This is a genomic window from Thalassolituus sp. UBA675 (assembly GCF_002297765.1).
In the GTDB taxonomy this organism is placed as follows: domain Bacteria; phylum Pseudomonadota; class Gammaproteobacteria; order Pseudomonadales; family Oceanobacteraceae; genus Thalassolituus.
This window is the reverse complement of record NZ_DBNJ01000025.1, coordinates 1-57,671: the sequence shown is the minus strand read 5'-3', so window position 1 is coordinate 57,671 and position 57,671 is coordinate 1. Positions and strand designations below refer to the sequence as shown.

48 protein-coding genes and 3 tRNA genes (1 of these 51 running past the window's edge) are annotated in these 57,671 nt (G+C 52.7%); 22 read left to right on the top strand and 29 right to left on the bottom strand.

The window, feature by feature from the left end:
• From B3007_RS10420 to B3007_RS10405, 4 genes are all read right to left on the bottom strand, one after another.
• Positions 1–208, bottom strand: partial view of a thrombospondin type 3 repeat-containing protein gene (locus tag B3007_RS10420; RefSeq protein ID WP_301376730.1) — the 5' end (the start) only. Its footprint begins 2,315 nt before the window's first position; 208 of the gene's 2,523 nt are visible here — the first part of the coding sequence; its start codon is at positions 206–208; its stop codon lies off the left edge, out of view.
• A gap of 147 nt (positions 209–355) precedes the next feature.
• Positions 356–2,344: a transketolase gene (gene tkt, locus B3007_RS10415; RefSeq protein ID WP_301376729.1), complete on the bottom strand. Its 1,989-nt coding sequence runs from the start codon at positions 2,342–2,344 to the stop codon at positions 356–358.
• Between the two features lie 141 nt (positions 2,345–2,485).
• Positions 2,486–3,214 carry a TrmH family RNA methyltransferase gene (locus B3007_RS10410; RefSeq protein ID WP_297530935.1) on the bottom strand — a complete coding sequence of 243 codons (729 nt, stop codon included), beginning with the start codon at positions 3,212–3,214 and terminating at the stop codon, positions 2,486–2,488.
• The gene (locus B3007_RS10405) at positions 3,211–3,876 is read right to left on the bottom strand and encodes a TetR/AcrR family transcriptional regulator (RefSeq protein ID WP_076515649.1); all 666 of its coding nucleotides are present in this window, start codon (positions 3,874–3,876) and stop codon (positions 3,211–3,213) included. The genes B3007_RS10410 and B3007_RS10405 overlap by 4 nt, the downstream gene beginning before the upstream one ends.
• A gap of 78 nt (positions 3,877–3,954) precedes the next feature.
• Here B3007_RS10405 and B3007_RS10400 point away from each other — a divergent pair, with 78 nt between their 5' ends.
• From B3007_RS10400 to B3007_RS10380, 5 genes are all read left to right on the top strand, one after another.
• Positions 3,955–5,412, top strand: coding sequence for a flavin-containing monooxygenase (locus B3007_RS10400; RefSeq protein ID WP_301376728.1), 1,458 nt, complete (start codon positions 3,955–3,957; stop codon positions 5,410–5,412).
• A gap of 159 nt (positions 5,413–5,571) precedes the next feature.
• Positions 5,572–6,435: an SDR family NAD(P)-dependent oxidoreductase gene (locus B3007_RS10395; RefSeq protein ID WP_301376727.1), complete on the top strand. Its 864-nt coding sequence runs from the start codon at positions 5,572–5,574 to the stop codon at positions 6,433–6,435.
• 75 nt (positions 6,436–6,510) lie between these two features.
• Positions 6,511–7,029, top strand: coding sequence for a hypothetical protein (locus B3007_RS10390; RefSeq protein WP_301376726.1), 519 nt, complete (start codon positions 6,511–6,513; stop codon positions 7,027–7,029).
• A gap of 36 nt (positions 7,030–7,065) precedes the next feature.
• Positions 7,066–7,323 carry a type II toxin-antitoxin system Phd/YefM family antitoxin gene (locus B3007_RS10385; protein WP_301376725.1) on the top strand — a complete coding sequence of 86 codons (258 nt, stop codon included), beginning with the start codon at positions 7,066–7,068 and terminating at the stop codon, positions 7,321–7,323.
• The gene (locus tag B3007_RS10380) at positions 7,311–7,628 is read left to right on the top strand and encodes a type II toxin-antitoxin system RelE/ParE family toxin (RefSeq protein WP_301376724.1); all 318 of its coding nucleotides are present in this window, start codon (positions 7,311–7,313) and stop codon (positions 7,626–7,628) included. The genes B3007_RS10385 and B3007_RS10380 overlap by 13 nt, the downstream gene beginning before the upstream one ends.
• Before the next feature lie 56 nt (positions 7,629–7,684).
• On the opposite strand, the gene B3007_RS10375 is transcribed toward B3007_RS10380, so the two are convergent.
• Entirely contained in the window at positions 7,685–8,542 is an 858-nt protein-coding gene (locus B3007_RS10375; RefSeq protein WP_301376723.1) for an SDR family oxidoreductase, read from the bottom strand.
• Between the two features lie 92 nt (positions 8,543–8,634).
• On the opposite strand from B3007_RS10375, the gene B3007_RS10370 reads away from it, so the two are divergent.
• The gene (locus B3007_RS10370; protein ID WP_076515635.1) at positions 8,635–9,042 is read left to right on the top strand and encodes a winged helix-turn-helix transcriptional regulator; all 408 of its coding nucleotides are present in this window, start codon (positions 8,635–8,637) and stop codon (positions 9,040–9,042) included.
• 52 nt (positions 9,043–9,094) lie between these two features.
• Positions 9,095–10,519 (top strand): class II fumarate hydratase, encoded by a 1,425-nt coding sequence (locus tag B3007_RS10365; RefSeq protein ID WP_301376722.1) that lies wholly within the window; start codon positions 9,095–9,097, stop codon positions 10,517–10,519.
• Here the strand turns inward: B3007_RS10365 and B3007_RS10360 are convergent.
• The 17 genes from B3007_RS10360 to B3007_RS10280 all read right to left on the bottom strand — a co-directional run bounded on the left by B3007_RS10360 (position 10,507) and on the right by B3007_RS10280 (position 27,461).
• Entirely contained in the window at positions 10,507–10,911 is a 405-nt protein-coding gene (locus tag B3007_RS10360) for a hypothetical protein (RefSeq protein WP_301376721.1), read from the bottom strand. The genes B3007_RS10365 and B3007_RS10360 overlap by 13 nt on opposite strands.
• Before the next feature lie 31 nt (positions 10,912–10,942).
• Positions 10,943–11,419: a Cys-tRNA(Pro) deacylase gene (ybaK, locus tag B3007_RS10355; RefSeq protein ID WP_297530954.1), complete on the bottom strand. Its 477-nt coding sequence runs from the start codon at positions 11,417–11,419 to the stop codon at positions 10,943–10,945.
• Positions 11,416–11,658, bottom strand: a complete 243-nt coding sequence (locus B3007_RS10350; protein WP_301376720.1) for a DUF1653 domain-containing protein — start codon at positions 11,656–11,658, stop codon at positions 11,416–11,418. The genes ybaK and B3007_RS10350 overlap by 4 nt, the downstream gene beginning before the upstream one ends.
• Before the next feature lie 22 nt (positions 11,659–11,680).
• Positions 11,681–12,400: an SIMPL domain-containing protein gene (locus B3007_RS10345; protein ID WP_301376719.1), complete on the bottom strand. Its 720-nt coding sequence runs from the start codon at positions 12,398–12,400 to the stop codon at positions 11,681–11,683.
• Positions 12,401–12,432: 32 nt separating this feature from the next.
• On the bottom strand, positions 12,433–13,386 hold the full coding sequence (gene thiL / locus B3007_RS10340; protein ID WP_068444010.1) for a thiamine-phosphate kinase: 954 nt from the start codon (positions 13,384–13,386) through the stop codon (positions 12,433–12,435).
• Positions 13,387–13,389: 3 nt separating this feature from the next.
• On the bottom strand, positions 13,390–13,851 hold the full coding sequence (gene nusB / locus B3007_RS10335; protein ID WP_068444007.1) for a transcription antitermination factor NusB: 462 nt from the start codon (positions 13,849–13,851) through the stop codon (positions 13,390–13,392).
• Positions 13,852–13,856: 5 nt separating this feature from the next.
• Positions 13,857–14,333: a 6,7-dimethyl-8-ribityllumazine synthase gene (ribE, locus tag B3007_RS10330; RefSeq protein WP_297530964.1), complete on the bottom strand. Its 477-nt coding sequence runs from the start codon at positions 14,331–14,333 to the stop codon at positions 13,857–13,859.
• Positions 14,334–14,353: 20 nt separating this feature from the next.
• Positions 14,354–15,469, bottom strand: coding sequence for a bifunctional 3,4-dihydroxy-2-butanone-4-phosphate synthase/GTP cyclohydrolase II (gene ribBA / locus B3007_RS10325; protein WP_301376718.1), 1,116 nt, complete (start codon positions 15,467–15,469; stop codon positions 14,354–14,356).
• A 12-nt stretch (positions 15,470–15,481) separates the two neighbouring features.
• The gene (locus B3007_RS10320) at positions 15,482–16,132 is read right to left on the bottom strand and encodes a riboflavin synthase (RefSeq protein ID WP_301376717.1); all 651 of its coding nucleotides are present in this window, start codon (positions 16,130–16,132) and stop codon (positions 15,482–15,484) included.
• A gap of 1 nt (position 16,133) precedes the next feature.
• Entirely contained in the window at positions 16,134–17,273 is a 1,140-nt protein-coding gene (gene ribD, locus B3007_RS10315; RefSeq protein WP_301376716.1) for a bifunctional diaminohydroxyphosphoribosylaminopyrimidine deaminase/5-amino-6-(5-phosphoribosylamino)uracil reductase RibD, read from the bottom strand.
• A complete protein-coding gene (gene nrdR, locus B3007_RS10310; RefSeq protein WP_301376715.1) occupies positions 17,270–17,824 on the bottom strand; it encodes a transcriptional regulator NrdR in 555 nt (184 codons plus the stop codon). The genes ribD and nrdR overlap by 4 nt, the downstream gene beginning before the upstream one ends.
• A gap of 139 nt (positions 17,825–17,963) precedes the next feature.
• Positions 17,964–18,884: a metal-dependent hydrolase gene (locus tag B3007_RS10305; protein WP_301376714.1), complete on the bottom strand. Its 921-nt coding sequence runs from the start codon at positions 18,882–18,884 to the stop codon at positions 17,964–17,966.
• Positions 18,885–19,251: 367 nt separating this feature from the next.
• The gene (locus tag B3007_RS10300; protein WP_301376713.1) at positions 19,252–20,151 is read right to left on the bottom strand and encodes a metal-dependent hydrolase; all 900 of its coding nucleotides are present in this window, start codon (positions 20,149–20,151) and stop codon (positions 19,252–19,254) included.
• Positions 20,152–20,343: 192 nt separating this feature from the next.
• Positions 20,344–21,243 carry a metal-dependent hydrolase gene (locus B3007_RS10295; protein WP_068443994.1) on the bottom strand — a complete coding sequence of 300 codons (900 nt, stop codon included), beginning with the start codon at positions 21,241–21,243 and terminating at the stop codon, positions 20,344–20,346.
• Between the two features lie 265 nt (positions 21,244–21,508).
• A complete protein-coding gene (locus B3007_RS10290) occupies positions 21,509–21,850 on the bottom strand; it encodes a hypothetical protein (protein ID WP_301376712.1) in 342 nt (113 codons plus the stop codon).
• A gap of 157 nt (positions 21,851–22,007) precedes the next feature.
• Complete coding sequence (glyA, locus tag B3007_RS10285) at positions 22,008–23,270, bottom strand: serine hydroxymethyltransferase (protein ID WP_297530980.1); 1,263 nt, start codon at positions 23,268–23,270, stop codon at positions 22,008–22,010.
• 105 nt (positions 23,271–23,375) lie between these two features.
• Positions 23,376–27,461 carry a sensor domain-containing protein gene (locus B3007_RS10280; RefSeq protein ID WP_301376711.1) on the bottom strand — a complete coding sequence of 1,362 codons (4,086 nt, stop codon included), beginning with the start codon at positions 27,459–27,461 and terminating at the stop codon, positions 23,376–23,378.
• Between the two features lie 229 nt (positions 27,462–27,690).
• Here B3007_RS10280 and ettA point away from each other — a divergent pair, with 229 nt between their 5' ends.
• The 4 genes from ettA to glp all read left to right on the top strand — a co-directional run bounded on the left by ettA (position 27,691) and on the right by glp (position 31,831).
• Entirely contained in the window at positions 27,691–29,352 is a 1,662-nt protein-coding gene (gene ettA / locus B3007_RS10275; RefSeq protein ID WP_068442553.1) for an energy-dependent translational throttle protein EttA, read from the top strand.
• Positions 29,353–29,462: 110 nt separating this feature from the next.
• On the top strand, positions 29,463–29,831 hold the full coding sequence (locus tag B3007_RS10270) for a PilZ domain-containing protein (protein ID WP_301376710.1): 369 nt from the start codon (positions 29,463–29,465) through the stop codon (positions 29,829–29,831).
• A 69-nt stretch (positions 29,832–29,900) separates the two neighbouring features.
• The gene (locus B3007_RS10265; RefSeq protein ID WP_301376709.1) at positions 29,901–30,584 is read left to right on the top strand and encodes a fumarylacetoacetate hydrolase family protein; all 684 of its coding nucleotides are present in this window, start codon (positions 29,901–29,903) and stop codon (positions 30,582–30,584) included.
• On the top strand, positions 30,581–31,831 hold the full coding sequence (glp, locus tag B3007_RS10260) for a gephyrin-like molybdotransferase Glp (RefSeq protein ID WP_301376708.1): 1,251 nt from the start codon (positions 30,581–30,583) through the stop codon (positions 31,829–31,831). The genes B3007_RS10265 and glp overlap by 4 nt, the downstream gene beginning before the upstream one ends.
• An 85-nt stretch (positions 31,832–31,916) precedes the next feature.
• On the opposite strand, the gene fdxA is transcribed toward glp, so the two are convergent.
• Complete coding sequence (gene fdxA / locus B3007_RS10255) at positions 31,917–32,246, bottom strand: ferredoxin FdxA (protein ID WP_301376707.1); 330 nt, start codon at positions 32,244–32,246, stop codon at positions 31,917–31,919.
• 192 nt (positions 32,247–32,438) lie between these two features.
• Positions 32,439–35,018, bottom strand: coding sequence for a DNA mismatch repair protein MutS (mutS, locus tag B3007_RS10250; RefSeq protein WP_301376706.1), 2,580 nt, complete (start codon positions 35,016–35,018; stop codon positions 32,439–32,441).
• Between the two features lie 434 nt (positions 35,019–35,452).
• On the opposite strand from mutS, the gene B3007_RS10245 reads away from it, so the two are divergent.
• From B3007_RS10245 to B3007_RS10225, 5 genes are all read left to right on the top strand, one after another.
• A complete protein-coding gene (locus B3007_RS10245; RefSeq protein WP_301376705.1) occupies positions 35,453–45,340 on the top strand; it encodes an Ig-like domain-containing protein in 9,888 nt (3,295 codons plus the stop codon).
• 93 nt (positions 45,341–45,433) lie between these two features.
• Positions 45,434–45,919 carry a CinA family protein gene (locus B3007_RS10240; RefSeq protein ID WP_068439936.1) on the top strand — a complete coding sequence of 162 codons (486 nt, stop codon included), beginning with the start codon at positions 45,434–45,436 and terminating at the stop codon, positions 45,917–45,919.
• A 151-nt stretch (positions 45,920–46,070) separates the two neighbouring features.
• Entirely contained in the window at positions 46,071–47,102 is a 1,032-nt protein-coding gene (gene recA, locus B3007_RS10235) for a recombinase RecA (protein ID WP_068442535.1), read from the top strand.
• Positions 47,083–47,565, top strand: a complete 483-nt coding sequence (locus tag B3007_RS10230; RefSeq protein ID WP_068439768.1) for a regulatory protein RecX — start codon at positions 47,083–47,085, stop codon at positions 47,563–47,565. Before recA ends, B3007_RS10230 begins: the two co-directional genes overlap by 20 nt.
• 153 nt (positions 47,566–47,718) lie before the next feature.
• Positions 47,719–48,759, top strand: a complete 1,041-nt coding sequence (locus B3007_RS10225) for an AraC family transcriptional regulator (protein WP_297530999.1) — start codon at positions 47,719–47,721, stop codon at positions 48,757–48,759.
• Here the strand turns inward: B3007_RS10225 and B3007_RS10220 are convergent.
• From B3007_RS10220 to B3007_RS10200, 5 genes are all read right to left on the bottom strand, one after another.
• A complete protein-coding gene (locus B3007_RS10220; protein ID WP_297531001.1) occupies positions 48,731–50,017 on the bottom strand; it encodes an NAD(P)/FAD-dependent oxidoreductase in 1,287 nt (428 codons plus the stop codon). The genes B3007_RS10225 and B3007_RS10220 overlap by 29 nt on opposite strands.
• Before the next feature lie 132 nt (positions 50,018–50,149).
• Complete coding sequence (locus B3007_RS10215; RefSeq protein ID WP_068442520.1) at positions 50,150–51,010, bottom strand: alpha/beta fold hydrolase; 861 nt, start codon at positions 51,008–51,010, stop codon at positions 50,150–50,152.
• 8 nt (positions 51,011–51,018) lie between these two features.
• A complete protein-coding gene (locus B3007_RS10210) occupies positions 51,019–51,261 on the bottom strand; it encodes a hypothetical protein (RefSeq protein WP_068441190.1) in 243 nt (80 codons plus the stop codon).
• A gap of 5 nt (positions 51,262–51,266) precedes the next feature.
• Positions 51,267–52,238, bottom strand: a complete 972-nt coding sequence (locus B3007_RS10205) for a hypothetical protein (protein WP_068442518.1) — start codon at positions 52,236–52,238, stop codon at positions 51,267–51,269.
• Between the two features lie 118 nt (positions 52,239–52,356).
• Positions 52,357–52,560 (bottom strand): YgaP family membrane protein, encoded by a 204-nt coding sequence (locus tag B3007_RS10200; protein ID WP_068436554.1) that lies wholly within the window; start codon positions 52,558–52,560, stop codon positions 52,357–52,359.
• 153 nt (positions 52,561–52,713) lie between these two features.
• On the opposite strand from B3007_RS10200, the gene alaS reads away from it, so the two are divergent.
• The 6 genes from alaS to B3007_RS10170 all read left to right on the top strand — a co-directional run bounded on the left by alaS (position 52,714) and on the right by B3007_RS10170 (position 57,574).
• Positions 52,714–55,341 carry an alanine--tRNA ligase gene (gene alaS / locus B3007_RS10195; RefSeq protein WP_301376704.1) on the top strand — a complete coding sequence of 876 codons (2,628 nt, stop codon included), beginning with the start codon at positions 52,714–52,716 and terminating at the stop codon, positions 55,339–55,341.
• Positions 55,342–55,535: 194 nt separating this feature from the next.
• Positions 55,536–56,771 (top strand): aspartate kinase, encoded by a 1,236-nt coding sequence (locus B3007_RS10190; protein ID WP_076515575.1) that lies wholly within the window; start codon positions 55,536–55,538, stop codon positions 56,769–56,771.
• Between the two features lie 179 nt (positions 56,772–56,950).
• On the top strand, positions 56,951–57,145 hold the full coding sequence (csrA, locus tag B3007_RS10185) for a carbon storage regulator CsrA (protein ID WP_068436997.1): 195 nt from the start codon (positions 56,951–56,953) through the stop codon (positions 57,143–57,145).
• 67 nt (positions 57,146–57,212) lie between these two features.
• Positions 57,213–57,302 (top strand) — tRNA-Ser (locus B3007_RS10180).
• An 80-nt stretch (positions 57,303–57,382) separates the two neighbouring features.
• A tRNA-Arg gene (locus B3007_RS10175) sits at positions 57,383–57,459 on the top strand.
• 38 nt (positions 57,460–57,497) lie between these two features.
• Positions 57,498–57,574, top strand: a tRNA-Arg gene (locus B3007_RS10170).
• Positions 57,575–57,671 lie beyond the last annotated feature (97 nt).

Below are 57,671 nucleotides of genomic sequence, written 5' to 3'. Positions count from 1 at the left end.
GTGCATCACTGAGACCGTCGTTATCGTCATCATCATCACATGCGTCGCCGAACTGGTCGTTATCAGAGTTCGTTTGGCTGGCATTGGCAATCTCCGTGCAGTTGTCAGACTCGTTAGGAATCAGATCTCCATCACTATCAGTATCTGAAAGTACGAAGGGTGAACTAAGAAGGGAGAGAAGTATTGTGAGGCTGATGACTCTGGACACGGATATTTCCTTATTAGTGTTTGAGTAGAGCTTATCACGGCAGTCAATACAGCTGGCTGGCTTTTGGCGACAAAGTATGGATTGACATAAAAAAACCGGGCACTCGGCCCGGTTTTTTAACGACGTTGAGTACTACTTAGTAAGCACTTACAGCAGGCCGTTTACTGCCTCAACGACTGCGTCAGTGGTGATGCCGAACTCTTTGAACAGTTCGCCTGCTGGTGCGGATTCACCAAAGGTATCCATGCCAACAATGGCGCCGTTCAGACCGACAAACTTGTACCAGTAGTCTTTGTGCAGTGCTTCAACCGCAACGCGAGCAGAGACTGCTGCTGGCAGTACCTGCTCCATGTATTCAGCACCTTGTGCACAGAAGACTTCGGCAGAAGGCATAGAAACAACGCGGATGTTCTTATCGCTCAGTTTCTCAGCCGCTTCCATCGCCAGTGAGACCTCAGAACCGGTCGCGATGATGATGGCGTCCGGCGTACCTGCACAGTCTTTCAGGATGTAACCGCCGCGGGCGATGGCGGCAACCTGCTCGGCGTTACGGTCCTGATGAGGCAGACCCTGACGAGAGAAGATTAGCGCCGATGGGCCGTCTTTGCGCTCAACAGAGGATTTCCACGCCACCGCAGATTCAACCGTGTCACAAGGACGCCAGGTCTGCAGGTTTGGAGTATTACGCAGGTTCGCCACTTGCTCCACTGGCTGGTGGGTCGGGCCGTCTTCGCCCAGACCGATAGAGTCGTGGGTGTAGACGAAAATCGCACGCTGCTTCATCAGGGCAGCCATGCGTACGGCATTACGTGCGTATTCCATAAACATCAGGAAGGTGGCGCCGTACGGTACGAAGCCCTTGTGCAGTGCAATACCGTTCATCATGGCGCTCATAGCGAATTCACGCACGCCGTAGAAAATATAGTTACCAGAAGCGTCAGTCTCGCTCACACCTTTGCAACCGTTCCACAGCGTAAGGTTAGAGCCTGCGAGGTCGGCAGAGCCGCCGAGGAATTCAGGCAGCATTGGGCCGAAGGCGTTGAGTGTGTTCTGAGACGCTTTACGCGAAGCAACTGTCTCGCCTTTTTCCTGACATTCGCGGATGTAGGCATCGGCCTGCGCCGCGAAGTCTGCAGGAAGGTCACCCGCGATACGACGCTTATACTCAGCAGCAAGCTCTGGGTAGGCAGCTTCATATGCCGCGAACTTGTCATTCCATGCGAATTCTGCCGCAGCGCCTTTTTCTTTCGCGCTCCAGCCTTCGTATACGTTTTCAGGAATTTCGAAAGAACCGTGTTTCCAGCCCAGACGCTCGCGGGTCAGCGCGATTTCGTCGTCGCCCAGAGGCGCGCCGTGGCACTCTTCTTTACCTTCTTTGTTCGGTGAACCGAAACCAATGATGGTTTTGCAGCAGATCAGGGTTGGCTGATCGCTGTTCGCACGTGCGGTGTCGATAGCCTGCTTGATCTCTTCAGGGTCGTGGCCATTCACCTTAGGAATCACCTGCCAGCCGTAGGACTCGAAACGCTTAACGGTATCGTCAGTGAACCAGCCTTCCACTTCGCCATCAATAGAAATGCCGTTGTCATCGTAGAAGGCAATCAGCTTGCCCAGACCCAGTGTGCCAGCCAGAGAGCAGGCTTCGTGGGAGATACCTTCCATCATGCAGCCGTCGCCCAGGAATACGTAGGTGTTGTGATCAACGATCTCGTGGCCTTCACGGTTGAACTGACCTGCCAGAACTTTCTCTGCCAGTGCCATACCGACACCATTGGCGATACCCTGACCCAATGGACCCGTGGTGGTTTCGATGCCCGGTGCATAACCGTACTCTGGGTGACCCGGAGTTTTGGAGTGCAGCTGACGGAAGTTTTTCAGATCGTTGATTGACAGATCGTAACCGCTCAGGTGCAGCAGGGAGTAAATCAGCATAGAGCCGTGACCGTTAGACAGGATAAAGCGGTCGCGGTCGGCCCATTCCGGATTCTCCGGGTTGTGTTTCAGATAGTCGTTCCAGAGAACTTCGGCGATGTCTGCCATGCCCATCGGGGCGCCTGGGTGTCCTGACTTGGCTTTCTGCACGGCGTCCATGCTGAGTGCGCGGATGGCATTTGCCAGTTCGGTACGGGTGGTCATGTAACGACTCCTGATCACGATTGCTTAGCATTGTCGGCAACCATCATCAGGGGCAGCCGAAAAAGGGGCGCTATTGTCCCTCAAGTACCGGAAATGGGCAACGCCGTCGGGCGGATTATGATCAGATAAAACTGTAAAGAGTCAGAGACGGTTGATCTCGTACGCCGCCATATTAACCGCTGTTGCAAGATTCAGAGATTCGATGGCACCACAGCCGTTGATTGTAAAGGTATGCGGATCAATCGTTTCGAGTGCTTCGCGCGGTACGCCTCTGGCTTCATTGCCGAAGACGTAGCAGTCGCAGCCCCTGAACGAAGAGTGACTCATGTGCTCTCCATGCATATCCAGCGTGGCGATATTGCGGAAGCGGTGGGGCAGAGACATCAGGCCGACATCAAGTTCCATCGGGACATGGAATATGGCACCCATACTGGAACGAACCACCTTCGGGTTATATGGATCAACGCTGTTGGGGCTGAGCAGCAGGCGGAAACCACCAAACCAGCCGAGAGTGCGGATGATGGTGCCCAGATTCCCCGGGTCCTGAATTTCGTGAAGGTAGACAGACTTAAGCTCAGGCGCTGACGCAGGAGACAGGTCTGCCATATTTACAACGGCGATCATACCTTGCGGTGATTTCGTGTCCGATAACTGAGACATCTGCTTATTGCTGATGACTTTCTTCTCGAAGGGCGCAGGCCAGTCTTTGTGCTGTTCAGTCACGTACAGGATCGTATTCCGCACCAGTACTGGGTTATCAGCACCAGCTCGCTCGAGTTCCAGAATCAGGTGCTCGCCTTCGACCAGAAACTTCTGGTGAAGCTGACGATATTTTTTCTGATGCAGCTTGCGAATGTCTTCGAGTTTCATTTTTCGCCTAAGAGAAGCTGAGAGCCTTTGAAAATGACCATGATACCGTTCACTAGTGATTCGCGGCTCAGGTGATAGTCATTGACGGCCCAGTTGCGAGTGGCCTGAATAATACCACCAACGATTGCATTGCCGAGGACTTCTGTTTCTTCGGTATTGAGTGGCCATTCTTTGACATAAGCCCGTGAGGCGCCCATCAGAACCATAACAAAGCGGCGAATATAATCATTGTAAAGACCGTGCATGTAATCACTGACGCCTTCAGCTTCAAACATACAGACTTTGGCTACTCTGGGGTCTTCCATCTCAGCGAAGAAGTCATTGAGGAGCCTACGGATCAACTCTTCCGGGAAGGTCTTGCCCTCGAGGTTAATGAGAGACTTCTGCAATCGGGCAAGAATACCTTGCAAGCATCGCTCGTACACCTCAATCAGGCACTCCTCCATAGACGAGAAACTTTCGTAGAAGTATCGATCGGTCAGGCCGGCTTCTTTGCAGAGTTTACGGACCGTTGTGGCGTGAAAACCTTCGTTCCCGAACAGGTTCAGGCCGGCTTCAACGAAGCGTTCGCGGCGTTGGGCAGTGCGCTGCTCAGGGGTTAAACCCCGGTAACTGCGGCCCGATGAGGTGGTATTGGTAGACGTCATTTGGCTATTTGACATCACGTGTCGTCAGAAGTAAAGTGACATCGTGTGTCGTCAGATTGGCGGGCGTGCGTTTAATGAACGAGGTAAAGCAAGATGCAGCAACACAACATTGTCATTATCGGTAGCGGCTTTGGTGGACAGTGCGCCGCTATTAACCTGATCAAGCAGGGACGTGAAGACTTCGTCATCCTTGAACGTCGCAGCTTTATGGGCGGCACCTGGTCTCAGAATACCTACCCGGGTGCTGCGGTCGATGTTCAGTCACCGCTGTATTCCATTTCGCATGAGCCGTACCCGTGGACGCAGATGTTCGCCAATCAGAAAGAGCTGAACGAGTACACAGAGTTCGTTATCAGTAAATACAACCTGCGTGAGCGCACGCACACGGGTTGTAACGTTGCTAAAGTTGAGTGGCAGGATGACATCAGCCGTTGGCATATCCACCTCGATAACGGCGAAGTTTACGAGAGCCAGTTTATTATTAATGCCTCTGGTCCATTGAGCACACCGGTTATTCCGAACTTTAAGGGTAAGGATAACTTTAAAGGTAAGTCGTTCCACACCAACGACTGGGACCACAGCTACGACTATAAAGACAAAAAAGTTGCCATTATTGGTAGCGGCGCGAGTGCAGCCCAGATAATTCCAGAAATCGCCAAAGACGTGAAAGAACTGCACGTTTTTCAGCGTACTCCGCATTGGGTTATGCCGCGTCACGATAAGAAATTTAAGCCATGGCAGCGTGCACTCCTGAAAAATAAGTTTATCTATAAGCTGCTTCGCTGGAGTATTTACTGGGCGCTTGAAACCCGTATTCTTGGTTTTAAATATTCTGAAGCCGGCCTCAAGGCCGCTGCGCAAAAACCAGCGTTGGCACATATCAAACGTCAGATTAAAGATCCGGAGTTGCGCGCCAAAGTAACCCCTGATTACACGATCGGTTGTAAGCGTATTATTCTGTCGAACACCCTCTACCCAGCGTTTTGTCGCGATAACGTGTTCCTGCACGATAAAACTGACGGTATCGACGAAATCACAGAAACTGGAATTAATACAGAGAAGGGTGAGAAACTCGATTTTGATCTGATCGTATACTCCACCGGCTACGACGCAACCGATGGCGTTATCTCTTACCCGGTTGTTGGTCGTGGTGGAAAAGCGATCAGTGATGTCTGGGAAGATTATCCTCGCGCTTACCTGGGTACAGTCATTCCTGATTTCCCGAACCTGTTCATTGTGACCGGCCCGAATACAGGTATTGGCCACACGTCAGCGATCTTCGTTATCGAGGCCCAGATGAACTACATCATGCAGGCAATTCACCGAGTGCGTGGTGCGCATGCTAAATCGATCGAAGTGACACCTGAGGCGGAAGAGCGTTACACCAACCATATTCACAGCGAAATGAAGAAAACCGTCTGGGAAAAAGGCGGTTGTAACTCCTGGTATAAGAGCAAAAGCGGCAAAGTAATCGCTATGTTCCCGGGGTTTAGCTGGGCGTTCTGGTTGCTGGCGAAAAACTTCAAACGTGCTGATCACACTATGCGTTGAGTGATTTTAAATTACGCCAAAGCGGGGTGTTTTCTGATCATATATTGGCCGAAAGCACCCTTTGAAATACGGTGAGTTAACGTACAGTTTAGCCATCATAAAAAACGTATGACAACAGACACTTTTCAGGCGTCGGCCTGATGCCTGAAGGAGAAAAATATGAAAAATCTGAGCGGAAAAGTCGCAGCAGTAACCGGTGCAGGTTCTGGTATTGGCCGTGCGCTGGCTATCAACCTGGCACAGAATGGCTGTAACGTTGCACTGAGCGACGTTAACGAAGCAGGTCTCGCTGAGACGGCCGAGATGCTTAAACAATATCCGGTTAAGATTACTACCCAGAAACTGGACGTATCTGATAAAGACGCCTTCTACGCATGGGCAAATCAGGTTGTCGCAGACCATGGTAAAGCGAACCTGGTGTTCAACAACGCGGGTGTTGCTCTGGCGGGTACCGTGGGTGATCTGTCTATTGAAGACTATAAGTGGATCATGGACATCAACTTCTACGGCGTACTGTACGGCACGAAAGCGTTCCTGCCACACATGGAAGCCGCTGGTGAAGGCCACATTGTGAACATCTCCAGTATCTTTGGTCTGGCGTCTCAGCCCCTGATGAGCGGCTACAATGCTTCTAAGTTCGCGGTACGCGGTCTGACCGAATCTCTGCGTCAGGATCTGGATATTGCAGGTTCTTGTGTAAGTACTACCTGTGTACACCCAGGTGGTATCAAAACCAATATTGCTCAGTCGACTCGCTTCAACGAGAAGTCGTCTGAAATCACTGGCGCAAGCGCAGATGACTCCAAAGCAGAATTCGAGCGTCTGTTTATCACCACACCAGACAAAGCAGCAAAAACCATCATCAATGGCGTTAAGAAAAACAAGCGTCGCGTACTGATTGGCCCAGATGCTGTTGCGTTTGACCTGATGGTTCGTACTCTGGGTTCCTGGTACCAGAAAGTCATCGTTTCGGTTATGAAACTGCAGGCAAACCAGAACCGTAAGAAGAACAAAACTGCTTAATAGCTGAGGCATTCTGATAAAAGCGTCACTGCATGAAAATGCAGTGGCGTTTTTTTATTCCAGTAGGATCTTGAAATGGAAAATTATCGCAAGGATGTTGTTGTCTCACTTTTGAGATATTTACCTCTATTTATTCTTGTTCTAATTAATGTCGGATCAAAGCCCTCTCCATCCGAAGAGTTATTGAAAGATAGACGAAGTGAATGTGGAGTAGTCAGGAGGATAAAAGCCGGTAAATATGGGCCTGTCGTGCACTTCGTCAGTGACTTTCCATTTAAAAAGGTAGTGGTAAATCAGCCTCGCTCGGCTCAGGCGGGACTATGGCAGGCTTTCAGAGAGGGACTTCTCGGTCAAAGGTTATGTATCGATAAAGTTCGTCGTTCAGTCGATGGAAATTACAACTTCGTGGCACAAATTCGTAAAAATGATCAAGCCTTACTGGATGAGCTCATGATTCGACACGCCTATTTCTGGATCAATACTGATTATAATCGCGCGGTAAAGTGGCTTACTCCTCTGATGATTATCCTCTCGATAGTAACTATTCCGCCGTGGCATAAGATTTTTCGATGGTTGCGTTATCGTCATAAGTGATACTATAGTGATACTTTATATTGTCGAGTATCAGCTATGAAAACTGAGCTAGTGACCAGCCTGAAACGTCAGGCAACCCGCATTCTTGCTGATCTTCACGAAACCAAAGAGCCTGTGCTGATTACAGAACATGGTCAGCCATCGGCGTATCTTTTGGATGTTGATGATTACGAGCAGTTGATGACCCGCATGAGCATCCTTGAAGGGATCGCTCGCGGAGAGCAAGCGGTTAAGGATGGTCGCGTTATGTCTCATAGTGAAGCTAAGGACCGGCTTTTAAAATGGATGAAATAACTCCGGTTGAAGTAATCTGGACGGAGGCAGCTGTTCAGGATCTTGAGTCGTTAGCAGAATATATAGCGCTCTCTAATCCGGTGGCAGCCAGTGAGCTGGTGTCTCGTGTATTTGAAGTTGTCGAGCGTCTTGCCCAATTTCCTGAGTCGGGGCGTTTCCCTCTGGAACTCGAGGGTTTTCCTTACCGCGAAGTTATTGTTAACCCTTGCCGTGTCTTCTACCGAGTTGAGAACAGCAAGGTGTTTATTCTTCATGTTTTTCGCCATGAACGTGATGTCCGCCGCTTTCTTGCTGGATCTGAATAAGGACGCCTGGCTTAACCCGGCAGGCGCCCTTCTTTCTCAGAGTAATGAAGATCTGGTTAACCTCCCTTCAGTGCCTCTTTCACTGACTCTGCGATGGGCGTCGTTGGTCGGCCAATGAGTCCGCTCAGAGTCTGGCTTTTATCGTACAAACCTCCCTGTGAAGCCCCCGTGTCTGAATCGGCAAGCATATGTGCCAGTGGTGCAGGTAAGCCAGCTTGCTCAAGGGCTGACGCATAGTCTGCTTCAGGAAGGTTGACGTAACCGATCTCTTTCCCGGTTTGTTGGCTGATTTCCGCCGCCAGCTCTGCGAGTGTGTAGGCTTTATCGCCAGACAGTTCATAAATTTTGCCACTCTGATTGTCCATGGTAAATACTTTCGCAGCAGCAGCGGCGTAGTCTGCTCGGGCTGCAGACGCGATCAGACCATCGCCTGCACAGCCGTAGAGTGTGCCCAGCTGAAGCGCTGCGGGAATGCCTGCTGTGTAGTTTTCGCTGTACCAGCCATTGCGCAGCAGGGCGAACGGAATGCCAGATTCCGATAGTATGGCTTCGGTGGCACGGTGTTCTTCGGCAAGCCCGAGGGGCGAGGTATCGGCGTGCAGAATACTGGTGTAGGCAATCAGCCCTATGCCATTTTCTTTCGCAGCGTTAATGACATTCTGATGTTGCTGGGCACGTTGTCCCACCTCACTTGAAGAAATCAGCAATAATTTTTTAGTGCCTTTGAGGGCTTCGATCAACGTGCCTGGTTCATTGTAATCAGCCTGGCGGACGGTGATCCCGCGCTCAGCGAGATCACTGATACTTTCTGGGGTTCTTACCAGTGCGGTTATTTCTGATGCAGGTGTTGTCGTGAGCAGTTCATCGATAACAAGGCGTCCGAGTTGGCCTGAGGCTCCGGTGATTGCAATCATTGTATGTACTCCGTATGTGCTTTCGTTGTGTGATGAAACCACTTTAGACGCTATACTTACTTTTAGTAAGTACGCACCAAAAGGTAAGTATGATGAGTGGACCTTCAGAAACAAAAAAGTCGCCGAAGCTATCAGAACGCTTCGAACGCGGAGATCTCTTTGCAGCCCCCTGTCCGTCAAGGGATGTTCTGAATCATGTGTCGAGTCGTTGGGGCGTTCTGGTACTGATTGGTTTGCGTACCGGCACACACCGTTTCAGCGAGCTGCGCCGAAAAATTGATGGCGTCAGCGAGAAAATGTTGGCTCAGACACTTCAGGCTCTTGTTAAAGATGGCTTCGTTAGCCGGGTATCCCATCCGGTCGTTCCGCCTTTTGTCGAGTACAGCCTGACGCCAATGGGGGAAGAGGTTTCAGAAAAAGTGATGGCACTCGCTGACTGGATTGAAGAGAACTTTGCCAGAGTACTCGAAGCCCGGGATAGTCTCGACTCCGTCAATTGAACTCCTCAGCCTGCAGACAGACAAAACTCTATATTTAAAACGGAGCAGTAACATGGCCTCTCAATTCAGGACCGAACGTGACAGCATGGGCGAAGTGCCGGTGCCTGCCGATGCTTTGTACGGCGCTCAGACTCAAAGAGCGATTGATAACTTTTCTATTTCAGGTCAGCCAATGCCTGAACGTTTTGTTCGTGCACTTCTCACGCTAAAGCGGGCAACGGCTGAAGCAAACCTCTCTTTGGAGACGCTGGATTCCGGTAGGGCTACTGCCATTGTCAAAGCCGTCGATCAGTTATTGAGTGATCCGGCATTAGTAAGTCATTTCCCCGTCGATATTTTCCAGACGGGGTCGGGCACCAGTTCAAATATGAACGCGAACGAGGTGATTGCAACACTGGCGTCGCGTTCACTTGGCTCTGAGGTCTCGCCTAATGATCATGTCAACGCGAGCCAGAGCAGTAATGATGTGATTCCTTCCGCCTTGCACGTGTCGGGCTTTATTGCTTTGTCAGAAGAGCTGTTGCCGGCGCTCTCTCATCTTGTCGAAGTTCTGGAGCAGAAGGCGGCATCGCTTGCACATATTACGAAAACCGGGCGTACGCATCTGATGGACGCGATGCCCGTACGTTTCGATCAGGTGTTAGGAGGATGGTCGGCACAGATCGAACACGCCATGCGTAACCTTGACGAGGCTGGCCGTGAATTACAGGGGCTGGTGATTGGTGGTACTGCTGTTGGTACCGGCGTGAATGCCGATGATGATTTTGCTGAAAGTGTATGTCGCTATCTGAATTCCTACCTTAACAGCGATATAAGCACTGATTTCAGCAGTTCGGCAGAGCAGGGTTTCTATCCGGCGAACAGTCGCTTTGCGGGCATGGGAGCGCAGGATGTTGTGGTGGCGGTGTCTGGCGCCCTGAAGACTCTTGCCGTCGCTTTGATGAAGATAGCGAATGATCTGCGCTGGATGAACTCAGGGCCTCTTGCAGGGCTGGGCGAAATAGAGCTGCCCGCTCTGCAACCTGGCTCATCCATCATGCCCGGTAAGGTGAACCCGGTGATTCCGGAAGCCGTCGCGATGGCCTGTGCTCAGGTGATTGGGAACGATACAACAATTACCGTGGCTGGGCAGTCCGGTAATTTTGAGCTGAACGTGATGCTGCCCTTGTTTGCGAGCAGGTTGCTCGACAGCATGCAGCTAATGAGTCGCTCTGCGACCAGCCTGGCCGACGATGCAATTCTTGGCTTTACGGTACGTGAAACATCGGTGACTGAACCTTTGGCAAAGAATCCGGTACTGGTGACAGCGCTTAATCCTGTTATTGGTTATCTGAAGGCGGCTGAGGTAGCCAAGGCCGCGTATCAACAAGGGCGTCCGGTGTTGGATGTTGCGGCAGAGATGACGGATCTGAGCCGCGAAGAGTTAGAGTCTCTGATGGACCCTCAGGCACTGACTGAGTCAGATCAGAGTTCGTAAGTCGCTTTGCAATAGGCAACGCCTGAGGCCAGTAAGTATTTCTGGCAGACATTGAGTGTGCAATAGAACTCGTCTGTTCTGGCTTCATCCGGGCGGATGATTTCTGGCTCTCCCTGGTAACCTTTCTTGCAGAGCTCTGAGGCCCGGCGGTGCCAGATATCTTTGAGATTACTCAGGGTCCGTTCTTTGGTCAGCATCATGGCAGGTAAGCTCTCGTGGCGCACTTCAATAACATGCACGCCTTCGCTGACTTCTTTGTTGATGTAGCCATCGGTCTGAGCAGGCTGTTCGGGTGAATCGAGCTGAACGGCCTGATAGTCCAGGGGCGCGCAGCCAGTCAGAGTGAACAGCAGGGTGACAAGTAAAACCGGAATTAATCGCAGGGCGTTCATGAACAGCCTAGGGTGCCTTGATGTAAAAAGCCTATTCTGCCGTAATTTTAGCGAAAATGCCTCTGCTCAATGTCGCCAGATCGTCAGCATGTAGTGCAATTTCCAGCCCGCGGCGCCCTGCACTGATATGAATGCGTGGCAGAGCCTGTGCTGAGGCGTCAATCACAGTCGGGAGCGCCTTTTTTTGCCCCAGTGGGCTGATGCCTCCTACGACGTATCCGGTGGTGCGCTCAGCGACTTTAGGATCGGCCATCTCGGCTTTCTTGGCACCCACCGCTTTAGCGATGGATTTCAGACTCAGGGTGTTAGAGACGGGCAGTACTGCGACAGCCAGTGTACTTTTATGGCCAGTCAGGCTGACCAACAATGTTTTGAAGACACTGTCTGGGGGCAGCCCGAGTTTCTCAGCCGCTTCAAGACCGTAGCTTTCAGCGTTAGCATCATGGCTGTATTCAAGCAGCTCATATGTTATGCCGCCTTTTTTCGCGGCGTTTACGGCAGGGGTCACTCGACGTCTCCGCTGTAAACGCCGATGTAACGAAAGCGCGGTTGTGTTCCTTCGGTCGTCGTCACTTGTTCTGTGAACATGGTCAGGGGGCGTACCCAGTGGCTGAAGTCACCGTAGAGCGTGCGGTAATGAACCAGCCACTCTTCTGTTTCACTGTGTCGGACCAGCCCAAACACTTCATAGTCGCTACCCTTATAGTGGCGGTAGCGACCCGGTTGTATCTCGGGTGTTTCGCTCATCTCTGGTATTTCGCTCGCTCAGTCAGTCTTTTTCCATCTCGAAGCGGACCTGAACCTGCTGGCTGATGGTCTGCTCCTGAATTTTCATACCGCTGCCGCTGTCCGCTTTGGCAGACCGCATCATCGGGGCGCTTTCCATCATCATAACTGGCTGTGGGAAGTGCGCAGCCTGCTCCTGAATCCAGAGTACACCTGTCACTTTCTGCCCCAGAGTGGCCGCCATTTCTTCTGCTTTAGCTTTGGCATCCAGTAAGGCCAGGCGGCGGGCTTTGCTCTCGTGCTCTGCGGGCTTATCAAAGCCCAGGCTGGTGTTCTGAATACGGTAGCGCTCGTCGATCAGGACTTCTTCAAGAAACGGGCCGTATTTATCCAGCGTACGAAGAGTGATGGTAACAGGGCGAATAACCCGGTGACCGATCAGCTCGCGTTTGCCATTGCCCTGATATTCCCATTGAGGGTAATTGCTGATCCGGACTGATTCGATATCGTCTTCGGCAATGCCGTGTTCCTCTGCGACTTTCGATAGTTGAGCGAAAGCGTCATCGACTTTGTTTTTTGCGCGTACAACGTCTTTTTCTGTCGCACTGAGTTCAACGGAAAGCGTCAGGAAATCCGGATAAACATCCAGTTCCCCCTGACCGCTGACATCAATATAAGCGCTGTCACTGAGTGCTGGGGCGCTCATGCTGATGATAAAAAGAAATGTGCCCAGTACGGCAAGAAATCTGTTGTGAGTATTCATGGCAATCGTCCTGTGTGAATCTCAGAGCAGTATCAGCTACGGAAGTGGGTGTACCCTTCTTTGCTGAATACCAGTAATTCATTATTTTTGTGGACGCAGACATCTGCGTCGCCGGCAGTGACGCTACCTACGATCCGGCACTCGCGTAACCCTGCCGTTAATGCGCAGGCTTCAATGCGCTCGCGGGCATTGGCGGGTGCGGTAAACAGTAGCTGGTAATCGTCACCACCAGTCAGACATTCATGCCAGCGTGGATGTTCCCCATTGACTGCGGTAGGTATCTTCTCAGCATCCAGATTCATCACGACACCGGAAGCATTCGCTATGTGGCGGGTATCCTGAATCAGTCCGTCTGAGATATCGATGGCGGCGGTGGCCAGGCTCAGCAGCAGGTGCCCAAACGACAGGTGCACTCTGGGGTGATAGTAGGGGGCAGTTTCCTGATCGTCTCTTGTCGGGTCCCGGAGGACGTCGTCGAGTATCAGTGCTGCTCCTCCGACCTTGCCGGTGAGCCAGATGTCCTGACCCGGACGCGCGGCATCGCGTCGTAAGCCCAGTCCTCGTGGCAACCAGCCTTGCACAGCAACGGTAATGGTCAGATGTTCGCCGTACGTAGTATCGCCGCCTAACAACGGCATATTTAACGTATTAGCTGTGAGGCGTAGGCCAGCAGCAAGGTCACGGAGAAACCAGTCTTCGCTGTTGTTCAGTGTCAGGGCGAGATGAAAGCCTTGCGGTACAGCGCCCATAGCAGCAAGGTCGCTGGTGGCGCAGCGCAGTGCACGGCCAGCAATCAGGCCAGGCGGAGCATCAGCAGGAAAATGCACACCCGCAACCTGAGTATCAATGCTCTGGGCGAGTTCCATATCGGAGGGGGGAGTGATCAGGGAACAGTCGTCACCAATCCCCAGCAGCAAGTCACTCGCTGCCGGGTAACCGGTAGAAAAACAGTCGCGGATCAGGTCAAACTCTGAAGACCGCGCCAAAAGTCAGCCTTTACCGCCACGTATTTCCACCATACGCTCGCGTTGTGCCAGCTTATCGAGAACACCGTTAACGTATTTATGACCGTCGGTTGCGCCGAAGGTCTTCGCCAGCTCAATGGCCTCGTTAATGACGACCTTGTAAGGCACATCAATACGGTGGCACATTTCAAAGGCGCCTAAGCGAAGAATCGCCAGTTCTACTGGAGTCAGCTCATCGATGCGACGATCCAGGAACGGCTGAATTTTTTCGTCCAGTACACTCTTTTCTTTGGGCACGCCATGAAGAATATCGTGGAAATACTCGTCATCCACTTTGCTCATGTCGTTGTCAGTGCGGAATTCGGCTTCGATGTCGCCAAGACCGCTACCAGACACCTGCCATTGATACAGTGCCTGCAATGCAAAGCGACGCGCTTTACGGCGCGCAGCTGGGCTGGATTTCTGATGGCCAGAAGCTCGGGACATTGTCCTTACGCCTCCATTGCTTTGAGCAGGGCAACCATTTCAAAGGCTGACATTGCTGCTTCTTCACCCTTGTTACCTGCCTTGGTACCAGAGCGTTCGATAGCTTGTTCGATGGTGTCGACGGTCAGAACACCGAAAGCTACCGGGATATCGTATTCCATCATGACAGATGCCAGGCCTTTCGAGCATTCGCCCGCAACAAACTCAAAGTGCGGCGTACCACCACGAATGACAGCACCCAGTGCGATGACTGCATCGTATTTGCCAGACGCTGCTGCTTTTTTCACGACCAGCGGAATTTCAACTGCGCCTGGTGCGCGGATAATGGTGATGTTGTCTGCTTCAACGCCATGGCGCGTAAGAGAGTCGACAGCACCTTCGAGCAGGCTTTCAACAACAAAGGCGTTCCAGCGGCCAACTACGATGGCGTACTTGCCGTCGTTCGGGGTCAGATTCCCTTCGATTGTACGGATGTGTTTCATAATGATTTCCTGTCGGTCAATTATTCGCTGAATGGCAGATATTCGGTGATTTCGAGATCAAAACCCGAGATGCCACTGTATTTCATTTCAGAGCTGAGCAGTCTCATCTTACGGACGTTCAGTTCGCGCAGAATCTGAGAGCCAGTGCCGATCGTCAGGAAGGCACCGCTGCTGTCTGTGTTCGGGCTACGCATAGGCTTGGCGCGGCCAAAGAAGTTATCAAGCGAGGCGCTGACGTCTTCTTTCTGATCCGCTGAAAGCAGAACCAGGACGCCTTTGCCTTCTTTCGCAATATGCTCCAGGGCTGCGGTCGACGACCAGCTGCCAGATTCGCAGGAGCGCAGACCCAGTACGTCGCGGATCATATTATTGGTCTGAACGCGAACCAGAGTCGGTTCTTCCGGCTGGATATCACCCATCGTCAGAGCGAGGTGTGTTTCGCCCTGAATCGTGTCGCGGAAGGTAATGAGGTTGAAGTCACCAAATTCAGTATGTGCTTTGTCTTCCGATACGACCTCGATGGTTTTTTCGTTCGCCATACGGTACTGGATCAGGTCGGCAATAGTGCCGATCTTCAGGCCGTGTTTTTCTGCGAAGACTTCGAGGTCAGGGCGGCGGGCCATGGTGCCATCGGCGTTCATGACTTCAACAATGGCTGCCGATGGAATCAGGCCAGCCAGGCGAGCGAGGTCGCAGCCTGCTTCGGTATGACCAGCACGGCTCAGTACACCGCCCGGGCGCGCTCGCAGTGGGAAGATATGACCTGGCTGCACGATGTCATCTGGCTTGCCCATCGGGTTTACAGCGGCGAGGATAGTTGCTGCACGGTCTGCTGCTGAAATACCAGTGGTAACGCCTTCTGCCGCTTCGATAGAGACGGTGAAGGGGGTAGAGAACTTAGCACCGTTGCCCGCAACCATCGATGGCAGCCCCAGATAATCACAGCGTTCACCTGTCAGAGTCAGGCAGATCAGACCACGGGCTTCTGTTGCCATAAAGTTGATTATGTCGGGGGTAACTTTCTCAGACGCTACAATGATATCGCCTTCGTTTTCGCGATCCTCGTCATCCATCAGGATAACCATTTTACCATCGCGGATATCGGCAATAATTTCTTCGATACTGTTCAGAGCCATAATACTTCCCGGTTATTTCCAGAAGCCGTTCTCAGCGAGGAACGCTGGTGTCAGGCGACTTTCATCGTGTGTTTTTTGTCCCAGAAGCTGCTCGAGGTAACGTGCAATCACGTCGACCTCAAGGTGAACTTCTGCTCCGGCTTCCAGGTCGGCCAGAGTCGTTTCCTGCGCCGTATGAGGCACAATGTTCAATTCAAAACCTGTTGCCGTCAGTGCGTTCGTCGTCAGGCTGACACCATCGACGGTGACTGAGCCTTTGGCGGCTATGTAGCGACGCAGATCGGCGGGCACTTCGATGTCAAAGCGGATTGAGCGCGCATCAGCCTTGCGTCCGCGGACAACACCAACACCGTCGACATGACCACTGACAATATGGCCGCCCATACGGGTCGTCGGCAGCATCGCTTTCTCAAGATTTACTCGGGTACCCGGTGCCCACTGAGCAATCCGGGTGTGAGCGAGAGATTCCCGCGATACATCGGCTTCAAAACCATCGGCATGGGCTGCAACGACGGTCAGGCAGACACCATTGGTTGCAATGCTGTCGCCGAGCTTTACATCGCTCAGATCCAGGTTGCCCGTATTGATCCGTAGGCGCAGGTCGCCTTGTTCAGATCGGGTGCTGGCTATTTTGCCCACTGCTTCAATAATACCGGTAAACACGTCAGGCCTTCTTTGCTGCTGTAGAAGTGTCAGGGCGCAGCGTCAGCCGCAGGTCGTTACCGACCATGCGAACGTCCTGCCATTGCCAGCGGATCTGCTGCTTCATCTCACTGAGTGGCAATGATAGCAGCGGCCGCGCGTCACTTCCGAGTAATGTTGGCGCGCAGTATACGATAAGTTCGTCGACGAGGCCTGCACTGACAAAGGCACCCGCGAGTTTTGCTCCGCTTTCGATGAGAACTTCATTGCTGCCCTGAGTCGCAAGGTGACGCAACAGAGCGTCGATGTCGGTGTGTTCATCGCGCTCGCCAGCCCAATAATTCAGCGCCCCGAGACTAGTATCGCGGTTAATGGGCGATGCTGGAGGCGTGCGGGCAGCAATCAGAATGTCTCCGGGCTTGTCGAAGATCGTAGCCTCGTTACTGACACGGTGAGCACCGTCTACGATGACTCGCAGAGGTTGCCGGCACAGACCTTCTGGAATATCCAGACCCGCCTCGTCAGGGCGCACCGTCATGGACGGGTTATCGATGATGACGCTCTCGGCCCCGGTTATGACAGCACAGCTTTGGGCCCTGAGCGCCTGAACATCGCGTCGGGCGGCGCTGCCTGTAATCCATTGGCTTTCACCGGACGCCATCGCTGTGCGTCCGTCGAGACTCATTGCAAGCTTTATCCGCACATACGGCAGGCCTGTGCGCATGCGTTTCATAAATCCAGCATTGATCGCACCTGCTTCAGCTTCGAGACACGACTCGACAACCTCTATGCCTGCTTGTCTGAGCATCTCGTATCCGCGCCCGGCAACGCTCGGGTTAGGGTCCCGGACTGCGCCAACGACTCTGGCAACGCCGGCCTTAATCAGTCCTTCTGCGCATGGAGGCGTTCGGCCATAGTGGCTGCAAGGCTCCAGCGTAACGTAAGCCGTAGCGCCGCGTGCCTCATCACCGGCAGCGCGCAGAGCGTGAACTTCTGCGTGCGGCTCACCGGCTTTCTGGTGCCAGCCTTCTCCGACTTTGACACCGTCTTTGACAATAACGCAGCCCACGCGAGGGTTAGGGCTGGTGGTGTACAGACCTTTCTTTGCAAGTCGGAGGGCGTCAGCCATCCATTCCAGATCGTTGGGCAACAGGCGGCTCATGATGACTCCTTCTTACCAAGGTCATCAGTTCCGGCCTTTGAGGCTTCCGAAGAGGCGAGTGTTGAGCTCTCTACCACTTTAACTACCGCAGGAGAGGCTGCTTTCAGACTGATCCGTTCGATTTCGGCACGGAATTCTTCAAGGTCTTTGAAGCTGCGATAAACCGATGCAAAACGGACGAAGGCGACCTCGTCCAGCGAGCGCAGCTCGTCCATCACCCATTCGCCTACGTCACGGCTGGCGACTTCGCGTTCGCCTGTGGCCCTGAGTTTCTGTTTGATATGAGTGATGGCCGCCTCAATCGATTCGATGCTGACAGGGCGTTTTTCGAGTGCGCGCTGGATGCCTGAACGAAGCTTATCTTCGTCAAAAGGTTCACGCTTTCCGTCCTGCTTGATCACTCGCGGCATAACGAGCTCGGCAGTTTCGAAGGTGGTGAAGCGCTCACCACAGAGGATGCATTCCCGGCGCCGACGGATTTGTTCACCGTCAGCCACGAGACGTGAGTCTATGACTTTGGTTTCCGGATGTGCGCAGAAAGGGCAATGCATATTAAAGAGCGGTCCGTTCAAAGAAAAGCGGATAAAAACTGGCCGCAATGGTACTCAGGTTCTACCTTTGCGGCAATAAAAAAGGGCCGCTGATGCGGCCCTCTGACAAGAACGGAATGTTCCGTTGCCTGTCGGCTGATTAAGCAGCCGTTGTGCGAACGTGAGAAGGGTTTTTGATCTGGTCAGCCAGCATACCACCCTCCTGCAGCATTTTTTCACGCCAGTCGTCCAGCAGCTGAACGGTGTCGTGGTCGTTCGGGTGGAAGCCCGGACGGAAGTAGTCCATGAACTTGAAGAACAACTGTGGGAAAAGACCTTTCCAGCCCCACAGGAACCAGATGCCTTTCAGGTTATCCTTCAGTTTGAACAGACTACGGTCTGCCCACATCAGGCGAATGTGGCCCTGGCCAACAATCGCGAAGAAAAAGATGGTTGAAACCAGCATTGCGAATACACGGGTGAAGTAACCGCCACCGATTGTCTCGTATACATCGTACGCAACAATCTTGTGTTCGTTTTCTTCCAGTGCGTGCCACATCCACAGCTTCAGAGCTTCCGGGTCCTGAATGTTTTCCTGGTGACGCTCGTCACGCAGCAGCTGCTCAGCAAGAATTGCTGTGTAGTGTTCAAGCGCTACCGTGATAGCCAGCTGAAGCTTCTTAGGCAGAATTTTGCGACCAAGCTTGAACAGCATGCCCAGCTCTTTATCCAGAGTGTTGGCTGGCAGACCATTGCGCTCAGCGATGTCGTTGAAAGCAGCGTGCTCTTTCGAGTGCATAGCTTCCTGACCGATGAAGCCTGACACCTGGTCTTTCAAAAGCTGGTCTTTGATTTCGTGACGGTAGTTCTTCACGGAATCAACGAAGAAAGTTTCGCCTTCCGGGAACAGTGAAGACAGTGTTGTCCAGAAAGTCGTCAGGAATGAGTTGTCCGCGTACCAGTAGCGCTTGGAATCTTCAGAAAATTCGAAATCCATACGGCGCGGCGGAATACCTGCACGCTCACCTGCAGTCATGCGTACCTTGCCAGTTGGGGCAGTAGCGGTTGCTGTAGTAGTCATACGATACACCTGCGTTGGTTTATGTTTGTTGTAGATGTTGTTTTGATGAGTCTATTAGACGTGGCCAGACTTTCCAGTTGAAGGTATCTCTATGCCAAATTTTACGCGTGGCCGGGGGTGTCTTAAAGACAGGGTTAAGTAAGTTGTGGCTTAAATCACCGTAGCGAACTGATAAACAGGTGTCTAAAAAGCGTAATATCGGTGAAAAACTGTCAAAATATAACGATTTATGGGGGGTTTTTCTTTGCCAGGGGGGTAAATTACGGCCAAACGGGATTTACAGAAAATAGAAGAATATTTGAAAATCTGCCGGAATCAGGGGGATCTTCCTGATTCCGGCGTGTCAGTGAGCGGTGCTCAAGCTGACTCAGGCCTTGCGGCTCTTACTGTAGGTCTGCTCTGCTAACAGGCCGCCGTCGTTCAGCATGCGCTGACGCCATTCTTCAAGCAATTCGACCGTGTCATGGTCGCTTGGGTGAAAACCCGGGCGATAGAAATCGAAGTACTGGCGGCCAAGGCGAGGGAACAAGCCCTTCCAGCCCCAGAGAAACTTCAGACCGCGCCAGTTGGCTTTCCAGTTGGTGAGCTGACCATCGGCTTTCAGTAATCTTATGTGTCCACTGCCTACCACCACGGCGAAGACCAGAGTCCCGATCAGCATCGTACTGACGCGGGTCAGGTAGCCACCACCGACTTGCTCGTATACGTCGAAGGCCACAGTTTTATGTTCGTTCTCTTCCAGTGCGTGCCACATCCAGAGCTTCAGGGCTTCGCGGTCACGGAACATTTCCTGATGGAAATCTTCGCGCAGTAGCTGCTCAGCAATGATCGCGGTGTAATGTTCCAGAGCCACAGTCAGTGCCAGCTGCATTTTCTTCGGTACATATTTGCGGATCAGGCGGAACAGAACCCCGAGCTCTTTATCCAGCTTTAATGCTGGCAGGCCATGCTTTTCAGCCATGTCGTTAAAGGCTTCGTGTTCTTTACTGTGAAGTGCTTCCTGTCCAATAAAGCCTGATACTTCATCTTTCAGTTTCTGATCTTTAATGTCTTTGCGATAGTTTTTTACGCTGTCTACGAAGAAGGTTTCACCTTCCGGGAATAGGGCTGAAAGCGTCACCCAGAATGTTGTCAGGAAGGCGCTATCACCGTACCAGTATTTCGTTGTTTCATCCGGGAATTCAAAGTCCATGCGGCGGGGCGGAATACCTGCTCGCTCGCCTGCGGTGATCCGTGGAGTTCCCTGTGCTTGTGTCATAGTAGCCATACGAAAACCTGCCTCTGTTTTCTATATTTTGTAGGGAGCGCATCTCTGTCATCGCGCTATATCCTACAATTTAGAAGAAGTTTGCGTGTCCAAGAACGTGGCGACGGGGCAACAATCAGTGAATTATGATCAAAATAAGAAATGGCCGGAGTAATTCCGGCCATTCGTTGAGGTGGGAAGAATGCACTTGCCTCAGGCAGCCTTGGACTTGCTGTAAGTCTGCTCTGCTAAAAGGCCGCCTTCGTTGAGCATACGCTCGCGCCAGTCTTCTAACAGTTTTACTGTATCGTGATCGTTGGGGTGGAAGCCCGGACGGTAGAAATCCATGTATTTAAAGAAGAGACGTGGGAATAACCCTTTCCAGCCCAGTAATTTCCAGAAACCTTTGGCGTTGTCTTTGATATCAAACAGGGTACCGTTTGCCCACAGCATGCGCAGGTGTCCCTGGCCAACGAAGACAATAAAGCCAATGGTTGCGACAATCATGGCGAAGATGCGTGTGAAGTAACCGCCACCAATCAGTTCATAAACATCGTAGGCGACAGACTTGTGCTCGTTCTCTTCCAGCGCATGCCACATCCAGAGTTTCAGCGCTTCGCGATCCTGAATATTGTCCTGGTGGTCGGTGTCACGCAGAAGCTGCTCTGCCAGAATCGCGGTGTAGTGTTCCAGAGCTACAGTGGTCGCAAGTTGTAGCTTTTTCGGGAAGACTTTCTTCGCCAGATCCAGAAGGCCCCAGAGTTCTTTGTCGATACGCCCGCTAGGCAGGCCGTGGCGATCCGCCATGTCATTAAACGCCTGGTGCTCTTTGGTATGGAGAGCTTCCTGGCCGATAAAACCGGAAATTTCGTCTTTCAGTTTCTGATCTGTCACCACGTGGCGATAGTTTTTCACTGAGTCGATAAAGAAGGTTTCTCCGGCAGGGAACAGTGCCGACAGTGTGGTCCAGAAGGTGGTCAGGAATGCGTTGTCTGCATACCAGTAGCGCTTGGTATCGTCACCAAACTTGAAGTCCATACGACGTGGAGGGATACCTGCACGCTCGCCAGCCGTCATGCGAGTCGTGGTTGTTGGAGTAACTGCCTCAGTCATATTGAAAATCCTGTGTTGTAGTGAGGTTGTTGTAAGTTGTCTGAGGCTATTGAACAACTGTCTGATGCGCGAAAGTAAGGGGTAAGCCAGCCAAGATTCTCAGGGTGTGGGGGTGTCTGACGTACGTTTCAGGGGTGATCAACTGACATTCGTAGGATTGGGCCAGTGATGCGAAATCAAAATATGATCTGGATCATTAAATACTCGCGGCCCAGACAGGTTATTTCTGGCCAGCTCAAACAGGTTTAGAAGGGCATGGCAGACCCTATGCCGTCTCAGTCAGGGGTTCCTGTTGTAACAGGCTGTCTATCGCATGCTGCAGACCGGCCTTCGACTTCTGGTAATTGATGATGTGGCCCCAGCGCTCGAACTGGCCAACAGAAAAACCTTCGGTGAGGTCATTGTAATAGATGCAGTGACGCCCGGCGGTCGCCAGAACCCAGAACCCGCAGCCTTCATTGCCCCAAGGGTGTTGTTGCCATAATTCAGCGGCAGGGAGCCGGATCGCGTTCCAGAAAGGGCGGACACTCTCTTCCAGCTGGCTTTCGTTGTGACTCATCAGGTTGATGAGCTGAACATAGGTGACGGGTTTCCATGAATCGGACATGCGGGAATCCTCTGTTTCTGGATCAGGTTTCAAGCATGACTACTCTATGAAAACTTTGTGACATACGTGTGACGCTGACAGGCGACCCAAGTGATCTGTCTCAATATTCAGGCATAAAAAAACCGGCCATCAGGCCGGTTTTTCGTTGTTCCAGTGTTTATTTGTACACAGGGAACTGTTCGCAAAGGGCGACAACTTTTTCTTTTACTGATGCTTCAACGGCTTCAGATTCACCTTTCTCAAGGCCATCAAGAATGTCGCAGATCCAACCTGCCAGTTGCGTGGCCTGCTCTTCTTTGAAGCCACGGCTGGTGATCGCAGGGCTACCGATACGCAGACCAGAGGTTACGAACGGCGAGCGAGGGTCGTTCGGTACAGAGTTTTTGTTCACAGTGATGTTAGCGCGACCAAGTGCCGCATCAGCATCCTTACCTGTGTACTCTTTACCGATCAGGTCAACCAGGAACAGGTGATCATCAGTGCCGCCAGAAACGACGTTAATGCCACGCTCGATGAACGTGCTGGCCATTGCCTGCGAATTCTTAACTACCTGAGCCTGGTAGTCTTTGTATTCCTCGCTCATTGCTTCTTTGAAGCACACGGCTTTTGCTGCGATTACATGCATCAGTGGGCCGCCCTGAGACTCAGGGAATACTGCGAAGTTGAACTTCTTGTTCAGGTCTTCGTCGTCGTTGGCCAGAATCAGGCCACCACGCGGGCCACGCAGAGTTTTATGTGTTGTGGTGGTCACTACGTCTGCAATACCGACCGGTGATGGGTATACGCCAGCAGCAACCAGGCCAGCGATGTGAGCCATATCGACAAACAGATAAGCGCCAACTTCATCGGCAATTTCGCGGAATTTCTGCCAGTCAACAACGCGAGAGTACGCAGAGAAACCAGCAACGATCATCTTAGGCTTGTGCTCACGAGCCAGACGTTCAACTTCTTCGTAATCGATTTCACCCGTTTCTGGGTTCAGACCGTACTGAACTGCGTTGTAAACGCGACCAGAGAAAGATACCGCTGCACCGTGAGTCAGGTGACCACCGTGCGCCAGGCTCATGCCCAGAATGGTGTCACCAGGCTGGCAAAGTGCGAAGTAAACGGCAGCGTTCGCCTGAGAACCTGAGTGCGGCTGAACGTTGGCATAACCTGCACCGAACAGCTCTTTGGCGCGATCGATAGCCAGTTGCTCAATCACGTCAACGTGCTCGCAGCCACCGTAGTAACGCTTGCCTGGGTAACCTTCAGCGTACTTGTTGGTCAGCTGAGAGCCCTGTGCTTCCATTACGCGTGGGCTGGTGTAGTTTTCAGAGGCGATCAGCTCAATATGATGCTCCTGACGGGCATCCTCAGACTGCATCGCTGACCACAGATCTGGGTCGAAATCCGCTATGTTCATATCACGGCTAAACATCAGGGCTTCCTCAAGTAGGATAATCAAAAATTTTTAAGGTGCACATTCTACCGCAAAGTTGCGCGCCTCGCACTTGAGAAGGTGTCATATCATCATGACTGATGTTCAGTTTTTGCCAAGATCTCTGATCAGCGAAGCTTCATCAATGGGCTTGCTGAAATAGAAGCCTTGAACCTCTTCGCACCTTGCCATCTGCAGGAAGGTCAGTTGCTCGGCGGTTTCGACCCCCTCTGCGATGATACCCATACCCAGGTTGTGGCCCATGGCGATGATGGTTCGCGATATCTGAGCGTCATCGGCGTTTTCCGGCAGGTTCTGGATAAAGCTGCGATCGATTTTCAAGGTGTCTACCGGGAACTGCTTGAGGTAGTTCAGTGATGAGTAGCCGGTACCGAAATCATCAATGGCGGTTTTGACGCCAGCGGCGCGTAACCCCCGCAGTGTTTCCATGGCAAGTTCTACATCTTCCATCAGGATGCTTTCAGTCAGCTCAAGCTCAAGCTGTTCTGGGCGAATGCCGGTCCGGATGATGATGTCTTTAACAATATTGAGGAAATCTTCAGAACGGAACTGGCGCGCAGATACATTCACTGCAATACGCTCAAGCCCGAGCTGTTCCTCTGCCTGCCAGCGAACAAAGCAACGGCAGCTCTCTTCGAGTACCCATTGGCCAATAGGTACAATAAGACCCGTATCTTCGATGATAGGAATGAAGGTGCCGGGGGAGATCATGCCCCGAGTCGGGTGAATCCAGCGTAGCAGGACTTCAACACCGACGGCTTCTTCACTGTCTGTGCGATATTGTGGTTGGAAATAGAGCTGCATTTCGTTCCGTGCTAATGCATGGCGCAGGTCGTTTTCAAGCTCGAGTAACTGGACTGCTTTACGATTCATTGAGGCTGTGAAGAACTGCATGTTGTCACGCCCCATGTCTTTGGCGTGGTACATGGCCATGTCGGCATTTTTCAGCAGTTCTATGACACTGTTACCGTCGTTGGGGTATACAGATATGCCGATACTGGCGCTGATAAAGACTTCGCGCTGATTCAGGTTAAACGATTGATGCAGTGACTCGAGAATACGTTCAGCAACGATGATGGCGGTATCTGAAGCTGCTGTGTGACTTGGCTGATCTGCGATCGCAATGGTGAACTCGTCGCCTCCCATGCGGCAGACAAGATCGCGTTGCTTAACGCAATTACGCAGGCGCCCGGCAACCTGTTTCAATACTTCGTCACCGGCAGGGTGGCCCATAGAATCGTTGATTGGTTTGAATCGGTCGAGATCGATAAAGAGCAGCACCACCCAGAGACCTTGCTTGCGCGCTCGCTTGAGCATGCCATCCAGTGTTTCGTGCATCTGGCTGCGATTGGGCAGAGCGGTCAGTGGGTCGTAATAGGCAAGCTTGTGGATACGCTCTTCGCTGGCTTTGCGCTCAGTGATGTCGGACATAATGATGATCAGGCTCTGAACTTCGCGATTCTGATCCCGAATCGCGCTGACCCCAGCCCAGCCGGTACGCATATCGCCCTGGCGGCGACGATACGAAATCTCGCCTTGCCAGTAACCATCGACCATCAGACGCTCGCCGATTTTCTCAATCAGGTCTTCTTCGTATTGCTCAGATGAAATCAGGAAGTCGGGAGTCTTACCTGTGACATCTTCGGCAGAATAACCGGTGATGTGCTGGAAGGCGCGGTTGGTATTGGCGATTTTAAGCTTCTGATCTGTGATCAGAATGGCCTCGTTACTGTTCTCGAATACTTCGGCTGCGAGTTGAAGCTCCTGCTCAATACTGCGGGACTCGGTGACATCCCGGCAGATACCCAGAAGCCCCTGAAGTTCGCCTTTGTCGTTCCACAGAAGGCTGGCTTGCAGTTCCAGAAGTACACGACTGCCATTGCTGGCCGAAGCATAGAAATCTTCCCGTATGACGGTGCTGCGGCGCTTAGCTGTTTCTGGACTGTTGATGGCGATCTGTATCTGGTGTTGTAGAGCTTTGCCCAGCCGCTTGAGATCGGGTCGTGAGAAAATTCGTGTAACTCCACCATTCACCAGATCTTCGGGTTGATAACCCAACAGGCGTTGCACTGAGGTGCTTACGAAGTTGAAATTGAGCTGGGCGTCAGTGGCCCAGACAATGTCATTCATGTTCTCCGCCAGCAGGCGATAGCGGCGTTCACTCTCGACGATCTGTTCCTGCTTCTCAATGTCTGCGGTAACGTCTCTGCCGGTGCCGATATAGCGCTCTACTTTTCCGTCGCTGTCGTAGGTGAACGGTGTATCACGGAATTTGAGCACCCTGATTTCGCCGTCGGCATTAAGGAAGCGGGCGGTGGTTTCAATGGTCTGGCCATTGATGGAATTCCTGATATTCCTCAGGCCGTCTCTGCAACGTGCGAGGTCGTCTTCAATCACATAATCCATCCAGCTGCGCTCGATGTACTCACGACTGTCAGGAAAACCTAAGAGCTGGGCGACGTGACGGTTGGAGAAAATCGTTTTTTGCTCAAGCCGGTCATTGACGTCAAGAACGTAGACTACATCAGGCATCGCTTCCATGACGTGCATCCAGAAAGCTTCACGCTCCCGGATCTTCTCAGTTGCCTGCTTGCGTTCTGTGATGTCCAGCATGGTCAGTAATACCTGATGGCTGGAACTGGTGCGGAAGCTGATGCTCGCCCAGATATCGATAGAGCGGCCGCTGCGGTCACGCAAGGTGAGTTCGCATTCGTTTTGTTGCAGTCGGAGAGATTTACTGCTGGTCAGTGCCTTGAGGAGTGGTGTCAGGGATTCAGGATGGCGCTGATAGTGAGCACCCATCGCTTCCAAGGTATCAAAGTCGCCGAGTTGCAGTGTGGCTTCGTTCACGCTGACCACTTTCAGGGTATCGGCAGTGCCGTCGAACTCACTCAGATCAAGCAGACCGTGCGCGATACCTGCCTCTTCGAACAGAGCTTTGTATCGGGTTCTGCTGTGTTCGAGGGCGGCTTTGGCCTGCTCTGACTCAGTAATGTCCCGGAGTAACCATACGTAGCCGCTGACTTGTTTATTGTCATACAGCATCTGCATTTTCTGCTCGAGAATATGCTTTCCGTCGGCATGCTGGACCTGCATAACGCGCTGATCGGGTTTCAGGCTCTCTATGGCTTCTGGTGCAAGCCCTTTGTTCCAAAGGGCATCGGGTGCAGGCCAGATATCCTTAAGAGGCATGCCGAGTACAGGGTCTGGTTCTGTACGACCAAGTAATGACAATGCTTTGGGGTTCAGGTAATCGATGCTCCCTTCATGATCCGTAGATATAAAGGCTTCATCAATGGAGCGAAGCACTCTGTCGGCACGGCGTTCGGTGTCTTCTGTGGCTTTCTGGAGAGCGACAACAGCCTCGCCCTGTTGGCTGAGATAGCGACGCAGAACAATCAGAAGAATGGCAAAAACGATAAGGAAAGTGGCTGGGATTCGGATGCTTTCTATGAGTTGTTCTTTCCAGTACCCCTGAATAGGCAGAGCAAGAATGTCCCATGGCGACATGGGGATACTGTCACGATAGAGAATGCTGTTTGTTTCTTCTTCGGTTAACAGAGTCGGGTGCAGAGTATCTGAGTAAAACTGCTCGCGGATGGATACTGTATTATCCCGACGGTCGAAAAGCACCATTTCAAAACCATTGAAGCCACCTCTGAAAATAATCTCAGAGAGATGACTGTAGGCGCGTCGTGACACCATAATCATCGGGCCATTGCTGGTGTTGAAGCGTGTGCCAACGTAATAACCACCCAGATGGCTGTAGCGTAATGAGAAAATGGCCTTATCCAGGCCCTGCGAACGCAGTTCTTTTTCAATATCGCCGGGCTCGGTGGGGCTGAGCAGACTGCCGTAGTGGTTAAGCACCTTGCCATTCTGATCGGTGATGAAGAAGCCTGTTGCGTTAAAAATTGCGGCGCTTACGTGTCCCCAGAGGTCGTCCGTGTCTGCGTCTGCCGGGCGGTTTGCGTAGACCTCAAGCTGATCACCGTAGCTGCGGGTAAATATCTGGTTTGCGTGGAGTCCGGCCTTGATGATCAGTTCAGACTGACGTTTGTAGTGGTCAAGCGTCCGTTCAACGTCAATGTTGTATGCGTGCCGTGCATTCTGCCATTGCTGCCAGCTCTGAAAACTCAGAACGACGGTCAGAAATATAAAACTCAGCACAAACAGGGGAGTGTTCGCCCGATTTGTGGCGGCTGAGTGAAATTTAGCCTCTGGGGCTCCATGATGCGGGAGCATGTAAAGCGGTGTCCGTTAACGACTGATTATGGTTATTAACCTTAGTCATTGTCTGTCACCTTAACAACCAGAGGCCCCTCATAATGGGCTTTATTTGCCTTTCTATGGGCTTTTCAGTAGCGTTGCGGCGAAATACATTGCGGAGGCGATGCCCATGGCACAGTACGTATTCACTATGAACCGTTTAGGTAAGATTGTTCCACCTAAACGACAGATCCTGCGTGACATCTCATTATCCTTTTTTCCTGGCGCCAAAATTGGTGTTCTGGGCCTTAATGGCGCGGGTAAGTCGACCCTGCTCAAGATCATGGCAGGCATCGACACCGATATCATTGGTGAGGCTCGTCCTCAGCCTGACCTGAATATTGGCTACCTTCCTCAGGAGCCGGAACTGGACCCTGCGAAAGACGTGCGTGGTAACGTTGAAGACGGTCTCAGTGAGCTGATGAATGCCAAGGCCGAACTGGAGCAGGTCTACGCAGCGTATGCTGAGCCAGATGCTGATTTTGATGAGCTGGCCAAAAAGCAGGGCAAGCTCGAAGCCATCATTGAAGCGTCGGACGGCCACGATGTTGACCGTCAGATGGAAATTGCCGCCGATGCTCTTCGTCTGCCGCCTTGGGACGCCGACGTCACCAAGCTGTCCGGTGGTGAGCGTCGCCGCGTAGCTCTGTGCCGCCTGTTGATGTCCAAACCAGACATGCTCTTGCTCGACGAGCCAACCAACCACCTCGATGCTGAATCTGTCGGCTGGCTGGAGAAATTCCTCGAAGAATACCCTGGCACTGTTGTAGCCATTACCCACGACCGTTACTTCCTGGATAACTGTGCGGAATGGATTCTGGAGCTCGACCGTGGCCACGGTATTCCGTATCAGGGTAACTACACCACCTGGCTTGAGGCGAAAGAAAAGCGCTTAGAGCAGGAGAAGAAAGAAGAAGAGGCACACACTAAGGCGATCAAGCACGAACTGGAGTGGGTGCGTAAAGGCGCAAAGGGTCGTCAGGCGAAGAGCAAAGCCCGCCTTGCACGCTTCGAAGAAATGAACTCACGCGAGTTTCAGAGCCGTAACGAAACCAACGAGATCTATATTCCACCGGGTCCGCGTCTCGGCGATAAGGTCATTGAGTTCCATAACGTGACCAAGTCTTTTGGTGATCGTGTACTGATCGACAATCTCGATTTTACTGTGCCACCGGGTGCGATTGTCGGCATCGTCGGCGGCAACGGTGCGGGTAAGTCGACTTTGTTCCGGATGATCGCTGGCACTGAGCAACCGGACTCTGGTGAAGTGGTTATTGGTGATACCGTGAAGCTGGCGTTTGTTGAGCAGCTGCGTGATGAGCTGGATGACAGTAAGACCGTGTGGGAATCTATTTCTGACGGCCTCGACATGCTGGATATCAATGGCAAAGAGTACCCGAGCCGTGCCTACATTGGTCGCTTTAACTTCAAGGGCGGTGATCAGCAGAAACGGGTTGGAGAACTGTCAGGCGGTGAACGTGGTCGTCTGCAGCTCGCCTACACCCTGAAGCAGGGTGCTAATGTGCTGTTACTCGATGAACCGTCAAACGACCTTGATGTCGAAACCTTGCGTGCACTGGAAGAGGCTATTGATGCCTTCCCGGGTACTGTAATGGTGGTGTCGCACGACCGTTGGTTCCTGGACCGTATTGCAACGCACATCCTCGCGTACGAGGGCGACTCTAAGGTGACCTTCTTCGACGGTAATTACACCGAATATGAAGAAGACCGGAAGAAGCGCCTGGGCAGTGATGCTCAGCCTAAGCGTATGAAATATAAACGTTTAGCCTGATAGTTCGGTCAGGTCGCTGAAAAGTGACCCGACTGGAATAAATCGCATTCGCGAGCTTGCGGTTTCGCCATAACAGGCTAAACCTGTTGTATCCCAAACAGGAAACAACCATGGAACAACGACAAGCAAAGCGCGTTCACCTGTTTCAACGGGTTCAGGTTGACGACGGTAATCAGAAGCTTGAAACCTTCTGCCTGGATATCAGTATGCGAGGCATTCTGTTGGTCATTCCGGAGAATGTTACCTGGCAGCTGGAGCAATCGCTGAAGATCAGTCTGACGCTCGAAACTGGCGGCATTATTGTTATGGACTGCTCCCTCGTGCACATCGATGACGACGTCGTCGGTTGTGCTTGTGACTCGATGGATTTTGAGAGTCAGGAAACCCTGCGCGGAGTTCTGGAGAGCAGTCTCGAAGTGCCGTCGCAGGTGAATCGTGAACTTGCAGAATTGATCTCATTCCCCGGCGGTAAAGCCTGACAACCAGACCTGATTCGCGGTAAACCCCGGCATGTTATAGTCGGGGTTTTACGTTGTAGCAGGTTCATTATGTTCACCCCTTCCCTTGATGGTGCGCTGTTTTCTTCGCCGGTCGGTAAGATCGTGTGCGTCGGTCGTAACTATGCGGCCCATGCCGCAGAGCTGAATAATCCCGTTCCTGATACCCCTGTCTTATTCATTAAACCTGCTGATGCGGCCTGTGATCTGCAGGCTCCGTTAAGTATTCCTCTGTCTCAGGGCGATGTTCATCACGAACTCGAAGTGGCTGTGCTGATTGGGAAACGTCTTCAGAAAGCCAGCGAAGCTGAAGTGTCCGGCGCTCTTGCCGGTGTCGGTCTCGGCCTGGATTTGACGTTGCGGGATGTTCAGTCCGTTTTAAAAGAGAAGGGCTTGCCATGGGAGCGCGCAAAAGCGTTCGACGGCTCGTGCCCGCTGAGCCCATTTGTATCTGCGGCGCGGGTATCTGACTGGCAGAACCTAAATTTCTCTTTGCACCGCAATGGAGCTCAGCAACAGTCAGGCAATAGTGCCGATATGCTTAACCCTGTACTGTCTCTGATCGCTCACATGTCTCACTCTTTTACCCTTAATCCGGGCGACGTCGTTATGACGGGCACACCACCCGGTGTCGGGCCTCTTAACGTCGGGGATTCTCTCGAACTGGCGTTAGAGGATTGGGTTGCGGTAAAGACTGAGGTTGTGAGTCCGCAGTCTCAGGAGGTGCGCTTATGAACCCTTGTGACAAGCCGGGCTTAACACCGGTTAATGAAGCGATTGAGTACCTGCTATTGCAGGTGACTCCGGTGACTGAAGGCGAGCTTTGTCCGTTGGAGCACGCATGCGGACGCGTTCTGGCCGAGGATGTTATCAGCCCTGTGAATGTGCCCCCTGCGGATAATTCAGCGATGGATGGGTACGCGGTCAATCCGGGTAAGCTTGAGAGCGGACGCACACCGATCGGCCTTTTCCGTCAGCGCGGTATTGTCCTGGCTGGTGAAGTATTTGAAGGGGTGCTCAGTGCCGGTGAATGTGTCCGGATTATGACCGGAGCCGTAGTCCCTGACGGCGCGAAGCTGGTGGTGATGCAGGAAAGTACCGAGGTTGTGGATGCCGGTGTGCGGGTCGATAACCCGGAGTCTCTTCGCGATGGCGATAATATCCGTCGTGCCGGAGAAGATATTCGCCATGGCGATGTCGTCCTGAACGCTGGGCGACGCCTGACGCCTGCTGATTGTGGATTACTGGCAAGTATCGGTATTGCTGATGTGTCGGTAGTCCGGCCATTACGAGTCAGCTTGCTGACGACCGGCGATGAGTTGATCGCCCCCGGTAATGACTTGCCTGTAGGTAAGATTTACGAGAGCAATTCCTATGTATTGCGCCCGGTTCTAACGCGACTGGGGGCTGAAGTAACCCTGGTTACCGCGGTGAGCGATACGCTTGGAGCCATTCAGGAAGCGCTGGAGACAGCGGCATCGGAAGCCGACATTATCATTACCAGTGGCGGTGTTTCCGTCGGTGAAGCGGACTTTACCCGTACGGCGGTCGAAGCGCTCGGGCAGCTTGATTTGTGGAAGCTGGCGATGAAACCGGGCAAGCCACTGGCGTTTGGGCGTATCGGCAAAACGCTTTTTCTGGGCTTACCGGGTAATCCGGTATCTGCCCTGGTGACATTGCATCAGGTTGGACTGCCTGTGCTACGGAGTCTATCTGGTGAAAAGGTTACTCCACCGATTCGTATTCCTGCCATCGCCAGCGAGCGCTTGAAAAAGCGTCCAGGCCGGGCGGATTACCAGAGAGGTATTGCTGAATTACATGAGGCTGGCCAATGGCAGGTGCGCAGTACAGGGCAGCAGGGCTCGGGAATTCTGAGCTCCGTCAGCAAGGCAAACTGTTTTATTGTGCTTGAGCAGGAGCGCGGCCATGTTGAGCCGGGCGAGACCGTGATGGTCGAAATGTTCGATCAGTGGCTCAGCTGAAGTCGGATGTAGAGTGCGAAGAAAACAAAAAGCCCCGGCAACATGAGTTACCGGGGCTTTTTGACGGTCGGGGCAGACCGTTGAATCAGCGTTCGAGGTGCTGAATCTTGTCTGGTACGCCGTCCCATTCTTCTGCGTCTGGCAGCGGATCTTTCTGCTCAGTAATGTTGTTGTCTGCCCACTCTTCAGACAGCTCAGCGTTGAGCTCGATGTACTGTTCCTGACCTGCTGGCACTTCATCTTCAGAGAAAATGGCCTCTGCCGGGCACTCTGGTTCACACAGTGCGCAGTCAATGCACTCATCCGGGTGGATTACGAGGAAGTTCGGGCCTTCGTAGAAGCAGTCTACCGGGCAGACTTCAACACAGTCTGTGTACTTACACTTAACGCAGTTATCGGTTACGACGAAGGTCATCTGATCTTCTCCTGAATCATTATTCGGGGCTCTCTGGCCCTGCTAAATATCGGGCTCTTCGGCCCTGCTTATCACGGTTGCGGGTATTCTAGGTAGTCGGCGATGGTCAGGCAAGGCACCGGGTGTTCTTTTGTTGGGGAAAATTCGGGAGACACCGTTCGGTTATACCGAACAATGCTCCGTCTTTATCCTCTATATCAGGTCCTTCAGTGAATAGACCAGCTCCAGTGCCTGGCGTGGGGTCAGGTCATCCGGATTCACCTTAGCGAGCGCCTCTTCGGCTGGCCCCGGTCCACTGGTGAACAGGTCTGATTGCATAGGCGCTGGTTCAGCGCTACGCCCGGTTTTGGCGGTAACGACAGGCGTTACCGGACTCGTTTGTTGTTCGAGTTGCGACAATTGCTGGCGGGCGTTGGCGATAACCGCAGGAGGAACCCCCGCCAGCTGAGCAACCTGCAAACCGTAACTCTGGTTAGCTGGGCCCTCTTCGACACTGTGCAGAAAAATGATGCGCTCATCATGTTCGGTGGCTTTCAGGTGAACATTAATCGTATTGCTGTACTGCTCTGGCAGAGCGGTCATTTCGAAGTAATGCGTCGCGAACAGCGTAAAGGCTTCCGTATTTTCGGCCAGATGTGCGGCTGCCGCCCAGGCCAGCGACAGGCCATCAAAGGTTGAGGTGCCTCGCCCGACTTCATCCATTAACACCAGACTGTCCCGCGTCGCGTTATGCAGAATATTGGCGGTTTCAGTCATTTCCACCATAAAGGTAGAGCGACCACCCGCGACGTCGTCGGCTGAGCCCATACGAGTGAATATGCGGTCGATGGGGCCGAGTTTACAGAACTCAGCCGGTACGTAAGAACCGATGTGTGCCAGTAGAGTGATCAGTGCCACCTGACGCATATAGGTCGATTTACCACCCATATTCGGACCGGTAATGATCTGCATGCGGCGTTCGACATCCAGGCAGGTATCGTTGGCGACAAACGGGTCGGTGATCAGCGATTCGACCACAGGATGACGGCCCTGACGGATGTCGACGACACTCTCATCAACCAGTTCAGGCGCATTGAAGCGCAGCGTTTCTGCACGCTCAGCAAGGCAAGTGAGTACATCCAGTTCTGACAAGGCTGCTGCCGCTACTTGCAGTGGAATCAGGTCTTCGGCCAGATCCGTCAGCAGGGCATCGTAGAGCATTTTTTCTCTGCTCAGTGCGCGTGCTTTGGCGCTCAGTGCTTTGTCTTCGAACTCTTTCAGCTCTGGGGTAATAAAGCGCTCGGCATTTTTGAGCGTCTGGCGGCGGATATACTCAGTCGGTGCTGATTCAGACTGCGCCTTACTGATCTCAATGTAGTAACCGTGTACGCGATTGTAGCCAACCTTGAGGGTACTGATACCTGTCCGCTCACGTTCACGCTCTTCCAGTTTTACCAGGTAGTCGCCTGCGTTTTCACTGAGGGAACGCAACTCATCGAGTTCGGCGTCGTAGCCTTCGGCGATCACGCCCCCGTCACGAATGACGACCGGAGGATTGTCGATAATCGCCGCTTGTAAGCGGCTGACCCATTGTGGAAATTCGGGCGCCCGCTCACAGATATCTGCCCCCAGAGGAGCTTCCAGCTCGGACAGGCGCTGGCGGATGTCGGGAATAACCGCAAGGGCATCACGCAGCCGCGCAAGGTCACGGGGGCGGGCGGAGCCCAGAGCCACACGAGAGAGAATACGCTCAATATCACCGACCTGCTTCAGATGCTGGTGCAGGTCTTCATGCGCGTATTGTTGCAGGCATTGTGCGATCAGGTTCTGGCGCAGCCTCAGAATAGAATGGTCGCGCAGCGGGCGGTTCAGCCAGCGGCGTAACAGACGGCTGCCCATGGCTGTCGCGGTTTTGTCGAGCACCCACGCGAGCGTGTAGAGGCCGTCGCCTTTCTGGTTGATGTCGATTTCCAGATTACGGCGGCTGGCAGGATCAATGATGATGGCGTCGTCAGGTTGCTCTACCGTTAAGGAGCGAATGTGGGGCAGGCTGTTGCGTTGTGTTTCCTGCGCATAGTTGAGCAGGGCGCCTGCGGCACGGATCGCTGTTTTCATCCCTTCGCAGCCAAAGCCGCGCAGATCGCGGGTTTTTAACTGAGTTGTCAGCAGGCGCAATGCTGTATCTGACTCATAGTGCCATGGTGCTTGCTGTGTGGCACCGGCACGGTTGGCAATCGCATCCGGAAAAATCTGATCTTCTGGCAACAGTAATTCTGCGGGTCTAAGGCGCTCAATTTCTGCCAGCAGAGCATCTTCCCCATCCACCTCAAAGACACTGAAACGGCCGGATGAAATCTCAAGAACGGCGATCCCGTGGCGTTGCTGGTGAGAGCACACAGAGACAAGCAGGTTGTCCTGGTGCTCATCGAGCAGGGCTTCGTCGGTTAGTGTGCCGGGCGTTAGTATGCGCACGACTTTTCGTTCTACAGGGCCCTTGCTGGTGGCCGGGTCGCCTACCTGTTCGGCGATAGCAACTGAGACCCCGTTTTTAACCAATTTGGCGATGTAGTTTTCTGCTGCGTGAAATGGCACACCGGCCATTGGAATGGGCTGCCCACCGCTTTGCCCGCGAGCGGTCAGCGTAATATCGAGGATCTGTGCGGCACGCTTGGCGTCATCGTAGAATAGCTCGTAGAAATCGCCCATACGGTAAAACAGCAAGGTGTCCGGAAATTCAGACTTAATCTTGAAGTACTGCTGCATCATCGGAGTATGTGAAGACGCCTTGCTCATTCCTATTTTTCCTTGGGCTTGAGGATGAAGGCGGATTGTACGGGAAAGCCTTTTGATTCTGAAATGCGTTGGTTGCACACTGCGTCCGATTGACTGTAAATCAGCGGTAAATGCATGCAATGGGAATGTAACTAAATGCGTTTTCAGGTATAAAGATGCACTTCAGAAATCTGTACCTTTCAGAGACTTATTGTCCGCGCGGTTTGCTTCAGGGTTGGCTTTATCTGGAGTGAGTAAGACACGTTTTTTAACGGTGATGTCAGATGGTCTGAAATGACAGCTTGTAAAGATGAAGACGGATCATCGCTTTGCCATGACAAGCTACAATTATGGAAATCAACGTAATACCGCCGACCAGATGCTTTTACGTGCATTCGTCAATTCCAGGGATGTTGGCAGTATTCTAATTATTGAGCAATCGAAAGGACCCGTAGATGTCCCGTTTTTTTAAGGCAGGTTGTATCGCCGCGCTGGCGTATGCCTCGTCGCTTCATGCTGAAGAAGTGCTTCCTCTCAGCAATTCTCAAGTAACTGTTGATACGATGGCTGAGTTGCTTTCAGGGCCGGGCGTTCAGATCAGTAATCCGTCTTATATTATCCGTACTGGCGGCTCAAATCAGTCTCAGGCTGGTCAATTCAGCGGGTATGAATTTCTTCTTGGCGACGACTTTGGGCAGGGGGTGATTCTAAGCTCAGGTGATGTTGTTGATGTGCTGGGTCCGAATTCAGCAGCAGATACAGAAACACAGTTTAATACTCGTAGCATTGAAGATTCTGTCTTCGGTGGCCGTGTCTATGATCCAGTCAAGTTTGTGTTTTCAGTTGTCCCGCAAGAAGATGTACTGGTATTGGACTTCATCTTTGGTTCAGAAGAGTACCTGGAATATGTCGGCGCCTTTAACGATGTCGCTAAGATTCTGGTGGACGGTTCGAACTGTGCATTAACACCGGGTGGTGATGAAGTATCCATTAACAATATTCATTCTGATCAGCTGCCATCTCCAGACTCCAGTGACCGCCCTAATAATAACGACGGAATATCTAACTCTGGGCTCTTTCTGGATAACACCGGGGGTGCGTTCGATGTTGAAATGGATGGCTTTACCCGCCGCTTATCCTGTCGTGTCGGAGTGACCCCGGGGCAGGAGGTTGTTGTGACGGCTGGTCTTGCTGACCGCGGCGACGCACGATACGACTCATGGCTTCTTTTCCGCGCCGGCAGTGTCCGTTCTGAACCTGCCACCGATTTTGGCGATGCTCCTGACTCCTACGGTACACTGGCGTCATCTGATGGCGCGTCTCACGTTATTGTCGAGGGCGTCAGACTCGGTTCGGTAGGCGTTTCTGGAGAAAGCGACGGCTTTGTCGACGGGATAGATAATTCACTTGGCGAAGCCTCGGACGACTCGGATAATGCAATCTCATCGGTAACTGCGGTACCGGCGACAGGTTCGCAGTACAATATCACCGTACCTGCAACTTCTATTAATGGGTTTGCATCGAATGTCATTGGTTGGATTGACTTCGATGGTGATGGTGTATTCCAGCCTGATGAAGCTTCTGGCGTTGTAAGTGTTTCCAATAACTCCTACGAGGTTGCGACATCACTGACCTGGTCTGGTCTCAGGTCATCAGTAGATGTTGTTCCAGGCCGCACTTATATGCGCTTACGGATCGCAAACCTCGGGCTGACGGCTGCAACGCCTGCCGGGCAATTGGCAACGGGTGAGGTTGAAGACTACAGAATCGTAATATCTGATGGCCTAGCACCATCAGTGACAGCCATCGCCAGGCAGGAGCCTGCGCAGTCGCTGACTAATTCAAGCTCCGTTACCTTCCGTGTCAGCTTCTCTGAATACATTGAGAACATCGACGCCACTGATTTTGTTGCGTCGTTCGGAACGGTCGCGTCTGTGGCATCAGTTTCCGAGACCGTGTTCGATATTACTGTGTCGGGTATTTCGGGAGCTAACGGCACACTCGCACTGTCCCTTTCCGACGCTCAGAACATTGTTGATGCAGAGGGCAATGCAGCTTCAGTCACACTCCCTGTTGACGCTGAAACCTACACGCTTGACCAGTCTGCACCGACTGCCCCTGTTCTGTCTGCAATCTCGACAGATACCGGCCTGTCCGGTAGCGACCAGATCACTAACGACCCATCACTGATTTTCTCAGGGATTGCAGAAGCGGGAAGCTCGGTATCCGTTCGTATTGACGGTAACGAGATCGCCACCGTGGTTGCTGACGCCAGTGGCAACTGGTCGTATGACTACTCGGGTACAGACCTGGACGACGGTTCTTACTCAATCACCGCGACGGCTACTGACAATGCGGGCAATACCAGTGTTGAATCTGATTCACTGACTGTCGTCGTCGATACCGTAGCGCCCGCTCCTACTGTGATCACGGGGATCAGTGAGGATACCGGGCGTTCGAACAGTGATGCGCTGACCAAAGATGCTGAGCTGGTGCTGGCAGGGCAGGCTGAGGCGAATCAACGCATATCTGTGTTCGTGGACGGAAACTATACAGGATTCGCGGATACCGACCCGGCTGGCGCATGGACGTACGACCACACATCCGTCAGCCTGAGCGACGGTGAGCATGTTTTCACGGCCGTCGTCTCAGATGCCGCGGGCAATACTTCTACGGCGTCAGCCTACACAGTGACTGTCGACACCGAAGCCTCGGCAGCACCTGTAATCTCGGCGATATCCGATGACACCGGGTCACCGAACGACGGTATCACCAGCGACAATACCCTCCGTATTCTTGGTACGGCAGAAGCGCTTGATAGCGTAGTTGTCTCAATCGATGGGAACGAGGTGGTTACTGTTCAAGCGGATGGTAACGGCGATTGGGTATACGACAACCGCGCCACTACTCTGGACGATGGCAACTATGTGGTCACCGCCGTGGCGGTGGATGCGGCAGGCAATGAGTCTGCTGTGTCCGGTAATTATTCCATCACCATTGATACGTCAGGCCCGGCAACACCAGCCATCGCGGCCATCTCGAACGATACTGGAGTTGCTGATGGCATAACAGCTGATGCGACCCTAACTATTAGCGGTAGTGGCGGCGCTGATACCAGAATTACGGTCTTCCTTGATGGCGCTGCTATCGGAACCACGAGTACTACCGCTGCCGGCAGCTGGACGTTTGATTACTCAGACGTAGAGCTTGCTGAAGGCACTTATCAGCTGACAGCGCAGTCAGAAAGTCTCGCAGGACTCACAAGCCCGCTATCTGTCGCTTACCCTCTGACTATTGACCAGACTGCTCCGGATGCGCCGGTTGTGACTTCTGTTTCAGAAGACACGGGCGTAGCAGGCGATCAGGTGACCTCAGACGCGACACTGGTACTCAATGGTACGGCAGAAGCGGGGGCCGATCTCGATATCCGCATCGACGGTGCCCTTGTTGGTATGGTGAAGGCCAACGGCAGTGGCGAATGGACGCTTGATTATTCGGATGTTGCTCTGGCAGATGGAGTGCATCAGGTTACAGCGATAGCTACAGATATTGCCGGAAATCAGAGCGTTGAATCCTCTGTGCTGACGCTGATCATTGATACGCAGGCGCCTGATACCCCGATACTGAGCGGTATTCTTGAGGATACCGGTGCGTCAGCCGCCGACGCCGTCACTTCAGATAATGTGGTTGTTTATGTGGGCACCGCCGAAGCGGGCAGCCATGTTGAAATCCTGCTGGATGGCAGTTCACTCGGCTCGACTCAAGCGGATGAATCCGGGCAATGGCAGTTTGATAGTGCGCCGCTGGAATTGGCCGATGGTACCTACCAGGTCATAGCCCGAAGCCGTGACCTCGCTGGGAACGAAACTGACAGTCAGCCGCTGCAATTGGTGATTGATACCACGGCGCCAGTGCCTGCGACGGACACAGGCATCAGTGAAGATACAGCGACACCGAATGATCGTGTTACGGCGGATAACGAGCTGGTGATTTCCGGTTCTTCGGAGCCATTCAGCGAGATTGAAGTCTTTATCAATGGCATACCGGCTGGGATCGTGTCAGCCGACGACACAGGGCTGTGGCAGCTGGATTACACCGACGTCGCCCTGACGGATGGCGAATATCAAATCACAAATCAGGTCACTGACCTGGCGGGCAATACCGGCGTTGTTTCAGCGCCTGTTCTGATCGAGGTCGATACGACCACGCCAGAAGCGCCTTCCATCACTGGAATTTCAGACGACACAGGTGTCGACAGCACCGACGGCCTGACGTCCGATAATCGCATAGTAATCAGCGGTGAAAGTGAGGCGGGGGCAGAGATTAATATCTACCGCGATGAGAGTCTGATTGGCAACGTTATCGCAAACGCCTCTGGCGAGTGGAGCCTTGATTACGGGCGGACCACGCTGGACGACGGTGAGTATTCACTGACGGCCACCGCGACGGATACCGCAGGAAACTTATCTGGGGTGTCTGAGTCGTTCGGCATTACTATTGATACTCTTGACCCGGCTGAGCTTTCGCTGACTCAGGATGGCACCACCATTGTGGATTACACACCGGAACTCTCCGGTGACGCCGAGGCCGGAACGCTGATCAAAGTGTCTGTGAACGGTAACGAGTATGAAACTACCGCGGATGCTGCGGGTAGCTGGAGTCTTACTGTTACCGATGCGTTGGATAACGGAAGCTATCCAGTGACCGTCGTCTCTGAGGATGGGGCAGGGAATACGCGTGAAGTCAGTGGAGAGATCACCATTGAAGTGCTGGTCAGCGCTGACAATTCATCCACCTCTGCAACGCCTTTGTCGGTTGCTGCCGATGGCTCGTCTGCTTCAGTGATCACGGTCATTGTCCGCGACACAGCAGGCGATATCGTTACTGAAGTGCCAGCTGAATTCGCTACGGACCTGGGTACACTCTCTGCCGTCACTGATCAGGGCAATGGCATTTACAGCGTCGAACTGACCTCGTTGTTTGAGGTTGGAACTGCGACCGTATCCATCACAGCAGCAGAAGAAGCTCTGATACCAGTCACAATTGAGTTCTTTGCGGCCGACGGTGATGGCGATGGTCTGACCGACCTTGATGAAGACAGAAATGGCGATGGCGATCCAACCAACGACGATCTGGACCGCGACGGCACACCGGACTACCTCGATGACGACGATGATGGTGATGGCCGCACGACGGAAGAGGAAGACGTCAACGGTGATGGCGATCCAACGAATGACGATAGCGACGGCGATGGTATCCCTGACTATCTCGACCGTGATGACGACAGCACTGACGGCACCAACGACAGTGACGGCGACGGCATCCCGGATACTGTTGAATGTCCGGACGGAATTCCTTGTCAGGACAGCGATGCGGACGGCACTCCCGACTACATGGATGAGGACGACGACAACGATGGCATCTCTTCTGCTGAAGAAGGCGGCGATCGTGATACCGATGCAGATGGAGTGCCGGACTTCCGTGATGAAGACGACGACAACGATGGTATCCTGACACGCGACGAAGATCTTAACGACGACGGTGACTTCATCAACGACGATCAGGACGGGGATGGCATACCAGCCTATCTTGATCCGAATGATGCAGATGACAGCTCAGCAGGTGACAGTGACGATGACGGTATTCCAGATGATATCGAATGCGCTTCCGGTTACCCGTGCACTGACACTGACAGCGATGGCATCCCTGATTTCGCCGACTCCGATGATGATGGCGATGGTATTCCGACTCTGAGCGAAGGTTCAGATCGTGATACCGATGGCGACGCAACCCCGGATTACCTGGATCGTGATGATGATGGCGACGGTATCGCTACAGCTGACGAAGACAACAACACTGATGGCGATGCGAATCCAGCAACGACAGCGGGGCCGGATGCCGATAACGATGGTATCCCAGCGTATCTTGATCCCAACGATAGCCTGACCGCAGCACCGGGAGACGCTGACGACGATGGCATAACTGATGACCGTGAATGTGTATCAGGTCTGCCGTGCCGTGACAGCGACAACGATGGGCGTCCCGACTACATGGACTCTGATGATGACAATGACGGGATTCCTACCCGTAATGAAGGCGCTGAAACGGACTCCGATGGCAATGGTGTCGAAGACTATCTCGATAATGACGATGATGGTGATGGCATCCTCACACGCGATGAAGATGCGGATACAGACCTTGATGGCAATGCGGCGACAAACCCTGGGCCGGATGCTGATAGCGATGGCATTCCCGCGTATCTCGATCCTAATGACGGCGAAGCCGGAGTAGGTGATTCGGATGGCGATGGCATTCCGGACAACACCGAGTGTGGCACCGCTCTGCCGTGTCAGGATACGGATTTCGACGGTATTCCAGATTTCCGCGATGAAGACGACGATGGGGACAGCATTCCGACTGTTCAGGAATCGCCGGGTCGCGATACCGACGGAAATAATATCCCGGATTACCTCGACGCGGATGACGATGGCGATGGCATTCCAACACCGATGGAAGATGCGAACACCGACCTCGATAATAATGCGGCGACCAATGCTGGCCCCGATGCCGACGGTGATGGCATTCCAGCTTATCTCGACGCCAATGACGGTGTAAGCACATCACCGGGTGACGGCGATGGCGACGGGATTCCAGACGGTATTGAGTGTCCGACGGGTATTCCATGTGTTGATCGTGACTTCGATGGCGTCCCGGATTACATGGATGGCGATGATGATGGCGACGGCATAGCAACGGCCGACGAAGATGCGGATCTGGATGGTGACGGTAACCCGGCAACTAATCCTGGGCCTGATGGTGACGACGATGGCGTACCTGATTATCTCGACCCTGACAGTACCGATGATGACGGCGATGGCCTGACCAATCTGGAAGAAGACGCCAATGGTGATGGTAATCCGGACAACGATGACCTCGATCGCGACGGAGTTCCTGATTACCTCGACCCTGACGACGATGGTGATGGTCGCACGACGCTGGAAGAAGATCTTAACGGTAACGGCGACCCTCGTGATGACGATGCTGATGGTGACGGCATTCCGGCCTATCTGGACCCGAACGACGAACTGAACGGTTCGCCGGGCGACGCTGACGAAGACGGTATCTTTGACGATATTGAGTGTGACACCGGGTTCCCATGTCGTGATACCGACGGTGATGGTCTGCCTGACTACCTCGATAGTGATGACGACAACGATGGCGTACCAAGCAGCATTGAAGGTTTTGAGCGAGATACTGATGACGACGGAATTCCAGACTTCCGTGATGCGGATGACGACGGCGATGGTGTAAACACTCGTAGCGAAGACGATGATAGCGATGGCGACGGTAATCCATCGACTCAGGCTGGCCCTGATTTCGATGAGGATACAATCCCCGCGTATCTCGATCCGAATGACAGCGACACCAGTGGTCCGGGTGACAGCGACAATGACACCCTGTCAGATCTGGCCGAGTGTCAGGCTGGAGCACCATGTGAAGACTCTGATCAGGATGGTCAGCCGGACTATAACGACCCGGATGATGACAATGATGGTCGTCTGACTGTTGACGAAGATCCGAACGCGGATGGCAACCCAGCGAACGATGACACCGACGGCGATGGCACCCCGGACTACCTGGATCGCGATGATGATGGCGACGGTATCCCATCTGATGAAGAAGGTAACGGTGATGCCGACAGTGACGGTATTCCTGATTACCTTGACCCGGATGGCAATACAGCGTCAGGTATCGGCGGCGACTCGGATGGCGATGGTATCAATGACATTACGGAGTGTCCGGCTGGTATTCCGTGTCGTGACACTGATGGTGACGGCACACCTGACTACGCGGATGACGACGATGACAACGACGGGCGTCCAACTATTGAAGAAGGGCCAGTTCGCGATACTGACGGTGATGGCATACCGGATTACCGCGATGAAGATGACGATAACGACGGATTCAACACCATAGATGAAGGCACCGGGGACAGTGATGGCGATGGTATTCCTGATTATCTGGATCCTTCAGCTGGTGACTCCGATGAAGATGGTGTGCCTGACGGCGCTGAGTGTCCGGATGGTGTTCCGTGTCGTGATACAGACGAAGATGGTATTCCTGATTATCTCGACGAGGATGACGACGGTGATGGCATTCTTTCGATTGAGGAAGATCTGGGCGCAGATGGTAACCCAGCCAATGACGATACCGATGGTGATGGGCAACCGGACTATCTGGATCGTGATGACGACAATGATGGTGTACCGACGGATGAAGAGCTGGGTCTGGACGCTGATAACGACGATATCCCTGACTACCTTGACCCGGATGACAGTAACGAAGCCATGACACCAGACGGCAGTGGTGACAGCGACCGCGATGGTGTCAGTGATGCTCGCGAATGTCCGACGGGTCTCCCTTGCCCGGACAGCGACAGTAACGGTGCTCCGGATTATCTGTCCGAGGATGATGACGGCGATGGTATCCCGACCGTAGACGAAGACCGTAACGGTGACGGCGATCCGTTGAACGACGATACAGATAATGACGGGCGTCCGGACTACCGTGATCCGGATGACGACGGCGATGGTGTTCCGACCGCAGAAGAAAATGAAGGCGATAGCGACTTTGATGGTATTCCGGATTATCTGGACCCGTCAGGCGGTGACTCGGACCGTGATGGCATCAGTGATGCTGTTGAGTGTCCGGGGCTGATTCTCTGCTGGGACAGCGATGGTGATGATTTGCCGAACTTCCGCGACCCGGACGATGATGGCGATGGCGTTTCGACGGCATTTGAAGATGCAGACGGCGACGGTAATCCTCGTAATGACGATACCGATAATGACGGTATTCCTGATTACCTCGACCCTGATGACGACAACGATGGCATCCTCACCGTCGAAGAAGGTGGCACTGGCGACGTCGATGACGATGGCATTCCTGACTACCGTGATCCGGACAGCAACAATGCTGCTGGCATGCCGGATGGTTCGGGCGACTCGGACGGTGATGGGATCAGTGACCGTCAGGAATGTGGTACCGGCGCTGTGTGTGCGGACTCCGATGGCGATGGTACGCCAGATTACATGCAGGTACCGGATGCCGAACAGGCCCCTGAGCTGGTGGAGAATATCGTACCGGGCAAAGGTGAAGTGAATGCATCACTGCCAGGCCTTGGTAGTCAGAGCTTGCTCTGGGTACTGCTCGGCCTGCCGCTGGTGGTGCTGCGCCGCAGAGCAGAACGGCACAAACGGGCTTTTTTAAAGCCCACAGTGTCTCTGCTGGTTGGTGTGCTCGTGATGTTTGCACCCTTGGTATCACAGGCCTTCGAATCAGAAGAGTCGTATGTTGGGCTGGGGTTGGGCTTCAGTCGCCTGACGCCCGGAACCAGTGATAGCGTATACGATAACGTTGATGAGTCAGGCTTTGGTTTTCAACTTTTCGGTGGTTATCGTCTGAAAGACGACATCTCGGTAGAGCTTCACTACACCGACCTCGGCAACGCGGTTCTTGAAGATGGTGATACAGGAGAAGAGTCGGACTTCGGTTACAGTGCTCTGGGCGCTGCACTACACTGGTATCCTTGGCAAACCAGCTGGAACGGAAAAAATTCCCTGAACGCCTATCTCGAAGCTGGGCTGGCGTCGATTTCAACCGATTCTGACGTTGATTACAGCAAAGAAGCCTCAATGGCTCTGGGGCTGGGGATAGGGATTGAGTACAGCTTTAAAGACAGTTGGGCAGCGCGCATTTCTGGTCAGTCTTTCACCCGGGATGCTCATTTTGTCGGCCTTTCTATAATGAAACGCTTTGGCACCACCGAACCCGTTCCGCAACGCCGACCGGTGGTTAAGCCGCGTCCGCTGCCAAAGCCAGAACCGGTAAAAGCACCGGTGGTCATCATGGCAGACAGCGATGATGATGGTATCGTTGATGATATTGATGATTGTCCGGGTACGCCTTCGGGTATGTCTGTAAATCACCGCGGATGTTCGGTTCTGGATGCCCGGCTTGATGGTGTCTATTTTGCTAGTGGTTCTGCCGAACTGACCCGTGGCGCAACGCGTACTCTCGAACAGGTCGCAGACACTCTGATGGAGTACCCGGACGCCCGTATCGAGATCGGTGCTTACACGGACTCACTGGGGGCCGCTGCAAACAATCAGCGGCTATCGGAGCGCAGAGCGAATGCAGTGATGCAATATCTGATTGATATGGGAATCAACCCCATGCGCTTAGAAGCCAGAGGTTACGGTGAAGAAGATCCAATCGCCAGTAACGACACCGCACAGGGCCGTGCAGCGAATCGCCGGGTAGAAATCCGGGTGATTAAATAGTCTTCAGTTTACGCGAACGGACATGCCAGTAAGGCATGTCCGCTCTCGCTTCATCTGATATTCTGTGCCTCAGACTTTGACGCAGGAACTATCATGTCCGCCATATCCGATCTTCTTCAGACTCTGGCTACAGAATTGCTCGCTCGCAACCTGAAACTTGTGACGGCAGAATCCTGCACGGGTGGCATGATTGCTGCCGCGTGTACCGATCTGGCCGGGAGTAGTCAGTGGTTTGAATGCGGTTTTGTTACCTACTCGAATACTGCTAAACAGCGTGACCTCGGTGTACCAACAGAGATATTGAATGCACACGGTGCAGTCAGCGAAGCGACAGTAAAAGCTATGGTGGCAGGTGCAGCCCGCTTTGGGGACGTCAGTATTGCAGTCAGTGGCATTGCCGGGCCAGGTGGAGCCGTCGCGGGTAAGCCCGTCGGGACAGTATGGATTGGCTGTGGCAGCGAGGCCGCTCAGAGGGTAAACCTCTTTCAGTTTGATGGTGATCGGGATGCTGTCCGCCAGCAGTCTGTCGCCAAAGCGCTGGAGATGTTATTGGGCTTCGTGAATGACTGCGACCACTGAAACTCACCTGACTGAAAAAGTACTGAACAAATAACCAGTGTTTTGTTGACTTTAAAAAACGCTGTGATTAAATACTGGTTAAATCTACAGTAATCAAAGATTGCTGAACAATATTCCTGATTAACGACTGAATACGACCAAGGAACCGACCATGGATCAGAACAAACAGAAAGCTCTGGATGCAGCCCTGGGCCAGATCGAACGCCAGTTCGGTAAAGGCGCCATCATGAAAATGGGTGAGCAGCCTCGCGAAGCCATTCCTGCAGTCTCCACGGGTTCTTTGAGTCTGGATATTGCGCTTGGAATTGGCGGTTTGCCAATGGGACGTATTGTAGAAATCTACGGTCCGGAGAGTTCAGGTAAAACAACCATGTGTCTGTCTGCGATGGCTCAGGCGCAGAAAGCAGGTAAAACCGTCGCTATTATCGACGCCGAACACGCGTTAGATCCTCTGTATGCTGAAAAGCTGGGTATCGACCTGGATAGCTTGCTGGTATCACAGCCGGATACTGGCGAGCAGGCGCTGGAGATCTGTGACAGTCTGGTACGCTCTGGCGCGGTTGATGTCATCGTTGTTGACTCGGTTGCCGCTCTGACGCCAAAAGCCGAGATTGAAGGTGAGATGGGTGACAGTCATGTTGGCCTGCAGGCACGTCTGATGTCTCAGGCTCTGCGTAAAATCACGGGCAATGTAAAAAATGCCAACTGTCTGGTGATCTTCATTAACCAGATCCGTATGAAGATCGGTGTCATGTTTGGTAGCCCTGAGACTACGACTGGCGGTAATGCGCTCAAGTTCTACTCTTCTGTTCGCCTCGATATCCGTCGTACCGGCTCTGTAAAACAGGGCGATGAAATCGTAGGTAATGAAACCCGGGTGAAGGTCGTGAAGAACAAAGTGTCGCCGCCGTTTAAGCAGGCCGAGTTCCAGATCATGTATGGCAAAGGTATTTACCATATGGGTGAAGTGATCGATCTGGGTGTGAAATGCGGCATTGTTGAGAAATCAGGTGCCTGGTACAGCTATCAGGGCGATAAGATCGGTCAGGGTAAGGCGAACGCGTCCCAGTATCTGGAGGATCATCCAGAAATGGCCGCTGATATCGAAGGTCAGATCCGTGCGCAGCTGTTGAATGTACCTTCAGAGCAACCAGAGTCTGAGGATGAAGAAGCCGAAGCCTGAGCCTCTTGACCCGTCTGGCCTGAAACACGCGGCGGTAGATCTGCTCTCCCGCCGTGATTATTCCCGCCGCGAACTGTGGCGGAAGCTCTCTCCAAAGGCAGCCTCTGCCGACGATCTGGAATGCGTGTTAGACGAGCTCGCTGAACGCCAGTGGCAGTCTGACGAGCGTTTCGCCTCAATGTTTGTCCGTTCCCGTGCTTCTCGTGGGGTTGGTCCTGTTCGCTTGAAGCAGGAGTTGCGGGAAAAAGGCGTTGATGGAGAAACAGCCTGTTCTGCATTTGAAACGTCAGAAGAAAATTGGCACGAAAAAGCGCTTGAAGTTGCCCGCAGAAAGGCGCGTTCCATAGGACATGATAATCCTGATTTTAAACTGAAACTTTGGCGCTTTCTGTCATATCGTGGCTTCAGCAGCGATCAGATCAGTGCTGCCGTGGATACCTTACTGCGCGAAAGCTCTGAGTAATTCAGTTTATACGCCTAAATTCGTGCCTAACCGGGCAGTGTCGCCTCAGTCTATTGACTCAGATGGCGCAGGTACGGAACATTCGATTTTGACAGAAAAAGAACAAATGTTAACTGTCTGATTGCTCATAGGATTCGAATGTTGGGGAAGGATATGGCGCCGACTGCTCAGGTCGATATTGTACTGGTACAGCACCTGCTGAATTACTGGAACGGCCGCGGCGTGGATATGAATCAACTATGGCCTATCCTGCGGATAGACCCGGAATTACCACTTCCAAGGTGGGTTGATACAGATCGTGTTGCAGATGCATACGACTTTGTCGCACGTTTTCTTGATGACGAGTTGCTGGCGTTTGATCTCGGTATCTATATGGCGCGCCGTGAGATGCCATTGCAGCGATTGCTCCGTTGTGCGCCTTCGTTGCGTAAAGGTATCGAGGCGCTGATTCCTTACGTGTATCTGTCGACAGGAAGTCTGCGCTATGAAATTGATACCTCCCAAAGTGACATAGTACTGATTTCGGTAGAGCGTCATCCTGAAAGGCATGTGTCGCCACTGCAGTTGTCTGCTGCCGTGGTGATCATGGCGGGTGTCTGCCGGGATGCGCTAGGCGATAGTTTTGAACCCGAAGACCTCTGTATGCATCTTCCGCAGAGCGAAATTGCGGATGCAGCGCAAGCGGCGGATATCACCGGAATACAGGTCGCTGCGACGGAAGGCTTCTACATGCTTGAGATCAGTCAGGTCGCCTGGAATCGTGATGGACCAGATCCTCAGCCGGTGCTTTTCAAAAGTGTTCAACGTGAGCTGATCCGTCAGGATCAGAGGTTTCGTGAGCATCTGGCTCTCTATTCTGAATTAAAAGATATTCTGGAAATGTGCCTGATCCGGAGAAATGTATCCCAGGAGGGGGTCGCGGATCAGTTGGGTATCAGCGTGCGAAATCTTCAACGCCGGTTGCGCGCTCTGGGTACAACCTATCAGAACTTATTAGACGAGGCGCGTCAGGGACTTTCGATGAAGCTCATCTGCGAAGGTGATATGCCTTTGTATGAAGTGGCCTATAAAGTGGGTTACACCGAGCCGAGTGCATTCTATAAAGCATTCCGGCGCTGGACAGGTTCAACGCCTGGCGATTACCGCCAGGCGTACCTCTCAACGATTAATGCAATTTCAACCGAGGACGAATAACTTTATTGATGTGTCCAACCAGGGTAAGCAGCAGGGTATGCCAGTACCCGTGTAATGCTACCTGGTGCAGTCGATAGAGTGACACGTAGACCAGGCGTGCTAAGCGCCCCTCAATCATCATCGACCCTTTGGTCAGGTTCCCCATCAGGCTTCCAACCGTGCTGTAGCGGCTCAGGGACACCAGAGAGCCTTTGTCTTTATACACAAACTCCGGCATGGCTTTGCCTTTGTGTCTCGCGCTCAGGGCTTTTACCAGATGAGATGACTGTTGATGCGCAGCTTGCGCACGCGGGGGCACGGGCTTTCCTGTTGCTTTATCAATAACACTGCAGCAATCGCCAAGTGCAAAAATGTTCTCGTCTTCAGTCTGCAGGCTATTGTTCACGACTAACTGGTTTGCACGATTTGTTTCGAGACCGAGTTCTTTCATAAACTCAGGGGCTTTTACGCCTGCTGCCCAGACACGGATAACGGCTGGAATATGTTCGCCCGATTTATTCACAAACCCTGAATCAGTAACTTCAGTGATCATGGTTGAGGTCATGACTTCAACACCGAGTGACTCAAGTTCCCGGGTAGCTGCTGCAGATAACCGTGGAGGAAGAGCCGGTAAAATACGGTCTCCGGCTTCTATTAAGCGAACCTTAAGCTGCTCTGGCGAGACGTTTTTAAGGCCGTATGAGGCCATTACTTCTGCGGTGTTATACAACTCGGCAGACAGTTCCACGCCGGTCGCGCCAGCACCGACAATGGCCACTTCGAGTGGTCGCGGCTCTTCCAGGTTACTGCAGCGTAGGAATTCATTCAGTAGTAATTTATGGAAGCGCTCAGCCTGGTCACGGCTATCCAGAAAAATGCAGTTTTCCGCTGCGCCTTTAGTTCCAAAATCATTGGTGACGCTGCCTAATGCCATGACGAGCGTATCGTAATCGACGGTACGCTCTGGCAATACTTCCTTGCCCTCATCATCGAGCATAGCTTCGAGAACAAGCGATTTTTTCTCGCGATTCAGTCCACTCATTCGCCCGATCTGAAAATGAAACCCGTGTTTTTTGCCGTGGGCGCGGTAGTTCAGTTCATCGATGCCTGAGTCCAGTGCGCCAGTAGCGACTTCGTGCAGTAATGGCTTCCACAGGTGGGTTGGGGTGGCGTCAATTAACACAACCTCGGCTTTTCTCTTTCGACCGAGTTTACGCCCGAGCTGTGTGGCCAGTTCCAGTCCACCTGCGCCACCGCCGACTATGACGATTCGTTGCATGGGGTACTCCCTATAAATGAAATTGGCGGCATTATACGGCGAATCGTATAAAAAGTCGGAAATTTATGGCGGCTTATAACCCCCCCCCCGTTAGGTCAAATGAGGGGGGAACCTTTCCGCACCTGAGATGGATCAGGCGGGGTTGGCTTCGAAATGGCCTATGAGGCGAGCAGAAACTTCCGCCGGTTTGTCGTGCGCGAGCCAGTGTGTCGCATCCGGGTAAGTAGTCAGTGAGCCATTGTCGAGGAATTTTTCGCTGTCTCGCGCCATTTCCAGCGTCAGCGCGAGGTCGTGCTCCCCCCAGAGTATCTGAGTCGGCGTTTTAATCCGGTCGCCTCTCGGTGACTTAGGCTGGCTACGTAACGCTGAGCGATAGTAGTTGACCATGGCTCGCATAGCTCCAGGAATACGCCAGTGTTTTTGCAGTTCACTGAAGTCCTCGTCGCTGTAGCTGCCTTTATTGGATGTACGCTTGAGAATATCTCTGAAAAAGAAGAAATTATTCACTGGCAACGTCAATTCTGGCAGGCGCGGGATCTGAAAATAGAACACGTACCAGCTTTTTAGCATCTGTACCGGACTTTTACGCACTGTTCCCAGGAATACCTTAGGGTGGGGCACGTTCAGAATGCTCAGGCTGGCAAGCTGCTCAGGTTTATTCAGTGCGTACCACCAGGCAACCATGGCGCCCCAGTCGTGACCGACAAGATGGATTTTCTCGACACCGGCATAACGGCGGATGGCATCGACATCTTTGATCAGCTCATCGACGTGATAGTCGCTTACGTCGGCTGGTTTGGACGAATGTCCGTAGCCACGCATATTCGGTACGAATACCCGGTAACCGGCTTCCGCTAACACAGGAATCTGATGGCGCCAGGTGCTCCAGCACTCTGGGAAACCGTGTAATAGAATAACGACCTCGCCATCGGCTGGGCCTGCGTGTCGGGTTTCGAGGCCTATTGGTCCGTTGTAAATGTGGGTAGTGTCCATGATTCCTCTCAATCAGCTGGATTGTCTGTGGAGGTGGTGAGGTCGATCATTCCAAGCATTTGTGCAGCGCCCGTGAAAAGCACGGCGATGCAGATTGCCTGAATTATTATTCTTAGTAATTTTGGTGCGCGCAGGAAAGCAAGGTGGTGTTTTATCATGCTCGGATGGCCGAAAGGGCCGATGCCGAGATGCAGCATAGTGACGGCCATCGCTGGCAGCATCATCAGGTAAATTACACCGCTATTTTCCATTGCTTTTAATCCTTATTCATAGATTCAAGCGTGCGTTTGCAATGCATTTGATTCAGGGCATCTTCAGCATTGACGGGCTCAATGGCCAAGCATGTGTTCAGTAGTTTGCGTATCTCTTTGCGGAAGTTATCTTCATCAAGGCGAATCAAGCCTACAGAGTATTCGTTGTAAACGATCGCCATATCCGGCAACAGTTTCTGAGCTTTTTCAAAATTCTCAATCGCGCTGCTTTCTGTCGCACCGTAAGTAATGCTTCCCAGAAATGAGCCTACGCGCTCAACGATGCCGGCTTCAAGCCCACCCCGTGTGAGAGGGTAAGCGCCGCGATCTGGTGCGTACTCCTGCAACTTATCGAGCTTATCCTGTGCGATAGGAATATAACCGGAGCTGCGGGCCTCTCCTGTGCTCATTAACTCGAGCATGCGGACTTTCGCATAGACCAGTCCGAATTCTGCAAAGCGGTATTCTGGAGCGAGAGCCAGGCCTTCATTGGATAAAGCAGCGGCTTCAGCAAACTCTTCCATTTTGTCATCGTGATCATCAATCAGAAGGGTCGCATGAACCAGGCGGGAATAAATCGCAGGCACTTCTCCGACGGGTCCAAGCTGCATACCCAGTTCATACGCTTTTTCGTATTGGCCTGAATAGTGTAAACGCCAGACTTCCTGAACCGCGCTGGCCAGATCTGAGTAATCACTGTCCTGAATTGCTTTAAAGACGGCCGGGTGAGCTTCAGGATCTGCGCCCAGAACCATCATATGGTGAGCGAGACGTGGATAGTCGGTCATCATTGATCTGATCCAGTCGACATCCGGGTACTCAACCCGTGTCAGCTTCGTCAGGTCCTGCCACTGCTGTTGCAGCTTATCTCCTGAAAAGTCGTATTGCTGAAGATCTTCTGGATAGTCTTTCCAGTCTGTTGCAAGCACTGGAAGGCTTAGGAATACAGATAGTGTAAAAACGAAAAAACGTTGCATAAAACCCCCAATAAAGAGGGCCAGTATACATACGCTTTATTACCTTGGCGTGTGGTTTTCCGCCAAAGCTTGAAGTGCTTCGGCGGTACGGAACGATCTCTCTCTTCCAGACGAACTCTCAGTTGAACGCACAGCCTGTTTTGACGCCAAACACCTTGAGAATCCGGGCCAGTGGGCAGAAACCGGTAAAAGCCGCCTGGAGCATGTTCAAGCCTACAAAACCCGTGAAGAACAGCCAGTATTCAGAATGCAGCTGCGACAGCGCGATACTGAGCAGAATAAACGAGCCGGCGATAGCAAAGACGAGACGATCAATGTTCATAGAATTAGCCTGCTTATAATAAAATAACCATGCAGTTATGTTATTGCCTGTTTAAAACGTAGTCAACCCATTCCTTGCTGTGGGACTCCGGCCTACAAACCGCTATACTGACCTGCTTATTATCTCTGAACTCGTTTGGAATCACGCAACCGTATGAAAAGCTCAGAAATCCGCCAGGCGTTCCTCGACTTCTTCGCATCGAAGGGACACGAAATCGTTGCCTCCAGCCCACTGGTGCCGGGTAACGATCCGACGCTGCTGTTTACCAACGCCGGTATGGTGCAGTTCAAAGACTGCTTCCTCGGTAACGACGTTCGCAGTTACACCCGTGCCGCGTCTTCGCAGCGCTGTGTTCGTGCCGGGGGTAAGCACAATGACCTGGAAAACGTGGGCTACACGGCGCGTCACCATACCTTCTTTGAAATGCTGGGTAATTTCAGCTTCGGCGACTACTTCAAAGAGGATGCGATCAGTTACGCATGGGAGTTCCTGACTTCAAAAGAATGGTTGAACCTGTCCGTCGAAAAACTGATGGTGACGGTTTATGCGGAAGACGACGAAGCGTTCGATATCTGGAATAAAAAGATGGGCATTCCAGAGGATAAAATCGTACGTATCGGTGATAACAAAGGCGCACGTTACGCATCGGATAACTTCTGGCAGATGGGTGACACTGGCCCTTGCGGTCCGTGTACCGAGATTTTCTACGACCATGGCGAACACATCTGGGGTGGGCCTCCGGGCACGCCAGAAGAAGACGGCGACCGTTTTATTGAAATCTGGAACAATGTTTTCATGCAGTTCGAGCGCAAGGCTGACGGTGAGATGCTGCCGTTGCCTAAACCATCGGTGGATACCGGCATGGGGCTTGAGCGTATTTCTGCGATTATGCAGGGCGTGCACAGCAACTACGAAATCGATATTTTCCAGGCACTGCTGAAAGCGGCCGGCGAACTGACAGGCTGCAAAGACACCGAGAACAAATCACTGCGTGTGATTGCTGACCACATCCGCTCTACCAGTTTCCTGATAGTCGACGGCGTACTGCCATCGAATGAAGGCCGTGGTTACGTTCTGCGTCGTATTATTCGTCGCGCAGTACGTCATGGTCACATGCTGGGTGCGTCAGCAGGCTTCTTCAATAAGCTGGTTCCCGCGTTGTGTGAGCAAATGGGCGAAGCCTATCCTGAACTGGTCAACCTGTCTGAGCACGTTCAGAAAGTTCTGCGTATCGAAGAAGAACAGTTCGCTAAGACACTCGATAAGGGGATGGCGATCCTTAACGATGCGATTGCCGATATGAGCGGCGATACCATTCCGGGCGAGACCGCGTTCAAACTCTACGATACCTATGGCTTCCCTCTCGACCTGACGGCGGATGTGGCCCGTGAGCGTGATCTGAAGGTTGATGAGGACGGCTTTAATACCGCCATGGAGAAACAGCGTGAAACTGCCCGTGCCGCTGGCAACTTCTCTGCGGATTACGGACAAGGCCTGGATCTTGACGGTGAAACCGGCTTCCTCGGTTATGAGTCGTTGGAAAATACCGGCACGGTGAAAGCCTTGTTTGTGGGCGGCGAAAAAGTTGAGCAGCTGAAGGCTGGCGACGAAGCTGTCCTGGTTCTTGACGAAACGGCCTTCTACGCAGAAAGCGGTGGTCAGGCCGGAGACACAGGTTTCCTGAAAGCGGATGGTGTTGTCTTCCAGGTAAAAGACACGACCAAAGAGGGCAAAAACCATCTGCACCAAGGTGTGCTGGTTGAAGGCACGGTATCTCTTGGTGATCAGCTGACCGCAAGCGTGGACGCGGAAAAACGCGCCTCCACAGCCATTCATCACTCGGCAACACACCTTCTACACGCTGCGCTGCGCAACGTACTGGGTGAGCACGTCGCACAGAAAGGCTCTCTTGTAACCTACGACAAGCTGCGTTTTGACTTCTCTCACCTTGAGGCGGTCAGACCAGAAGAATTAGCAGAGATCGAGAATCTGGTGAATGCGCACATTCGCGCGAATACACCGGTAGCAACGCGCTTGATGAACATCGATGATGCGAAAGCGGCCGGCGCTATGGCTCTCTTCGGTGAGAAATACGATGATGAAGTCCGTGTACTGTCGATGGGAATGGATGATTTCTCGATCGAACTCTGTGGTGGTACACATGCTCAGCGTACTGGCGATATCGGCCTGCTGAAGATCAGTTCAGAAAGCGGTATTGCTGCGGGTATCCGTCGTATTGAGGCGGTTGTTGGTCAGGCTGCTCTTGATTTCGTCGCCCGTGAAGAAGCGACGTTGACAACGATTGCCCGTGCTCTGAAAGGGTCGACTGATAACGTGGGCGATAAGGTCGAACAGTTGATCAGTCGTAGCCGTCAGTTAGAAAAAGAACTGGATGCACTGAAGAGCAAGCTTGCTTCCAGCGCCGGTTCAGATCTGGCAGGTCAGGCGAAAGATGTAAACGGTGTAAAAGTACTGGCCGCCGAACTGGATGGCGCCGATGTACCCGCGCTGCGTAACACGATGGACCAGCTGAAGAACAAACTGGGGTCCGCGGTGATTATGCTGGCCTCTGCCAATGACGGGAAAGTGACCCTGCTTGCCGGTGTGACTAAAGACCTGATCGGTAAGGCGAAGGCGGGTGACGCCGTTACAGAAGTGGCTGCTTACGTTGATGGCCGTGGTGGTGGTAAACCAGAAATGGCGCAGGCCGGTGGTCAGAAACCAGAAGGTATTGCCGATGCGCTCAAAGCCTTTGAAGAGTGGGCGGCTGCTAAGCTCTGATCCTTCTCCTGCTGCCGTCTTGAAGCCCGCCCTCGTGCGGGCTTTCTTGTTTTAGTGCACTAATTACAGCGTCTGGCCCGAATTGTTGTGTATCTGGCAGAACAGTCTCGTCCAACGTCTATAGATTGCTTTTCTCGTGCTCCCATTTATTGTTTAATTGCGACCCTTTTGATCAATTGCGCAGATATCCCCATATGGCGTTGTACGTACAGAAATATGGCGGCACCTCGGTCGGCACGACGGAGCGTATTGAAGCCGTCGCAGATAAGCTGAAAGCTTTTCACGATGAGGGTCACCAGCTGGTAGTTGCCGTCTCAGCGATGAGCGGTGAAACGAATCGCCTGATCGGTTTAGCCGGGGCGATTACCGATAGTCCTTCTCCCCGTGAAATGGACGTTCTTGTTTCCACTGGTGAGCAGGTGACGATCGCTCTTCTGGCTATGGCGCTGGAAAAGCGAGGTATCACTGCGCGTTCATTTACTGGCTGGCAGGTGGGCATTAAAACTAACAATGCGTTCATGAAAGCCCGTATTGAAGATATTGAAACCAGCAAGATGCGCGAAGTTCTGGATAACGGCGGTATCTGTATTGTTGCTGGCTTCCAGGGGGTGGATGATGACAACAACATCACGACGCTCGGTCGTGGTGGCTCAGACACCACTGGGGTGGCTCTGGCGGCGGCACTGAATGCTGACGAGTGCCAGATCTATACTGACGTTGATGGCGTCTATACCACTGACCCTCGCGTGGTTGCTGCTGCTCGTCGTATGGAAACCGTGACGTTTGAAGAAATGCTGGAAATGGCCAGCCTCGGATCAAAGGTTCTGCAGATCCGCTCGGTTGAATTTGCCGGTAAATATAAAGTTCCTTTGCGTGTGCTGTCCTCATTCAAAGAAGGCAACGGCACTCTGATTACAACCGAGGAGAACAGCTCCGTGGAAAAACCCGTTATCTCTGGTATTGCGTTTAACCGTGATGAAGCAAAAGTAACAGTTCAGGGTGTGCCTGACGTACCGGGCGTAGCGTCACGAATTCTTGTTCCTGTCAGTGATGCGAACATCGAAGTCGATATGATCGTACAGAACGTCTCTGAAGATGGCTCAACTGACTTCACCTTCACCGTGCACCGTAACGACTACCAGAAAGCACTGAAGCTACTTACAGAACTGGCCGAAGAACTCAATGCGGAAGGCGTTAACGGAACTGATGACATCTGTAAGGTGTCTCTAGTAGGGGTAGGTATGAGATCCCATGCCGGTGTGGCCAGCAAAATGTTTAAGACGCTGGCGGATGAAAGCATCAATATCCTTGCGATTACGACCTCTGAAATCAAGATTTCAGTCGTGATTGAGGAAAAGTACCTCGAGCTTGCTGTTCGTGCGCTGCATACCGCGTTCGGACTGGATGCAGAGGTGACCGAAGAGCACTAAGCTCTGGTGTTATCAGTGGGCGGCCCATGAAGGAATGCCCACTAATAACAAATAGTCCTCACTCTGCGCAGGACCCGGCTTTAAAACTGGCTGATCTGGTCAATACTGGAAGAGTGGGACACAAAGGTGACGAATGTCACAGCACCCTATACAGAAACTGGAATCTGAGGAGAACCTCTATGCTTATTTTGACCCGCCGTGTTGGTGAAACACTGATGGTTGGTGACGAAGTCACTGTGACCGTTTTGGGTGTTAAAGGAAATCAGGTACGAATCGGTGTGAATGCCCCTAAAGAAGTTGCAGTACACCGCGAGGAAATTTACCAGCGCATTCAGCGCGAGAAGGACGGTGGTGACCCTAACGGTAACTACTAACGCCTTAATTTTCTTGAATTTTTCCTTTGAAAATTCTCTGAACGTGGTATGATGCGCGCCGTGATGTGGAGAGATGGCCGAGTGGCTGAAGGCGCGCCCCTGCTAAGGGCGTATAGGTTTACCCCTATCGAGGGTTCGAATCCCTCTCTCTCCGCCACGTTCTTTCTGCTTCGGCAGAAGCGTATTTAAGTCGTTGACACCTTACTCAACAACCCTATAATACGCGCCCCACGATGCGCGCTCGTAGCTCAGCTGGATAGAGTACCTGGCTACGAACCAGGCGGTCGGAGGTTCGAATCCTCCCGAGCGCGCCATTCTTTCTTTGAATGTTTATATCGTGATTTTCTGATGCGCGCTCGTAGCTCAGCTGGATAGAGTACCTGGCTACGAACCAGGCGGTCGGAGGTTCGAATCCTCCCGAGCGCGCCATTTCAGAAACCTTCCCCGAAGCAAGATATTTTCCCCACCCATCTCGTTTATTAACAAATTTGTTAGCGCGACGGAGATGATGAGAACCTCCTCAGGT

Bases quoted from the DNA above. Each gene is read 5' to 3' on its own strand.
- tkt (WP_301376729.1), bottom strand. From the start codon at position 2,344: ATGACCACCCGTACCGAACTGGCAAATGCCATCCGCGCACTCAGCATG.
- B3007_RS10410 (WP_297530935.1), bottom strand. From the start codon at position 3,214: ATGAAACTCGAAGACATTCGCAAGCTGCATCAGAAAAAATATCGTCAG.
- B3007_RS10405 (WP_076515649.1), bottom strand. From the start codon at position 3,876: ATGTCAAATAGCCAAATGACGTCTACCAATACCACCTCATCGGGCCGC.
- B3007_RS10400 (WP_301376728.1), top strand. From the start codon at position 3,955: ATGCAGCAACACAACATTGTCATTATCGGTAGCGGCTTTGGTGGACAG.
- B3007_RS10395 (WP_301376727.1), top strand. From the start codon at position 5,572: ATGAAAAATCTGAGCGGAAAAGTCGCAGCAGTAACCGGTGCAGGTTCT.
- B3007_RS10390 (WP_301376726.1), top strand. From the start codon at position 6,511: ATGGAAAATTATCGCAAGGATGTTGTTGTCTCACTTTTGAGATATTTA.
- B3007_RS10385 (WP_301376725.1), top strand. From the start codon at position 7,066: ATGAAAACTGAGCTAGTGACCAGCCTGAAACGTCAGGCAACCCGCATT.
- B3007_RS10380 (WP_301376724.1), top strand. From the start codon at position 7,311: ATGGATGAAATAACTCCGGTTGAAGTAATCTGGACGGAGGCAGCTGTT.
- B3007_RS10375 (WP_301376723.1), bottom strand. From the start codon at position 8,542: ATGATTGCAATCACCGGAGCCTCAGGCCAACTCGGACGCCTTGTTATC.
- B3007_RS10370 (WP_076515635.1), top strand. From the start codon at position 8,635: ATGAGTGGACCTTCAGAAACAAAAAAGTCGCCGAAGCTATCAGAACGC.
- B3007_RS10365 (WP_301376722.1), top strand. From the start codon at position 9,095: ATGGCCTCTCAATTCAGGACCGAACGTGACAGCATGGGCGAAGTGCCG.
- B3007_RS10360 (WP_301376721.1), bottom strand. From the start codon at position 10,911: ATGAACGCCCTGCGATTAATTCCGGTTTTACTTGTCACCCTGCTGTTC.
- B3007_RS10350 (WP_301376720.1), bottom strand. From the start codon at position 11,658: ATGAGCGAAACACCCGAGATACAACCGGGTCGCTACCGCCACTATAAG.
- B3007_RS10345 (WP_301376719.1), bottom strand. From the start codon at position 12,400: ATGAATACTCACAACAGATTTCTTGCCGTACTGGGCACATTTCTTTTT.
- nusB (WP_068444007.1), bottom strand. From the start codon at position 13,851: ATGTCCCGAGCTTCTGGCCATCAGAAATCCAGCCCAGCTGCGCGCCGT.
- ribE (WP_297530964.1), bottom strand. From the start codon at position 14,333: ATGAAACACATCCGTACAATCGAAGGGAATCTGACCCCGAACGACGGC.
- ribBA (WP_301376718.1), bottom strand. From the start codon at position 15,469: ATGGCTCTGAACAGTATCGAAGAAATTATTGCCGATATCCGCGATGGT.
- ribD (WP_301376716.1), bottom strand. From the start codon at position 17,273: ATGAGCCGCCTGTTGCCCAACGATCTGGAATGGATGGCTGACGCCCTC.
- nrdR (WP_301376715.1), bottom strand. From the start codon at position 17,824: ATGCATTGCCCTTTCTGCGCACATCCGGAAACCAAAGTCATAGACTCA.
- B3007_RS10305 (WP_301376714.1), bottom strand. From the start codon at position 18,884: ATGACTACTACAGCAACCGCTACTGCCCCAACTGGCAAGGTACGCATG.
- B3007_RS10300 (WP_301376713.1), bottom strand. From the start codon at position 20,151: ATGGCTACTATGACACAAGCACAGGGAACTCCACGGATCACCGCAGGC.
- B3007_RS10295 (WP_068443994.1), bottom strand. From the start codon at position 21,243: ATGACTGAGGCAGTTACTCCAACAACCACGACTCGCATGACGGCTGGC.
- B3007_RS10290 (WP_301376712.1), bottom strand. From the start codon at position 21,850: ATGTCCGATTCATGGAAACCCGTCACCTATGTTCAGCTCATCAACCTG.
- glyA (WP_297530980.1), bottom strand. From the start codon at position 23,270: ATGTTTAGCCGTGATATGAACATAGCGGATTTCGACCCAGATCTGTGG.
- ettA (WP_068442553.1), top strand. From the start codon at position 27,691: ATGGCACAGTACGTATTCACTATGAACCGTTTAGGTAAGATTGTTCCA.
- B3007_RS10270 (WP_301376710.1), top strand. From the start codon at position 29,463: ATGGAACAACGACAAGCAAAGCGCGTTCACCTGTTTCAACGGGTTCAG.
- B3007_RS10265 (WP_301376709.1), top strand. From the start codon at position 29,901: ATGTTCACCCCTTCCCTTGATGGTGCGCTGTTTTCTTCGCCGGTCGGT.
- glp (WP_301376708.1), top strand. From the start codon at position 30,581: ATGAACCCTTGTGACAAGCCGGGCTTAACACCGGTTAATGAAGCGATT.
- fdxA (WP_301376707.1), bottom strand. From the start codon at position 32,246: ATGACCTTCGTCGTAACCGATAACTGCGTTAAGTGTAAGTACACAGAC.
- mutS (WP_301376706.1), bottom strand. From the start codon at position 35,018: ATGAGCAAGGCGTCTTCACATACTCCGATGATGCAGCAGTACTTCAAG.
- B3007_RS10245 (WP_301376705.1), top strand. From the start codon at position 35,453: ATGTCCCGTTTTTTTAAGGCAGGTTGTATCGCCGCGCTGGCGTATGCC.
- B3007_RS10240 (WP_068439936.1), top strand. From the start codon at position 45,434: ATGTCCGCCATATCCGATCTTCTTCAGACTCTGGCTACAGAATTGCTC.
- recA (WP_068442535.1), top strand. From the start codon at position 46,071: ATGGATCAGAACAAACAGAAAGCTCTGGATGCAGCCCTGGGCCAGATC.
- B3007_RS10230 (WP_068439768.1), top strand. From the start codon at position 47,083: ATGAAGAAGCCGAAGCCTGAGCCTCTTGACCCGTCTGGCCTGAAACAC.
- B3007_RS10225 (WP_297530999.1), top strand. From the start codon at position 47,719: ATGGCGCCGACTGCTCAGGTCGATATTGTACTGGTACAGCACCTGCTG.
- B3007_RS10220 (WP_297531001.1), bottom strand. From the start codon at position 50,017: ATGCAACGAATCGTCATAGTCGGCGGTGGCGCAGGTGGACTGGAACTG.
- B3007_RS10215 (WP_068442520.1), bottom strand. From the start codon at position 51,010: ATGGACACTACCCACATTTACAACGGACCAATAGGCCTCGAAACCCGA.
- B3007_RS10210 (WP_068441190.1), bottom strand. From the start codon at position 51,261: ATGGAAAATAGCGGTGTAATTTACCTGATGATGCTGCCAGCGATGGCC.
- B3007_RS10205 (WP_068442518.1), bottom strand. From the start codon at position 52,238: ATGCAACGTTTTTTCGTTTTTACACTATCTGTATTCCTAAGCCTTCCA.
- B3007_RS10200 (WP_068436554.1), bottom strand. From the start codon at position 52,560: ATGAACATTGATCGTCTCGTCTTTGCTATCGCCGGCTCGTTTATTCTG.
- alaS (WP_301376704.1), top strand. From the start codon at position 52,714: ATGAAAAGCTCAGAAATCCGCCAGGCGTTCCTCGACTTCTTCGCATCG.
- B3007_RS10190 (WP_076515575.1), top strand. From the start codon at position 55,536: ATGGCGTTGTACGTACAGAAATATGGCGGCACCTCGGTCGGCACGACG.
- csrA (WP_068436997.1), top strand. From the start codon at position 56,951: ATGCTTATTTTGACCCGCCGTGTTGGTGAAACACTGATGGTTGGTGAC.